The 55,589-nt window shown below is 69.4% G+C and carries 55 protein-coding genes and 1 pseudogene; 13 read left to right on the forward strand and 43 right to left on the reverse strand.

Annotated elements, in window-relative coordinates; genetic code table 11:
• Positions 1-100: 100 nt before the first annotated feature.
• Entirely contained in the window at positions 101-469 is a 369-nt protein-coding gene (locus ACZ6DL_RS36355; RefSeq protein WP_466058074.1) for a hypothetical protein, read from the forward strand.
• A gap of 90 nt (positions 470-559) precedes the next feature.
• Here ACZ6DL_RS36355 and ACZ6DL_RS36360 read toward each other — a convergent pair whose 3' ends face one another.
• From ACZ6DL_RS36360 to aztB, 7 genes are all read right to left on the reverse strand, one after another.
• Positions 560-1,042: a hypothetical protein gene (locus ACZ6DL_RS36360; RefSeq protein WP_466058076.1), complete on the reverse strand. Its 483-nt coding sequence runs from the start codon at positions 1,040-1,042 to the stop codon at positions 560-562.
• 11 nt (positions 1,043-1,053) lie between these two features.
• Positions 1,054-1,290, reverse strand: coding sequence for a hypothetical protein (locus ACZ6DL_RS36365; RefSeq protein WP_466058078.1), 237 nt, complete (start codon positions 1,288-1,290; stop codon positions 1,054-1,056).
• 146 nt (positions 1,291-1,436) lie between these two features.
• Positions 1,437-3,275 (reverse strand): hypothetical protein, encoded by a 1,839-nt coding sequence (locus ACZ6DL_RS36370; RefSeq protein WP_466058080.1) that lies wholly within the window; start codon positions 3,273-3,275, stop codon positions 1,437-1,439.
• A gap of 133 nt (positions 3,276-3,408) precedes the next feature.
• Positions 3,409-4,314: a class A beta-lactamase gene (bla, locus tag ACZ6DL_RS36375; RefSeq protein ID WP_466058081.1), complete on the reverse strand. Its 906-nt coding sequence runs from the start codon at positions 4,312-4,314 to the stop codon at positions 3,409-3,411.
• A gap of 87 nt (positions 4,315-4,401) precedes the next feature.
• Entirely contained in the window at positions 4,402-5,571 is a 1,170-nt protein-coding gene (gene aztD / locus ACZ6DL_RS36380) for a zinc metallochaperone AztD (RefSeq protein ID WP_466058083.1), read from the reverse strand.
• 32 nt (positions 5,572-5,603) lie between these two features.
• Positions 5,604-6,521 (reverse strand): zinc ABC transporter substrate-binding protein AztC, encoded by a 918-nt coding sequence (gene aztC, locus ACZ6DL_RS36385; RefSeq protein WP_466058085.1) that lies wholly within the window; start codon positions 6,519-6,521, stop codon positions 5,604-5,606.
• Entirely contained in the window at positions 6,518-8,521 is a 2,004-nt protein-coding gene (gene aztB / locus ACZ6DL_RS36390) for a zinc ABC transporter permease AztB (protein WP_466058087.1), read from the reverse strand. The genes aztC and aztB overlap by 4 nt, the downstream gene beginning before the upstream one ends.
• A 59-nt stretch (positions 8,522-8,580) precedes the next feature.
• Between aztB and aztA the strand changes: the two genes are divergently transcribed.
• The gene (gene aztA / locus ACZ6DL_RS36395) at positions 8,581-9,267 is read left to right on the forward strand and encodes a zinc ABC transporter ATP-binding protein AztA (RefSeq protein WP_466058089.1); all 687 of its coding nucleotides are present in this window, start codon (positions 8,581-8,583) and stop codon (positions 9,265-9,267) included.
• Here aztA and ACZ6DL_RS36400 read toward each other — a convergent pair.
• Together ACZ6DL_RS36400 and ACZ6DL_RS36405 are read right to left on the reverse strand one after the other, a co-directional pair.
• Entirely contained in the window at positions 9,264-10,442 is a 1,179-nt protein-coding gene (locus tag ACZ6DL_RS36400; RefSeq protein ID WP_466058155.1) for an MCE family protein, read from the reverse strand. The two genes, aztA and ACZ6DL_RS36400, sit on opposite strands and share 4 nt — an antisense overlap.
• Before the next feature lie 36 nt (positions 10,443-10,478).
• Complete coding sequence (locus tag ACZ6DL_RS36405; protein ID WP_466058090.1) at positions 10,479-10,601, reverse strand: hypothetical protein; 123 nt, start codon at positions 10,599-10,601, stop codon at positions 10,479-10,481.
• 45 nt (positions 10,602-10,646) lie between these two features.
• Here ACZ6DL_RS36405 and ACZ6DL_RS36410 point away from each other — a divergent pair, with 45 nt between their 5' ends.
• On the forward strand, positions 10,647-12,011 hold the full coding sequence (locus ACZ6DL_RS36410; RefSeq protein WP_466058092.1) for a cytochrome P450: 1,365 nt from the start codon (positions 10,647-10,649) through the stop codon (positions 12,009-12,011).
• A 61-nt stretch (positions 12,012-12,072) separates the two neighbouring features.
• Here ACZ6DL_RS36410 and ACZ6DL_RS36415 read toward each other — a convergent pair whose 3' ends face one another.
• The 7 genes from ACZ6DL_RS36415 to ACZ6DL_RS36445 form a co-directional block, all read right to left on the reverse strand.
• Positions 12,073-13,299: a cytochrome P450 gene (locus tag ACZ6DL_RS36415; protein WP_466058094.1), complete on the reverse strand. Its 1,227-nt coding sequence runs from the start codon at positions 13,297-13,299 to the stop codon at positions 12,073-12,075.
• A 31-nt stretch (positions 13,300-13,330) separates the two neighbouring features.
• A complete protein-coding gene (locus ACZ6DL_RS36420; RefSeq protein ID WP_466058096.1) occupies positions 13,331-14,446 on the reverse strand; it encodes an NAD(P)H-dependent amine dehydrogenase family protein in 1,116 nt (371 codons plus the stop codon).
• Between the two features lies 1 nt (position 14,447).
• Positions 14,448-16,046, reverse strand: coding sequence for an acyl-CoA synthetase (locus ACZ6DL_RS36425; RefSeq protein WP_466058098.1), 1,599 nt, complete (start codon positions 16,044-16,046; stop codon positions 14,448-14,450).
• 25 nt (positions 16,047-16,071) lie between these two features.
• Positions 16,072-17,322 (reverse strand): hypothetical protein, encoded by a 1,251-nt coding sequence (locus ACZ6DL_RS36430; RefSeq protein ID WP_466058100.1) that lies wholly within the window; start codon positions 17,320-17,322, stop codon positions 16,072-16,074.
• Positions 17,323-17,327: 5 nt separating this feature from the next.
• Positions 17,328-17,879 carry a Cif family virulence factor gene (locus ACZ6DL_RS36435; RefSeq protein ID WP_357045527.1) on the reverse strand — a complete coding sequence of 184 codons (552 nt, stop codon included), beginning with the start codon at positions 17,877-17,879 and terminating at the stop codon, positions 17,328-17,330.
• Entirely contained in the window at positions 17,879-18,106 is a 228-nt protein-coding gene (locus tag ACZ6DL_RS36440) for a ferredoxin (protein ID WP_062978071.1), read from the reverse strand. Before ACZ6DL_RS36440 ends, ACZ6DL_RS36435 begins: the two co-directional genes overlap by 1 nt.
• A 61-nt stretch (positions 18,107-18,167) precedes the next feature.
• Positions 18,168-19,370 (reverse strand): cytochrome P450, encoded by a 1,203-nt coding sequence (locus ACZ6DL_RS36445; protein ID WP_466058102.1) that lies wholly within the window; start codon positions 19,368-19,370, stop codon positions 18,168-18,170.
• Between the two features lie 370 nt (positions 19,371-19,740).
• Between ACZ6DL_RS36445 and ACZ6DL_RS36450 the strand changes: the two genes are divergently transcribed.
• Complete coding sequence (locus ACZ6DL_RS36450) at positions 19,741-20,607, forward strand: LLM class F420-dependent oxidoreductase (protein WP_466058104.1); 867 nt, start codon at positions 19,741-19,743, stop codon at positions 20,605-20,607.
• Between the two features lie 112 nt (positions 20,608-20,719).
• Positions 20,720-21,298: a TetR/AcrR family transcriptional regulator gene (locus ACZ6DL_RS36455; protein ID WP_466058106.1), complete on the forward strand. Its 579-nt coding sequence runs from the start codon at positions 20,720-20,722 to the stop codon at positions 21,296-21,298.
• A gap of 16 nt (positions 21,299-21,314) precedes the next feature.
• On the opposite strand, the gene ACZ6DL_RS36460 is transcribed toward ACZ6DL_RS36455, so the two are convergent.
• Positions 21,315-22,181, reverse strand: a complete 867-nt coding sequence (locus tag ACZ6DL_RS36460) for a mycofactocin-coupled SDR family oxidoreductase (protein WP_393242145.1) — start codon at positions 22,179-22,181, stop codon at positions 21,315-21,317.
• Positions 22,182-22,363: 182 nt separating this feature from the next.
• Between ACZ6DL_RS36460 and ACZ6DL_RS36465 the strand changes: the two genes are divergently transcribed.
• The 3 genes from ACZ6DL_RS36465 to ACZ6DL_RS36475 all read left to right on the forward strand — a co-directional run bounded on the left by ACZ6DL_RS36465 (position 22,364) and on the right by ACZ6DL_RS36475 (position 24,353).
• Complete coding sequence (locus ACZ6DL_RS36465) at positions 22,364-22,852, forward strand: nitroreductase family deazaflavin-dependent oxidoreductase (protein WP_466058108.1); 489 nt, start codon at positions 22,364-22,366, stop codon at positions 22,850-22,852.
• A gap of 181 nt (positions 22,853-23,033) precedes the next feature.
• Positions 23,034-23,396: a helix-turn-helix domain-containing protein gene (locus ACZ6DL_RS36470; protein WP_466058110.1), complete on the forward strand. Its 363-nt coding sequence runs from the start codon at positions 23,034-23,036 to the stop codon at positions 23,394-23,396.
• Positions 23,397-23,588: 192 nt separating this feature from the next.
• A complete protein-coding gene (locus ACZ6DL_RS36475; RefSeq protein ID WP_466058112.1) occupies positions 23,589-24,353 on the forward strand; it encodes a DUF8020 domain-containing protein in 765 nt (254 codons plus the stop codon).
• Between the two features lie 54 nt (positions 24,354-24,407).
• On the opposite strand, the gene ACZ6DL_RS36480 is transcribed toward ACZ6DL_RS36475, so the two are convergent.
• The gene (locus ACZ6DL_RS36480) at positions 24,408-24,920 is read right to left on the reverse strand and encodes a hypothetical protein (protein ID WP_466058114.1); all 513 of its coding nucleotides are present in this window, start codon (positions 24,918-24,920) and stop codon (positions 24,408-24,410) included.
• A gap of 180 nt (positions 24,921-25,100) precedes the next feature.
• Here ACZ6DL_RS36480 and ACZ6DL_RS36485 point away from each other — a divergent pair, with 180 nt between their 5' ends.
• Together ACZ6DL_RS36485 and ACZ6DL_RS36490 are read left to right on the forward strand one after the other, a co-directional pair.
• Positions 25,101-25,751, forward strand: a complete 651-nt coding sequence (locus tag ACZ6DL_RS36485; RefSeq protein WP_466058116.1) for a DUF6968 family protein — start codon at positions 25,101-25,103, stop codon at positions 25,749-25,751.
• 193 nt (positions 25,752-25,944) lie between these two features.
• Positions 25,945-27,309, forward strand: coding sequence for a WS/DGAT/MGAT family O-acyltransferase (locus tag ACZ6DL_RS36490; RefSeq protein WP_466058118.1), 1,365 nt, complete (start codon positions 25,945-25,947; stop codon positions 27,307-27,309).
• 58 nt (positions 27,310-27,367) lie between these two features.
• On the opposite strand, the gene ACZ6DL_RS36495 is transcribed toward ACZ6DL_RS36490, so the two are convergent.
• On the reverse strand, positions 27,368-29,479 hold the full coding sequence (locus ACZ6DL_RS36495; protein WP_466058157.1) for an AMP-binding protein: 2,112 nt from the start codon (positions 29,477-29,479) through the stop codon (positions 27,368-27,370).
• Positions 29,480-29,772: 293 nt separating this feature from the next.
• On the opposite strand from ACZ6DL_RS36495, the gene ACZ6DL_RS36500 reads away from it, so the two are divergent.
• Positions 29,773-30,006 carry a hypothetical protein gene (locus ACZ6DL_RS36500; RefSeq protein WP_466058120.1) on the forward strand — a complete coding sequence of 78 codons (234 nt, stop codon included), beginning with the start codon at positions 29,773-29,775 and terminating at the stop codon, positions 30,004-30,006.
• Between the two features lie 5 nt (positions 30,007-30,011).
• Here the strand turns inward: ACZ6DL_RS36500 and ACZ6DL_RS36505 are convergent, their stop codons facing one another.
• From ACZ6DL_RS36505 to ACZ6DL_RS36515, 3 genes are read right to left on the reverse strand one after another with little or no spacing between them, the layout of a single operon-like run.
• Positions 30,012-30,851 carry an RNA polymerase sigma factor SigF gene (locus ACZ6DL_RS36505; RefSeq protein WP_466058122.1) on the reverse strand — a complete coding sequence of 280 codons (840 nt, stop codon included), beginning with the start codon at positions 30,849-30,851 and terminating at the stop codon, positions 30,012-30,014.
• Positions 30,841-31,284: an anti-sigma factor gene (locus ACZ6DL_RS36510; protein WP_466058124.1), complete on the reverse strand. Its 444-nt coding sequence runs from the start codon at positions 31,282-31,284 to the stop codon at positions 30,841-30,843. Before ACZ6DL_RS36510 ends, ACZ6DL_RS36505 begins: the two co-directional genes overlap by 11 nt.
• A complete protein-coding gene (locus tag ACZ6DL_RS36515) occupies positions 31,284-31,763 on the reverse strand; it encodes a Dps family protein (protein WP_466058126.1) in 480 nt (159 codons plus the stop codon). The genes ACZ6DL_RS36510 and ACZ6DL_RS36515 overlap by 1 nt, the downstream gene beginning before the upstream one ends.
• 264 nt (positions 31,764-32,027) lie before the next feature.
• Here ACZ6DL_RS36515 and ACZ6DL_RS36520 point away from each other — a divergent pair, with 264 nt between their 5' ends.
• Entirely contained in the window at positions 32,028-33,515 is a 1,488-nt protein-coding gene (locus ACZ6DL_RS36520; protein WP_466058128.1) for a mannitol dehydrogenase family protein, read from the forward strand.
• Here the strand turns inward: ACZ6DL_RS36520 and ACZ6DL_RS36525 are convergent.
• From ACZ6DL_RS36525 to ACZ6DL_RS36595, 15 genes are all read right to left on the reverse strand, one after another.
• Positions 33,512-34,270 carry an acyl-[acyl-carrier-protein] thioesterase gene (locus ACZ6DL_RS36525; protein ID WP_466058130.1) on the reverse strand — a complete coding sequence of 253 codons (759 nt, stop codon included), beginning with the start codon at positions 34,268-34,270 and terminating at the stop codon, positions 33,512-33,514. The two genes, ACZ6DL_RS36520 and ACZ6DL_RS36525, sit on opposite strands and share 4 nt — an antisense overlap.
• A gap of 143 nt (positions 34,271-34,413) precedes the next feature.
• Complete coding sequence (gene der, locus ACZ6DL_RS36530) at positions 34,414-35,829, reverse strand: ribosome biogenesis GTPase Der (RefSeq protein WP_063053696.1); 1,416 nt, start codon at positions 35,827-35,829, stop codon at positions 34,414-34,416.
• Positions 35,826-36,503, reverse strand: a complete 678-nt coding sequence (gene cmk / locus ACZ6DL_RS36535; protein ID WP_357963343.1) for a (d)CMP kinase — start codon at positions 36,501-36,503, stop codon at positions 35,826-35,828. The genes der and cmk overlap by 4 nt, the downstream gene beginning before the upstream one ends.
• Before the next feature lie 65 nt (positions 36,504-36,568).
• Positions 36,569-37,648, reverse strand: coding sequence for a pseudouridine synthase (locus ACZ6DL_RS36540; protein WP_084499349.1), 1,080 nt, complete (start codon positions 37,646-37,648; stop codon positions 36,569-36,571).
• A gap of 9 nt (positions 37,649-37,657) precedes the next feature.
• Complete coding sequence (scpB, locus tag ACZ6DL_RS36545) at positions 37,658-38,314, reverse strand: SMC-Scp complex subunit ScpB (protein WP_357130119.1); 657 nt, start codon at positions 38,312-38,314, stop codon at positions 37,658-37,660.
• 46 nt (positions 38,315-38,360) lie between these two features.
• Positions 38,361-39,167, reverse strand: a complete 807-nt coding sequence (locus ACZ6DL_RS36550; protein WP_040866193.1) for a segregation and condensation protein A — start codon at positions 39,165-39,167, stop codon at positions 38,361-38,363.
• Positions 39,168-39,859: 692 nt separating this feature from the next.
• Positions 39,860-40,804, reverse strand: a complete 945-nt coding sequence (locus ACZ6DL_RS36555; RefSeq protein WP_040866172.1) for a ParA family protein — start codon at positions 40,802-40,804, stop codon at positions 39,860-39,862.
• Positions 40,805-40,891: 87 nt separating this feature from the next.
• Positions 40,892-41,221: a hypothetical protein gene (locus ACZ6DL_RS36560; RefSeq protein WP_466058133.1), complete on the reverse strand. Its 330-nt coding sequence runs from the start codon at positions 41,219-41,221 to the stop codon at positions 40,892-40,894.
• 24 nt (positions 41,222-41,245) lie between these two features.
• Complete coding sequence (gene xerD, locus ACZ6DL_RS36565; protein WP_466058134.1) at positions 41,246-42,190, reverse strand: site-specific tyrosine recombinase XerD; 945 nt, start codon at positions 42,188-42,190, stop codon at positions 41,246-41,248.
• A gap of 6 nt (positions 42,191-42,196) precedes the next feature.
• Entirely contained in the window at positions 42,197-42,856 is a 660-nt protein-coding gene (locus tag ACZ6DL_RS36570) for an NUDIX domain-containing protein (protein ID WP_466058136.1), read from the reverse strand.
• Between the two features lie 4 nt (positions 42,857-42,860).
• The gene (locus tag ACZ6DL_RS36575) at positions 42,861-44,582 is read right to left on the reverse strand and encodes a CTP synthase (protein WP_466058137.1); all 1,722 of its coding nucleotides are present in this window, start codon (positions 44,580-44,582) and stop codon (positions 42,861-42,863) included.
• Between the two features lie 156 nt (positions 44,583-44,738).
• Positions 44,739-45,683, reverse strand: coding sequence for a copper transporter (locus tag ACZ6DL_RS36580; protein ID WP_466058139.1), 945 nt, complete (start codon positions 45,681-45,683; stop codon positions 44,739-44,741).
• 8 nt (positions 45,684-45,691) lie between these two features.
• Positions 45,692-46,906 carry a putative cytokinetic ring protein SteA gene (gene steA / locus ACZ6DL_RS36585; RefSeq protein ID WP_466058141.1) on the reverse strand — a complete coding sequence of 405 codons (1,215 nt, stop codon included), beginning with the start codon at positions 46,904-46,906 and terminating at the stop codon, positions 45,692-45,694.
• A gap of 338 nt (positions 46,907-47,244) precedes the next feature.
• Positions 47,245-47,625: a hypothetical protein gene (locus ACZ6DL_RS36590; protein ID WP_466058142.1), complete on the reverse strand. Its 381-nt coding sequence runs from the start codon at positions 47,623-47,625 to the stop codon at positions 47,245-47,247.
• A gap of 40 nt (positions 47,626-47,665) precedes the next feature.
• Positions 47,666-48,103: a hypothetical protein gene (locus ACZ6DL_RS36595; protein ID WP_466058144.1), complete on the reverse strand. Its 438-nt coding sequence runs from the start codon at positions 48,101-48,103 to the stop codon at positions 47,666-47,668.
• Between the two features lie 446 nt (positions 48,104-48,549).
• On the opposite strand from ACZ6DL_RS36595, the gene ACZ6DL_RS36600 reads away from it, so the two are divergent.
• Positions 48,550-48,969 carry an SRPBCC family protein gene (locus ACZ6DL_RS36600; protein WP_040866165.1) on the forward strand — a complete coding sequence of 140 codons (420 nt, stop codon included), beginning with the start codon at positions 48,550-48,552 and terminating at the stop codon, positions 48,967-48,969.
• A gap of 9 nt (positions 48,970-48,978) precedes the next feature.
• Here ACZ6DL_RS36600 and recN read toward each other — a convergent pair whose 3' ends face one another.
• The 6 genes and pseudogenes from recN to ACZ6DL_RS36630 all read right to left on the reverse strand — a co-directional run.
• Positions 48,979-50,763: a DNA repair protein RecN gene (gene recN / locus ACZ6DL_RS36605; protein WP_466058146.1), complete on the reverse strand. Its 1,785-nt coding sequence runs from the start codon at positions 50,761-50,763 to the stop codon at positions 48,979-48,981.
• The gene (locus ACZ6DL_RS36610; protein WP_062977136.1) at positions 50,741-51,700 is read right to left on the reverse strand and encodes an NAD kinase; all 960 of its coding nucleotides are present in this window, start codon (positions 51,698-51,700) and stop codon (positions 50,741-50,743) included. Before ACZ6DL_RS36610 ends, recN begins: the two co-directional genes overlap by 23 nt.
• Positions 51,697-52,518, reverse strand: a complete 822-nt coding sequence (locus tag ACZ6DL_RS36615; RefSeq protein ID WP_466058149.1) for a TlyA family RNA methyltransferase — start codon at positions 52,516-52,518, stop codon at positions 51,697-51,699. Before ACZ6DL_RS36615 ends, ACZ6DL_RS36610 begins: the two co-directional genes overlap by 4 nt.
• Before the next feature lies 1 nt (position 52,519).
• Positions 52,520-52,732: a hypothetical protein gene (locus ACZ6DL_RS36620; RefSeq protein ID WP_466058151.1), complete on the reverse strand. Its 213-nt coding sequence runs from the start codon at positions 52,730-52,732 to the stop codon at positions 52,520-52,522.
• Between the two features lie 100 nt (positions 52,733-52,832).
• The gene (locus tag ACZ6DL_RS36625; RefSeq protein ID WP_466058153.1) at positions 52,833-53,723 is read right to left on the reverse strand and encodes an HAD-IIA family hydrolase; all 891 of its coding nucleotides are present in this window, start codon (positions 53,721-53,723) and stop codon (positions 52,833-52,835) included.
• A 511-nt stretch (positions 53,724-54,234) separates the two neighbouring features.
• Positions 54,235-55,299 (reverse strand): annotated as a pseudogene (locus ACZ6DL_RS36630) (tetratricopeptide repeat protein); the annotation flags it as partial.
• Positions 55,300-55,589 lie beyond the last annotated feature (290 nt).

The following is a 55,589-nucleotide window of genomic DNA, read 5'->3' on the forward strand; positions in this document are numbered from 1 at the left end:
CTTTCAAGCCTCAACCAAGGCAAACACAAATCAGCTACACCCCACCGCCCTGGGCATCCAGGGCACCAACCCCAGACACCTACAACCTTAGGGAATTCGAATGAGCTCTACGACAATCGCCGCCGCACGAGTCACGGCCGCCGCCGTGTCGGTTCTGGGCTTTGCCACGGTAATCGGTTCCGGCACAGCCCAAGCCGCGCCACAGGACTGTGTGGTCACGCGAGACCTGTTCACTGCGACGGCGACCTGCCACGACGAGGATGCGCCCCCCGGCAGGGAGTACAACCTGGTGGTCGAGTGCGTCGGCCTGCACGGCGTACCGAATGCGTTCCCGCTCATGGCCATCGGCCCTTACCGAGGTTCGTGGAGTGGCTCCTTCAGCCCCTCCGGCCAGGGCACCGCCTCATGCTTGGGCCCCACCAGCATCGGCACCACCACCAACGCCTACGTCGCGGTATACCGCGACTGATCCGATGGTGGCCGGACTGCTGCCCCACAGCTGACCGGCCACCCATCGAATGGTGCGCAGACGAGTAAGCGGACCGGCTGGGACCATCCTTCAGCCGCGTGCCGCACCCTCCGGCCACACCACATCCACCGGCACCCCGGCTTTGCGGGCCAACCGCACCGCAGAGCCGGTTCCGCTGCGCTCCCCGTCCGCACCGTCCCAGACCGCGACCAGCCGGTCTACCGAGTCCACCACCGCCGCGTTCGCGGCCTCGTACGCTTCGCGGCCCGCGTCATCGAAGTCCATCACGCGCACGATGGCCGCACGCTGCGTGAGGTCATCGAACAGCTCGGCGTGGTCGGGCTTCACCTTCGTCTCCCGGTAGTTCCGCGACGGCAACACGACCTCGAGCTGTCCGCCTGCGTCGAGAACGGCTCGGGCGAACACCGAATCGGCGCCACGGGCTATGCAGCTCACCCCGACCACCACATCGCCGGTCCCGTTGGTGGCGAGCAACTCACGGATCGCCGCGTAGACCAGCGGCTCGGCGGCCTCGGTGATATTCATGTGCCCGGTGACCCCGATGCGCACCATGCAGTCTGCTCCTATGCTGTCGCCGCGACGAGCGGCCGCATCCGATCGCGCAGTTCTGCCACTTCAGCCACGTTCACGTGCTGTCGGGTGCGGTTGTACACCCTGGCGAGCTTCTTGGCCACACGGTCAGAGGCGGTCTGCTCGACTATCTGTAGCGCGGCGTGACCGACCCGGCAGGCTTCTTCGACCTCTCCCTGAATAAATCGCGCTTCGACCATACCGAGCCGATCCAGCGCGGCGCTGCGCATGCGGTTCGGCCGCCGACGAGGCACCTACCGGCCGCGCGGCATGGTCGTGGTCGAGGCCATCCGCGTCTGCGCACCCGCGCGTCGGCGCACGCCGCCGGACCCCCGATGACGTCGGTCGTATCCGTGGGGCGGCGAGAGTGGTCGGTTCAATTGTCGTAGGACGCGACGCCGACGGGCCCGACGCCCACGCACAGGTTCAGACCCGGTGTGGCGGTGGTGATTCGCAGTGCCGAACCGCTGCCGATGAGGCGAACGAAGACGGTGTTGGGACCCTTTCGGACCGGCGCGGTCACCGTTTCGCCTTGTTCCAGGGCGACGGTGATGCGGCCGTCGCGGCTGGCGAGGTAGTTGACTTGCGCTGTCCATTTGTTCGCGAGCATCGGGCCGTCGAGAAGCAGGCGAGCCGGGGTGGTGCCCTCGATCCGGTAGCCGCAGCCCGGCTCGGGGCCGGGGAGGATGATCCGGTTCCACCAGACCGCCGCCTCGACGATCTCACCGTTGTCGGTGATCATCCGCAGGTGGGGTGTCGAGTCCGCGAACGTGCCGGGAGCGGCTATGGGAGCCAGGACGTTCCTGGTGAGATTCTGCGGATAGGCCAGGGGATTCAGCACATTCCACGGCACCTCCTGCTCGAGCAGGGGCGCGCCGTCCCATGCGCTCAGCCCCGATTTCACGTTGGTGATGTAGGTTTCGGTCGGGCCGGCCCGCCAGGATCGCACGAACGTCCAGGTGGACCAGAGACTGCTGACGACGAACACCACCGTTACGGCGATCGTCACGGACCGCCCCGGAAGCGCCGGGCCGCGGCACGGCCGGCGGCGGGCCCGCAGCATCAGCGCACCCGCGGCCGCCGACACCACCGCCGTGTCGGCGAAGTAGCGCAACGACTGCATCAACTCCCCCGCGGTGTTCGGTCCGCCGCGAGCGAGCGCCACCGCCAGCTGAGCGATCAAGATGTACGCCGCGGCCGTCAGCCAGACCGCCCCGATCCGCCGCCGGGCGCGCATCGTCAGCGCTACGACCGCGCCCAGCGCGAGCCAGGCCGACGCCACCGCCCACTCCGGCGGATCCGCCCACGGCGTCGACGGTAGCCACCGCTCCCACACCCAGGGGCCGCCGAACAGGGCGGGCACGACCCCCAGGGAGGCGGCTCCGGGCAGCAGGTCGCGCAACTCGTCCCACCTGTCGGGCAGACCGGGACCGTCGACCACCACGAGGTAGATGATCGACCAGCAGGCCAGCACCGCGCCCGATCCGACCCACAGCGCCGCGCCCCGCCGGGCCACCGTGCGCATCGGGGCCGCGCGCCCGTCGACGTAGCGGGCCAGCGCCGTGATGGCGAAGGCCACGAACGGCACCACCGCCGACTTCTCGAAGAACAGCAGAGCCACCGCCAGCACCGCGACCCCGGACAGCGCGTATCGGCGGCGACCGGTCCGGACGAGCAGCACCGCGTCCCCGATCACCCAGGCGAGGGCGAACTGTAGCGGCAGTGCGTTCAGAGCGGCGGCCCACCAGGCGAACGCCGGGACCGTCAGAGGGCAGAACAGGTAGAAGACCAGCGGAAGCAGGATCGGCCATCGGGGGCCCACCACCAGCAGCAGCATCCGCACCACGGCTACCGACGCGCCGAGCTGCATGATCAGCAGCACCGTCACCGGTCCGGCCCAGACCAGCGGCGCCGCCGCGTTCACCGCCCAGGCCGTGGCGAATGCCAGCGGCATGAAGTGCCCGTCGTGGTCGTACAGCAGCAGGTCCGTAGACCACAGCCCGAATCGGGCGGCCCGGCCGACCAGGATGAAATCGTCCCAGTAGAAGTAGCCGCTGCCCGCTACCCACCAGCGGACCGCCAGCTGCAGCACGACCAGGCAACCGGCCACGACGACCAGTGGCCGCGCGTTCCGGATCCGCCGCAACCGGCCGCCGGCCGCCGCGGACCGAGGGGCGCGCGCGGGCTCCGGCACGGCGAGCACAGCAGTATCCATGTCATCCCACCGTAGCGGCGGTCGGGCCGGGGACCCGTCGCTTCGCGGCGATGGGAATCGCCGGTCTCGCCGAGACGACAGGTCGCCCGAGGGCACTGCGCAGAGTACTCGCGCGCGAGAACAACGACGGCCGCTAGGTGAGTGTGTCCAGCACGTACGCGGCAGCTTCGGCGAGGAGAGCCTGATCGTAGGCGGCATCTCGGGTGGCTTTGCTCGACATGATCGCGACGATGAGTGGCGCGGAGTCCGGGGGCCACACGACCGCTATGTCGTTGAGTGTGCCGTAGTCGCCGGTCCCGGTCTTGTCGGCAACCTTCCATCCCTGCGGCGTGCCCGCCCGGATTCGCTGCGCGCCCGCTGCGGTGGCGTTGCGTTCCAGCAGGTCACGGAGGAAGTCCCGCTTGTCGGCCGGAAGGGCGTCGCCCAGCACGATCCGGTGAAAGACCTCGCCGAACGCCCTCGGCGAAGTCGTGTCACGCGGGTCTCCGGGGGTGGCTTCGGTGATCGCGGGCTCGATCCGGTCCATCCGGGTGGCCGGGTCGCCCAGACTCCGGGCGTAGGCCGTCAGCTCGGCCGGGCCACCCAGATCGCGGAGCAGGAGATTGCCCGCGGTGCCGTCGCTGTACCGCAGCGCGGCGTCACACAGCTGGCGGATCGTCATTCCCGTGTCCACGTACCGAGGGGTGACGGAGGCGTTCTTCAGCAGATCGTCGCGGGTGTAGGTGACGACGGTGTCCAAGTGCGACAGTGGATTACGCTGTAGCACCGCCGCCGCGGCCAAGGCCTTGAACGTCGAACAGAACGCGAATCGTTCATCGGCTCGGTGCGCGATGGTGACGCCCGTCCCGGTGGCGCGGGCGTAGACGCCCAGGCGTGCGTCGAACTTTCGTTCCAGCTCGATCAGCCGATCGTGGCGCTCGTCCGCCTGGGCGGTGGGCGCGGCGGAGGAAGAAGGTCCCTTCTCCGCAGCGCACCCGGCCAGCGGTAGGAGTGCCGCCGCGGCCAGAAGCGTCCGGCGGCCGATGGGCGACTGCGTCATGCTCGTCCTCTCCCGGGGTCGATGTCGCGGTGAACGGGCTCACCACCGCGACCATCGTCCGCTGTCCCCACCGACGAGAGCCGAGGGTCAGTGCCCCAGCACGCCGCTCACTTCGTTCGGCGTGCTCGGCAGCGCGACGCTCGCCGTCTTCGCTCCGGTGCCCAGATCGATGCGATGCACCTGCTTCGTCCCGGGGTCGGACACATAGGCGGTGCCGCCGCGGACGAACAGCGCGGGCCGAGGCTTCTGCCATTCCAGCGGCTCCTGCCAGGGATCCGTGACCGGGATCGTGCGCACGACGGCGCCCGCGACGGGATCGATCACGTGAATGCGGCCATCGGTGCCGAGGACCAGGGCTTCGCCGTGCGGGCCCCGCGCCAGCGACCGGAAGGTGTAGCTGGTGCCCAGATCGACCAGGCGCAACGCGCCGGTGACCGTGTCGATCAGTGCGACCTTCCGCGGGCGTTCGAGTTCGGCGTCCTTGTCCTGCTTGTAGTCGCCGAGGACGACCGGCGAGGTTTCGCTGCCCGCCTGGTTGCCGATCCGGCCGTACTCGGTGGGGCTGGTCACCTTGGTGATCGCGCCGTCGCGGTAGACGAGCACGCCGTTCTCGCAGCCGATCACCACGGCCTCGCCCGCGGCGGTCGCCTCACCGTGCACGCCGGGGCAGTTCTCGTTGCGCGCCCGCTCCGTGCGGTTCTTGTCGAGCACCACGATGCCGGTCCGCTTCTCCTCGGTACCGAGGGTGAGGACGAGTTCGCCGTTGGTCAGTTCGATCGCGACGCCGTGGTGCGGGGCGGCCGCACGGTAGGTGTCGGTCTTCGGCGCGCCCTTCGCGAGATCGGCGGAGTCGAACGCGACGACTTCGCCGGTGCCGTCACTGAAGAGCACGGTCCGTCCGGCATGCCGGACCACGTGCCCTGGATGGGGGCCGGGAAAGTCGGTACCGGTGAATTCGGCTGTGACGGCGTCGAAGACCCGGAAGCCCGCTTTGGTCGAGACGATCAGGTGCCGGTCGTCACCCGCGGGGTTGAGCCGGTTGAAGCCGTCGAGCTCGACCGTGCGCGCGAGTTCGAGGGTGGTTCCGTCCAGTACGTGGATTCCGCCGTCGTAGGTGATCGCGACCGGGTCGGTGATCGGTGTGCGCCGGGTGTCTTGTTCCGGGGAAGCATCGACGCCGCATCCGGCGACGGTGAGTACTGCGGTCAGCAAGCCGGTCAGGGCGGCCGATTTCGTGGTTGTCGATCGAACAGGCATGGGCGACTCCGTCTCTCGTTGCGTGGGTCGGGCTAGGGGGTGGCGAGGCCGCGCACGATCGACTCGGTGTTGGCCCGCATCATTTCCAGGTAGGTGCCCGCGCCACCGCCCGGCTCGGTGAGCGACTCGGAGTACAGGGAGATCACCTGTACACGCACCCCGGCCTGGTCGGCGAGCACCCGGGCCAGGCGATCGGGTTGCGAGGCGTCGGCGAAGATCGCGCCCACCCCGGCGGCCCGGATGGTCCCGGCGAGGGCGGACAGATCCGACGGGCTCGGTGACGCGAGGGTGGTGCCACCCGGAATCACCGCGCCGACCACCTCGAAGCCGAATCGCTGTGCCAGGTAACCGAAGACGTGATGGTTGGTGACCAGCTTCCGCCGTTCGACGGGGATCGTCGCGAACCGCTCGGTCATCCAGCGCTCCAGCCGGTCGAGTTCGGTCAGGTAGCGATCGGCTCCGGCGCGGACCGCCGCGGCGTCCACGCCGGGGACGTGGTCGACGATCCGGTCCCGGATGACCTCCACCGCCCTGCGCACCCGGCGCGGATCGGTCCAGAAGTGCGGATCCGGTCTGCCGTTCGCTTCCTGCGCCGCGTAACCGATCGGGTCGATCGCCGCGCCGACGGATACGCCCGCGACCCCGGACTTCTCGGCCGCCTCGACGTTGCGCAGCACGCTCTCCTCGAGACCGAGACCGTTGTAGACGATGAGGCTCGCGCGTTCGAACCGGGCGGCCTGCTGGGCGGAGATGGCGAAGAAGTGCGGGTCCGCGTTCGCCTGCATGAGCACGGTGACCTCGACCGCATCCCCCGCGACGGCGCGGGTGAGATCGCCGAGGATATTGGTGGTGACGAGGACTCCGTCTCGGTGGGCGCCGGAGTTCGAGCATGCGGTCAGTGCGAACAGCGCGGCGACGATCAGGGCGCACAGGCGGGCGGTGAGTCTCATCGGCCGGTCTCCACCATCGAGGTGGGCATGATGTCGAGGCGGAACGTGCGCGCGGTGCGCAGGTTGTCGGTGTAGTCGATCTCGTGGATCGCCCGCGCCACGGGATCGTTGAGGTAGGCGCGGTGTTCGTCGACGAGGATCAGCGGCGCGGGCGTGCCGTCGGCTACCGGCGCGGTCAGCGGGCGCGCCACCGCGGACTCGCGGCCGGACGCGGCGTCGTAGCTGTGCAGCAGGCCGTCCGAGGTCAGCACCAGCAGTGCGGCGCCCTCCCCCGCCGTGTTCGCCGCGACCACCGGACCGGTGTCGACCGAGGTCCAGGTCTTGCGCCTGACGTCGAGCACCCACACCCCGCGCCGACCGGCCGCGGCCACGAGCGTCGCGCTGCCGCGGCGGTGGCGGAACTCGACCGCGCGGTCGGCGTCCGCGGTGCCGGGCGGATAGGGAATCTTCTCGCCGGTGAACGCCGCGTCGCGTGCCGTCACCAGCAAAGCACCGTCGGCGCAACCGAAGACGACGCCCCGCCTGGTCACCGCCGAGCCGCGCGGACGCGGGCACGGCTGCGCGAGGTCCGAGGCGTGCGCGCCGTCTCGGGTGCGGACCTCGATGCGCGCGCGGGAGGGCACGGCCACGAGCAGGTGCTCGGCGTACGGCACGGCGGCGGCGTCCGCGATCACGCCGCGCTCGTGCACCGACCCCGCGCCGAGCGCGGACCGGTCCAGCAGCGTCGTGCTACCCGCGTCGGAAACGACTGCCGTGACCGCGCTGTCGGCGTGCGCGACCGACACCGGGCCACCGGTGCTGACGCCCAGATCGCGGGCGGGCGCGCGGTAGTAGTGCACGTGATCGCCGTGGTCGACCGTCCACGCACCCGCGTCCACGATCCGCATCCGGTCGCGGGCGGACAGGAACGCGAAGCGCCCGTCGGTGCTCATCCGGTCGACGCCTTCCATCCGGCCGAGATCGATCACGTCCTCGGTGACGAGATCGACCACCCGCACGTCACCGGTCGCGTTGTCGGCCACCACCAGACGCGGCTGCGCCTCGTCGGTCTCCTCGGCGCCCGCCACGTACCCGTGCGGCGTCGGCCCCGCAGGGGCGGATTGTTCTGTCGCGCAACCGATCAGGGGCGTGATCGCGGCGAGGACCAGCACGAGCGCCAGTGGTTTCGTGCTCGTGCGGGAGGCGCGGATCCGCTCGCGCAGCCAGGACGACAGCGCCGAGACGAAGAACAGCGCGACGGCCGTCGCCGCGATGGTCGCCCCCGCGGCGGTGCTCGCGTGCCACGAGATCAGCAGCCCGGCGAAGGTGGACAGCGCGCCGAGCGCCGCGGCGGTGAGCATGATCAGCGGAATGCGATGCACCCAGTAGACGGCCGCCGCGGGCGGCGCGATGAGCAGACCGAAGACCAGCAAGGTGCCGACGATGTGGAAGGACGCGACGATCGCCAGGGTCACCAGGCCGATCAGCGCGACGTTCGCCATCCCGGGCCGCAACCCGAGGGTGTGCGCCTTGCGCGGGTCGAAGGTGAGCGCGACGAAGGCCCGGTAGCCCAGCACCGAGATCACCGCCGCGAGCACCGCGGCCGCGACCAGATACCAGAGGTCACGCGCCCCGACGGCGAGTACGTCACCGAAGAGGAAGCCGGTCAGGTCCACCGCGAACGAGGGCGAACGCGACACGATGATCACGCCCGCCGACAGCATCCCGACGAACAGCAATCCGATGCCGGTGTCGGCGGCGAACCTGGTGCCCCGGCCCAGCACCGAGACGCCGACCGCCATCGCCGCGGCGCTGCATGCCGCGCCCAGCACCAGGTTTCCGCCGAGCAACGCGGCGATCGCGACGCCCGGCAGCATGCCGTGCGCCATCGCGTCGCTGAGAAAAGCCATGCCGCGCAGCACGACCCACGTGCCGGCCAGCGCGCACAAGCACGAGACGAGCAATCCGCCCCACAACGCCCGCTGCACGAACGAAACCTCGAACGGGGCCAACCACTCCATGAGGCAGCACTCTACAATGATAACGGTTTTCATTTCAATGAGGTGATCGGAGTCCGCTCATGCCGCCGTCCGCTGTCCATCTCGCCGAGGTGACGGCCGGTTACCGGGGAAACCCGGTACTGCGCGCGTTCACCGCCACGATCCCGGCCGGACAGGTGACCGCACTCGTCGGGCCCAACGGGTCCGGCAAATCCACCCTGCTCGGCGTGCTGGCCGGCGTCGTCACGCCCACCACGGGAACCGTTCGCCGGCACCATCTCCGGCGCCCGGCATTCGTCGTGCAGCACAGCGGTGTCCCCGCGACGCTGCCGATCACCGTGCGGGACACAGTCGCGATGGGACGGTGGGCGCATCGCGGCGCCTGGCGGCGTCTCACCCGGCAGGATCGCGCGGTGGTGCGCGCGTGCCTCGACCGGATGGCCATCGCCGACCTGAGCGAGCGCCGGCTCGACACCCTCTCCGGCGGACAGCGCCAACGGGCGCTCCTCGCGCAGGCTCTCGCACAGGAGTCGGACCTGCTGCTGCTCGACGAACCGGCCACCGGCCTGGACTCCGCCGCACAACAGGAGATCTCCGAGGCCATCCGCCGCGTCGGCGCGCGTCGCGTGACGGTCGTGCACGCCACGCACAGCCGCGAGGACGCCCTGCGCGCCGACCACTGCTTGCTGTTGCGCGACGGCCGGCTCACCGGCCAGGGCGATCCGCGCACCGTCCTGCGCGAGCAGAGCGCCGAGGCGGTCGACTAACGCGACACCCCGGGCATGCCCGCGAAAAGGATCTGGAAGACCTTGGGCGCGTTGGGCACGACCGCGCTGGACGGAGTGAACGGCGCGCCCGCGTTGGTATCGGTGACCACGTAATCGGCATGGCTGCCGGGAACCCGGTCGAGGATCCCGTCGCAGCGTGGCCCACCGGTCGCGTTCACCTTCGGCAGGTCGTCGGGATACCGATAGGGCCGCGCGCCGTACATGAAGCTCGCGTTGAAGATGGCTCCCGGCTCGTACCCCCCGATGATGGCCTCGGCCGCGGGAAGAGCTTTCGCGATGCCGACGACCACGCAGTACAGCACGGGTGAGTACGTATCGAGCAGCGAACTGGTGGGCCGCAGGAGCGCGGGCACGGCGGTGAGATCCCGCTCGTTGTCCGTGAGCACCGACCGGGTGGTGTCGGCCAGGCCGATGAGGTTGAGCAACACCGCGTCCAGGTCTTGCGCACCCTGGTCGACCGTCGCGCCGGTCGCGGTGGCGTTGCCCGCCGTGCGCAACAGATCGGGCGTGGTGTCGGCGTAGAGCCCGGTGACCTGCCCGGCAGACGACAGGTCCCGCCGCAGCACGGGCAGACTGGGGTTGATCTGCCGCAGGTAGTCGTCCGCGCGAGCCAGGAGATCGCCCAGCCGATCGCCGCGCCCTTGCAGTGCGGCGCCCAATGCGGCCAGGGTGGCGTTGAGCTTGCCCGGCTCCACCTCGGCCAGGATGTCGCTGAGACGCTGGAACAGCGTGTTGTATTCGACGGTGACCGATTCCGCGCGGATCGTCGCGCCGGGCCGCATCGGCGTCGGCGAGGGAACGCCCGGCACGACGAAATTCACGTATTTGGCGCCGAATACGGTGGTCGAGCGGATGTTCACCGTCGCGTTGGCCGGCACCAGCCGCAGCAGCGCGGGATCGAGCGCGAGACGCAGGCGCGCCCGGTCACCATGGAATTCCACGGCGCTGACCCGGCCGAGTTCCACCCCCCGCATCCGCACCTCGGCGTCGGGGTCCAGAACCAGTCCGGTGCGGGACGTCTCGACGGTGACGGTCTCCGTGGAGCGGAAGCGTCCGGCGTACATCGCGACGGCGACGGCGACCAGCGCGGCGACGAGCAGGATCAGCACCGCCCCCGCGACCTTCAACCGCACTATCCGCCACGTCACCGACATGGCCTGCCTGCCGACATTCATCTTCGAATCCACCGATCACTTCTCGGCGCGGGCTGCGCGGCGACGGCGGCACCCGCGGTCCTGGCGTCCGGCCTGCACGACGGCGGACGTGGCCCGTGTCTTGCCGGACGCTCGATAGCCGTAGTACTGTCCAGACACGTGTCCATCATAAAACTTGGACGCTTATCTGGGGAAGGATTTCCAATGACTCTGGTGAAACCACGGCGGGTATCCGGAGGCGACCACGAGCACGGTCATCTGGAGGAGTTCCGCGTCGACCCGATCGGCCTGATGCGCCGGGTCCGCCAGGAGTGCGGCGACGTCGGCTCGTTCGACCTGGCGGGGCGCCAGGTCATTCTGCTGTCGGGCGCGGAGGCCAACGAATTCTTCTTCCGCTCCGGCGACGAGGACCTCGACCAGGCCGCCGCCTATCCCTTCATGAAGCCCATCTTCGGCGACGGCGTCGTCTTCGACGCCAGCCCGGAACGCCGCAAGGAAATGCTGCACAACCAGGCTCTGCGCGCCGAGCACATGCGCGGGCACGCCGCGACCATCGCCCGCGAGGTCGAGCGGATGCTGGCACGCTGGGGCGACGAAGGCGAGATCGACCTGCTCGACTTCTTCGCCGAACTGACCATCTACACCTCCTCGGCCTGCCTGATCGGCGTGAAATTCCGCAACGACCTCGACGACCGCTTCGCGCACCTCTACCACGACCTGGAACGGGGCACCGACGCACTGGCCTACGTCGACCCGTACGCCCCGATCGAGAGCTTCCGCCGCCGTGACCAGGCGCGGGCCGAGCTGGTCGAGCTGGTCCAGGCGATCATGGATCGCCGGGCCGCCGCCCCGCCGACCGGCAAGGACGACCGGGACATGCTCGACGTGCTCATCTCGATCCCGGGCGACAACGGCGAACCGCGCTTCAGCGCCAGCGAGATCACCGGCATCTTCATCTCGATGATGTTCGCGGGCCATCACACCACCTCCGGCACGGCGGCCTGGACGATCATCGAATTGCTGCGCCATCCCGAGGTGCTCGGCCAGGTCGTCGCCGAACTCGACGAGCTCTACGCCGACGGCTCCGACATCAGCTTCGGCGCGCTGCGCCAGATCCCGCACCTGGAGTCCGTGCTCAAGGAGACGCTGCGCCTGCACCCGCCGCTGATCATCCTGATGCGGGTGGCCCGTGGCGAGTTCGAGGTCTGCGGGCACCGCATCGAACCCGGCGACCACGTCGCGGCCACACCCGCGATCTCGAACCGGATCCCGGAGGACTTCCCCGATCCGGACGCGTTCGATCCCGGCCGCTACATCGATCCCGACCAGGCCGATCTCGTCAACCGCTGGACGTGGATTCCGTTCGGCGCGGGCCGGCACCGCTGCGTCGGCGCGGCGTTCGCGTTGATGCAGTTGAAGGCGATCTTCTCGCTGCTGTTGCGGGACTGGGAGTTCGAGATGACCCAGCCGTCGGAGACCTACCGCAACGACCACTCCAAGATGGTCGTGCAACTGGCGCAACCGTGCACAGTTCGCTACCGCAGGCGCCGCAAGGAAGGCAACGGCTGAGGGCACGGCCGGGTCCGTGCGAGTTCCCCGCCACCGGGTTACGGGGAACTCGCACCCGGACCTATTCGTAGCGCACTCGCCAGCTCTTGATGCCGTTGATCCAGCCCGACCGCAGCCGCACCGGCTCGGCGACCTGCCGCAGGCCGGGCATCACCTCGGCGATGGCGTTGAACATCAGATCGATCTCCAGCCTGGCCAGGTTCGCGCCGACGCAGTAGTGCGCGCCGGTGCCACCGAAACCCACGTGCGGGTTCGGGTTGCGCAAGACGTCGAAGGTGAAGGGATTCTCGAAGCCCTCCTCGTCGAAATTGGCCGAGCTGTAGAACAAACCGAGCCGCTCGCCCTGCCGGATGGGCTGCCCGCCGAGTTCCAGGTCTTCGGTCGCGGTGCGCTGGAAGGCGGTCACCGGGGTGGCCCAGCGCACGATCTCGTCGGGCGCGGTGCGCGGACGCTGCTCCCGGTAGATCTCCCACTGTTCCGGGTTGTCGACGAACGCCTTCATCCCGTGGGTGATGGCATTGCGCGTTGTCTCGTTGCCCGCCACCGCGAGCAGGATGACGAAGAAGCCGAACTCGTCGGAGCCGAGCGCCTCGCCGTCGAGGTCGGCGTGCACGAGTTCGCTCACGATATCGCCCACCGGGCAGGCGCGGCGCTGCTCGGCCATGTTCCAGGCGTAGCCGAGGATCTCGGCCGAGGCCGTCGCGGGATCGCCGTACTCGGGGTCGTCGTAGTTGAGCATCTGATTGGACCAGTCGAACAGCTTGCGCCGATCCGCCTGCGGCACGCCGATCAGCTCGGCGATCGCCTGCAACGGCAGTTCACAGGCCACCTGTTCGACGAAATCGCCGCCGCCGGATTCCTTGGCGCCGTGCACGATGCGCGCGGCGCGCTCGGTGAGTGCGGCGCGCAGGTTCTCCACCGCCCGTGGCGTGAAGCCTTTGGAGATGATCCGCCGGATCTTCGAGTGCTTGGGCGGGTCCATGTTCACCAGCAGGGCTCCGGTGAGCGCCATCTGCTCCGGCGTGATGTCGCCGGGCAGACGGATGATCGCCCCTTTCCGCTCCGAGGAGAACAGTTCCGGATGCTTCGAGATCTCCTTGATGTCGGCGAGCTTGCTGACCACCCAATAGCCACCGTCGCGGAAACCCCCCGAGGTCTCGTCGGATTGCGCGTTCCACCACACCGGGGCGGTCCGTCGCAGCTGCGCGAACTCCTCCACCGGACTTCGGTTCTCCCACAGCGCCGGATCGGTGAAATCGAATCCGACAGGTAATGCCGATGCGGCCATTGCTACCTCCTAGATGAAACGGGCGAGCCGGTCAGCGCGGCGCAGTCCGCCGCGCGAGGTCGGGTTCGGCCGCGGCGGACGAAGCGCCGCCGGCCCCGCGCAACGAGGCGGCGGCGCGACCCGCGACGAGCGGCAGCTCGAGATAGGTCCGCACACCCGGTTCGGCGGCGACGACGTAGGGAATCGAGTTCACGCAGTGCATGGCCGTGGCGACGATGCCGGGGTTGCGCGCCAGACCGGCGGCGGCGCTGTGCGCGTGCATGCCGGTGAAGGTCACCGTCGCGCCGGGATCACCGACGATCTCGACCTCGTACCGCTCACCCGCCGGTCCGAATGTCCAGGGTGGATCGAGGTTCTCGGTGCCCATGAACCAATTCACCGCCGCCGTGATCACCGGTGCGCCGCGGACGGTCCCCTGCCAGCGGAAGCGTTGCGCTGCGACGCGTCCCGGCGCGATCGGCCCGATCGGCGAGTCGATCGGTGCGGTGGCCACCGCCGTCTCGTGCGTCACCCGCAGTCGCTCGTCGAGCGCGATGCCCAGCGCGTCCGCGATCATCCACACCGATTGGCTGTAGCCGCCCGCGAGGACGTCCGCCATGACGCTGGCCGCGGCCTGCTCCGGTGTGGCGCCGAACAGCATCCAGTCCCGGACCACCTCGGGCGCGCCATAGGTGCGGATATCGGAGAATTCCTCGGCGCGCACCTCGGTGATCGCCCCCGACAGCGCCGACACCACCAGCGGAATCTTCTCGGTGATGCCGCCGGGATGGATTCCGGCGCCGTGCAGAGTGACTCCGGCGGCCCGGCACAGCTCGTCGTACCGCTGCCGCTCCGCGCGGCGCGGATAGAACCAGCCCAGCGGCGTGACGATGTTCTTGCCGGACCGCAGGATCGCGCGCACCGTCTCGGTGTCGGCCATGAACGGGCTGTACAGCACGCACTCGGCCGGTGTGGCGAGCAGACGCTCGGCATCGGTGCTCGCGCGCACTCCGATCGGCGCACGGCCGACCAGTTCGCCCAGGTCCACACCATCCTTGTCCGCGCTGTGCACCCACGCCCCGGCCAGTTCCAGATCGGGATGGTCGAGAATGCCCTCGATGGCGGCCCGCCCGACTCCTCCGGTCGCCCATTGGATCACCCGAATCATGTCAGTCCGCCTTGTGGTCGGGGCCTCGGCCGGCCACGTACTGCTTGGCCCACCGATAGTCGGGCTTGCCGCTGGGCGCGCGCACGATGGTGTCGGCTACCCAGATCTGTTTGGGCACTTTGTAGCCGGCCAGGAATTTGCGCACGTGCGCCTGCAGGTCGGTGAACTCCACCGGCCCGGCTCCGGACAGCGACACCACGGCGGCGACCTGATGGCCCCAGCGTTCGTGGGGCACGCCGAGCACCACCGCGTCGTAGATCGCGTCGTGGGTCTTCACCACGCTTTCGACCTCTTCGACGAATACCTTCTCGCCACCGGTGTTGATCACCATGTTGCCGCGGCCGATCAGCGTGATCGATCCGTCGGTCTCCGCGCGGGCGCGGTCGTCGGTGACGACCATGCGTGTGCCGTCGACGGTCTTGAACAGTTTGTCGGTCTTGCCGGGGTCTTTGTAGTAGCCGATCGGCACGTTGCCGGTCTTGGCCAGCCAGCCTTCCGAACCCGGCGCGACGGGGTGGCCCTCGTCGTCCACGACGACCGCGCCGCGACCGGTCTGCACGCGGGGCCCGCGGGCTGGATCGTCGTGCTTCTGGGCGAAACCGATACCGCCGAAACCGGTTTCCGACGATCCGATGGAGTCCGAGACGACCGCCCACGGGAACAGCTCCAGCAGCGCGTTCTTCACCGGCTGTGACAGCAGGGCGGCGCCGGAGGCGATCGCCAGCAAGGACGAGGCGTCCACCGGCTCGCGCCCGAACGCCTCGAGCAGCGGTCTGGCCATGGCGTCGCCGGTGATCACCATGACCTGGGGGCGCTGCTCGGCGACGGTCCGCCAGACGCTACCGGCGTCGAAGCGGGATTCGAAGATCACGGTGTTGCCCGACCACAGCGCGGTGAAGGTGGGCATCATGGCGGCGGCGTGGATCAGCGGCGGCAGCACCAGCCAGGCGCTCGGATCGACCTGGGCGCCGGTGCGGGACTGCTGGAACTCGTCGGCGACCGGTTCGCCGGTGTAGAAGTCGATGCCGCCGCCGAGGACCCGCCACATGTCCTCCTGCCGCCACATGACGCCCTTCGGCATGCCGGTCGTCCCGCCGGTGTACATCATGAACAGGTCGTCGGGACCGCGGCGGACCACCGGGCGGTCCGTCGACTCCCTGGCGAGAGCGGCCTCGTAGCCCGTAGCCTGGGCATCCGCGTCGCTGAACTCGTCGGCTACGCAGACGGTGTGCCGCAACGCGGTCGTCCGGGCTTCCTGGACGGCTCCGGCGTAACAGGAGTGGTGCACGAGCACCTCGAGATCCGCGTTGGCGTAGACGTAGGCCAGTTCCGCCACGCCGTACCGGTAGTTGATGTTGATCGGCACGGCGGCGAGCTTGAAGCACGCGATCAGCGTCTCCATCGTCTCGATGCTGTTGTGCATCTGGAAACCCACGTGCGTTCCCGCGCCGACGCCGAGGCTCGCCAGATGGTGTGCGAGCTGGTTGGCGCGGGCGTCGAGCGCACGGTAGGTCACGCGGCGGCCGGACTGGATCAGCGCCACCCGCTCGGGCATGGCGTCCACGGAGTGCTCGAAGAGGTCGGCGAAGTTGTTGGCCATCTCGTTCCATCTCTGGGTGGGGCTGTCACACGACGGTGAGCGGAAGGGGTATCCCCCGGTCGGTGAAGGTGAAGGCGGCGCCGGTGCTGAACCGGGTCAGCGCGACCTCCGTCGCCTCCCGGAACGCCTTGTCGCCGAGCGTGACCGCGGCGCGCCACCCGTCCGCGCCCACCGCGACTACCTCGGCGGAGAAGCGCGGGTTCACGCCGCGGACCAGGGCGTTCAGCGGCTGAAGGTGCTCGGGGTCGAGCATCGACGGCCACGCTGCGTCGGTGTGCGCACCGCTCGCGGCCGGGAACGTCACCGTGACCGTGTCGCCGCTGTCCGCGATCTCGATACCGGTGTAGGGCAGTGGATTCAGAGCGGGATGTAGCCGCAGTACCGTCGCGAGCGCGGCGGCGTCGTCACCGAGGCCGAGGCAGTTGCGCAGGCGCTCACTGGTGAGCCCGGCGATCCCCGCGAACTGTTTGCGTCCGATCTCCAGCGCCGCGGCGGCGTCGGCGCGGGCCCGCACCGCGATCATGAAACCGAGGGTGAGCAGATGATGTTGCAGGCAGACCTCGTCGGCGAGACGCACCAGCGCGGAGCGGGAGAAGTCCGCGAATCGCACATCGCTGAGCAAGGGGCCCGCGTAGTCCGGCCGTCCCTCGTCGTCGCGATCGATCGCGGCCAGCTCCAGTCGCGCCGCCACCGACCCGGCGACCAACTCGGCGTTGGGCGGCACCGGCGGCGGCACGTGACCGGGATCGATGACGACCGTCCACGCGCACACCGGCTTCCGGTCGGCCGGATGGCGGGGCGGGCGGTGGATGGGCCGGACCTGCGCGTGCGGGTTGGTGGCCAGCGCGGTCGCGTCGAAGGTCGGATCTTCGATGTCGTGGCACATGGACACGACGAAGTCCTCGCCCATCGGTTCCACGTCGGCCAGCGCACCGCAGTGGTCGAGCCAGAACTCGCCGTGGTGGTGGTCCTCCACCCGGAAACGGAAGTCCATGAACTGCGGTGGAGCGCCGATGTCCAGTTGCAGGCCCTTGAAGATGGTCTCCACGCCGTCGCCTGCGAAGCCGAGCGCCCGCTGCATGCGCCGGGTGTAGACGGGGCTGGCCACCTGCCACTCCTCGATGGCGATCTCGGTCATGCCCTCCCGGCCGAACGCGGCGATCGAATGCGCCATGCCGGAGCGGTCGATGAGGTGCCCGCACAGGAGCAGTTCGGGAATCAGCGCCGCCAGGGTGTCCCGGTCCAGGTCGGCGAATCGGCTGTGTGGTGCGGCCATGTCGGTCACCACAGCGGGACGGGGGATTCGCCGATGCGGTACCAGCCGGGCAGCGGTTTGCCGGAGACGGAGCGCTCGATGCGCTTCTGCATGCCCGGTGTCAGCGCCTTGTTCGTGATCATCTCCAGGAACATCGCCGAGACGTTGCCGAAGTCGAAGAAGTCCCGTTGCCAGGACCATTGGAAGTCACCGCCGTAGCGGAACCAGCTGCCGCCGATCCCTTCGGGCGAGTAGTTGCGCCCGTCGGGCCGCTCGGCCTCGCTGATCTGCTTCCAGAGTCCGATGACGTTGCCGGTGCGGTCGTCGACCACGAACTCCTGGTAGGGGTAGGTCCAGCCCTCCAGTCCGGCCATCTCCTGGCCGAGGGCCAGATCGCGGATCTCGTCGCGTCCGACGGCCATGAACTCCTGGGTGGGGCCGTAGTTCCAGCCGTAGGTGGCGTCCTCGGTGTACATCTGCGCGAGCGGCTTCCAGTCGCCCTTCTCCTCGCAGCGCTGGTTCTCCACGATCCAGCGCTGGATCATCTCGTCGAGCTCGGCGCGGTCGAAAGCTGGCATCAGTCGGTACCTTTCGGGGAGTGGTCGGTCGCGTCTTCGTCGGCGATCGACAGGGCTCGAGTGGGGCAGTAACGGATCGCGTCCGCCACGGCGGGCCGCAGCCCGGCGTCCGGCACGTCGTCGAGGATCTCGACCCGGCCGCGTTTGGGCACGGTGAACACCTCCGGCGCCTCGGCCTGACAGACCGCGTGCCCCTGGCACAGATCGAGGTCGGCCCGGATTCTCATGACCGGCTCCGCACGGCCCGGCTCCGCGACCCGGGTATCCGGATTCGTTCGCATCGACGGCTCATCGGGTCTCCACGGTGATGGGAAGGTGGGCGAACCCACGCACATTGGACGAATGCACGCGTTGGATGCCGTCCGGCACGATGTCGAAAGCGGTGACGCGAGAGGCGAATTCCTGCAACGCGACGGTCGCTTCCAGCCGCGCCAGATGCGCGCCCAGGCAGAAGTGCACTCCCGCACCGAAACTCGCCAGCCCCGATTTGTCGGCACGATCGATACGGAAACTGTCACCATCGTCGAACACCGCGGGATCACGATTGGCCGAACCGATCAGCAGCAGCACCTTCGCTCCCGCCGGGATCACGCCGTCGTGGTAGCCGAGGTCTTCCGTCGCGGTACGCGCGATCATCTGACTGGAGGTGTCATAGCGCAGCGTCTCCTCCACCCAGTCGGCCACCAGGCCTGGGTCCGCGACGACCTTCGCGTACTCCCCCGGGTAACGCGCACCCCAATACAAAGCATTACCCAGCAATTTCGTGGTGGTCTCGTTCCCGGCCACCACCATCAGGAACAAGAAACCGATGATCTCCTCATCGGACAACCGATCCCCTTCGATCTCGGCATCCAGCAACGCCGAGGTCAGATCATCCCGCCGGGCACGCCGACGCTCGGCCACCATCTCCGCGTAATAGCCCAGCAACTTCATCGACGCTTCCGCCGCCGCCACCGGCACATCCAGCACACCGTCCTCCCGGTGCACCACCAAATCCGCCAACCGGCGAATCTCCACCCGGTCGCCGGCCGGAACCCCCATCAACTCGGAGATCACATCCATCGGCAACTTGCCCGCGACCTCATCGATCCAATCGAAACTCCCCCCGGCCAGCGCCGGTTCCAAATACGACAGCGTCAGCTCCCGAATCCGGACATCCATCTGCGCGACCCGCTTCGGGGTGAACCCCTTGAACACCAACCGCCGCATCCGCATATGCCGCGGATCGTCCATCGCCAGAAACGACATCACCCGATGCGCGTGCGGCCCCCACGCCGCCGGATCCAGCGACACCCCATTCGCACTCGACAAACGCACACTGTCCCGAAACGCCGCGACCACATCCGCGTGCCGCGACAACGCCCAGAAACCCAAAGCCGCATTGCGATACAGCGGCGCCTCCTCCCGCAGCCGTCGATACGTCGGATACGGATCCTCGTGAAACCCGTAGTCATACGGATCGAACACCACCGGCTCCACCGCGGCAGTCATCGCCCACACTCCGAAACCGATAACACGTTCTCAACGGGAAGCGGCCCCGCTTCCACCATGAGAGACACATAGCTGGACATGTGTCTGGACGCTACCACTGACAGATTTTCAGGACAATCCCGAATGAACGATCTCTTCGAAACCGCGGCCGAGCGTCCCGGCGCACGCCGCGCCGGACTGGAAAACGAGAACGCGTTCTTGCAGGCCGTATACGATCGGACTACAGTCCGAACAGCTGTCCATACCGCTCGGCCGCCGAGCCGCACCGGTGCGTCCGACCCGGAACGCGCGGCATCAGGAGCGCCACCGAGGCGCTTACCGGCGAAAGACCGAGCACCACACCGAACGACCCGACAAGACAGGGGTTCCCATGCGATTCGGCATCGTCCTGTTCACCAGCGACCGTGGCATCGCCCCCGCCCCGGCCGCCCGCGCAGCGGAGCAGGCGGGATTCGCCTCCTTCTACGTCCCCGAGCACACCCACATCCCGGTGGCGCGCAGCGCGGCGCATCCGCAGACCGGCGACGCCTCGCTACCCGACGACCGATACCTGCGCACGCTCGACCCCTGGGTGGCGCTGGCCATGGCGGCCGCCGTCACCGAACGCATCGAGCTGGCCACCGCCGTCGCACTCCCGGTCGAGCACGACCCGATCACCCTGGCCAAGACGATCGCCTCACTCGACCACCTCAGCGGCGGACGGGTCCTGCTGGGCGCCGGATTCGGCTGGAACACCGACGAACTCGCCGATCACGGCGTGCCCGCGAACAAGCGGCGCACGGTGCTGCGCGAGTATCTGGCGGCGATGCGGGCACTGTGGAGCCAGGACGAGGCCAGCCACGACGGCGAGTACGTGAGCTTCGGGCCGAGCTGGGCATGGCCGAAACCGGTGCGGCGCTCGGTGCCGGTGCTGATCGGCGCGGCGGGCACCGAACGCACGTTCCGGTGGATAGCCGAGTCCGCCGACGGCTGGATCACCACGCCCGGGGAAACGGAGATCTCGGATCGACTCGCCCTGCTGCACGACATCTGGCAGCAGGCGGGGCGGACCGGACGTCCGCGCGTGGTCGCTCTCGACCACAAACCCGACGCCGCGCGCCTGGCCGAGTGGGAGCGCGGGGGCGTCACCGATGTGGTGTACGGCCTGCCGGACAAGGACGAGCCCGCGATCCTCGGCTACCTCGAGCGGTTGTCCGGCAAACTCGCGGACATCGGCCGACCACTCGGGGTGGGATAACCAGTCGCGGGTGCCTCGCATCCGTCTGACAATTTCACCGTGGCCGGAAACACAGCGAGTTCCGCCGCGTGCACGTTGCTCGAACAGAATAACGACACTACCATCTAGACACATGTCCGAAAGCGATTCCAGAACCGTTGAGGCGACCCGGCGGCGCTTGTCCGGAAAACAGGCCGACACCGTCGAGAAGCTCACCAGGTCGGCGCTGGAAGTGCTTTCCCGGGAGGGGTTCGCGGGCCTGACCATCCGAATGGTCGCCGCCAACGCGAAGGTCGGCACCGCCACCGCGTACACCTACTTCTCCTCCAAGGAACACCTGGTCGCGGAGATCTTCTGGCGCAGGCTGCGCGCGACGCCCTCGCCGGTGAGCGAGGACGCGGACGTCACCGTGCGCGTGATCGCCGAACTCCGCAGCATCGCGTTGCTCGTCGCCGATGAACCGGAATTGTCCGGCGCGGTCACCAGCGCGCTGCTCGGCCGCGATCCGGATGTCGAACATTTGCGCGCGCGTATCGGTTTGGAAATTCGCACCCGCCTGGCGCATGCGCTGTCCGGAAGTCCCGACGAGGATATTCTGAAATCGCTCGAATTACTCTACGCGGGCGCGCTGGTGCACGCGGGTATGGGCTACGAATCGTATTCCGACATCGCGGACCGCATCGAGCGGTCCGCGATGCTCATCCTGAAGTGACGCAGCGCGTTTCGCGTCACTGCCCCGCCAGCCCCAGTTTCAGCGACGCCCCGCCGTCGACGAACATCTGCAAGCCGGTCACATAGCGCGACTCGTCGGAGGCCAGGAACGTGACCGCGTGGGAGATGTCCGAGGACTCGACGAAGGGAATCGGCATGGCCTGCATGAACGGAAAGGTGACCTCGGCGTCCTCCCGCGTCGGGTGCTGCACGTCCGGACGGAAGATCTGATACATGCCGGGGTTGTGCAGCATGTCGGTGTCGACGTTGGTCGGGTGCACCGCGTTGATCCGGATCGAGCTCGGCCCCAGCGTCAAGGCCAAAGTCTGTGTGTAGGAACGGATCATCTTCTTCGACAGACCGTAGCCGTCGCCGCCCGGGCCTTGCAGCGCCTGCTGGCCGTTGAATCCGGTCTGCGGCACCAAACCCGCCACCGAGCCGGTCACGATGATCGAGGCGCCCGCCCCCAGATGCGGCAGCGCGGCGTGCACGGTGTTCACCACGCCGACGAAGTTGACGTCGAAGACGTCGACGAATCCCTGCAGCGGCACGTGGTGGCCGAGCGGGCAGATCCCGGCGTTGGCCACCACCACATCCAAGCGCCCGAGTTCGGCGACGGCGGCCCCGATCGCCTCGTGCAGCGCGGGACGATCCCGCACGTCGACCTTCCGGGCCACCACCCTGCGGCCGGTCTTCGCGACCAGGTCCTCGGTCTCGGCGAGGTCCGCCTCTGTCGCCAGCGCGTAGTCGTTGCTGGCGATGTCGGCGCAGATGTCGAAGGCGATGATGTCGGCGCCCTCTTCGGCCAGGGCGAGCGCGTGACTGCGGCCCTGCCCCCGCCCCGCGCCGGTCACCAGGACGACTTTGCCGCTGACCCGATTCATGTTTCCTCCACCGTGCTCGTCACCGGTTTCCGATACCCCTGCGACACGCGTCGCGCGTCTATGGAATAGTAACCGGACATCTGTCTGGACGATACTACGGACAAGGGTATGGATCAATCACTCTTCACCGCAGCCGATTCGAGCGCCGCACCCCGCTCCCGCGCGACCGAGCGGGGCGTCCGATGACGCCGAACCGCCCGCGCAATCTCGATTCGCCGCTCGTCGGGGCGCTCATCAAGTACATGTCGAAGGCACAGGTCTGGGTCTTCCGCCGGACCGGAGGACGCATCGGCGGGCGATGGCGGATCGGCGCGGGCTTCCGGAAGCCGGTGCCGACCTTGCTGCTCGAGCATCGCGGCCGCAAATCCGGCAAGGCGTTCACCGTCCCGCTGCTGTATCTGGTGGACGGCGCCGACCTGGTGGTCGTCGCCTCGCAAGGCGGGCTGCCGAACCATCCGCAGTGGTACTTCAACCTCTCGGCGCATCCCACCACCCGGGTGCAGGTAGGCCCCGAGCACCGCCGCGTCCGCGCCCGCGTGGCGACCCCGCAGGAGAGGAAGCGCCTGTGGCCCTTGCTCGTCGCCCTCTACGCGGACTTCGACGCCTACCAATCCTGGACGGAACGCGAGATACCGGTGCTGATTCTCCAGCCGGAGGACCAGGCGCACTGATCTCGCGCCCGGCGCGTCGAGTGGGGTCCGCACCCACACTCCCCCATGATGTTCAGCGTTCCCGGCGCGGCGGGGCTCGCCCGCCGCGGCAGTGCGACGCAATCGATCGACTCGACAGAGGATGGGAGAGCGTGTGGCGAAAATGGGTAGGCGGAAACGGTCCAGGCTGATCACCAGCGGAATGCTGCGGGAGAAGCGCCGGGCCGAAGAGCACGAAGCGCCTGCGGCGGCTGAGATCGTCGCGGACGAGGTGGTCGCGGACGAGGTGGTCGCGGACGAGGTCGAGGCGGTTTTCGCGCTCGATCTCGACGCGCTCGCCGCGCGCGTGCGCGCGCGGCGGCGGGAGATGAAGTGGACCCAGGCGGATGTGGCGGGCAACGGCGGCCCGCCGGCCAAGGTGATCAGCGAGATCGAGCGGTCCCGCAATCCGCGGCCCAGCGCCGAGGTGCTCGACCGGCTCGACGCGGCGCTCGATTGGCCCCCCGGCACCAGCGCGACGATCCTGGGCGATGAGCAGGCGCGCGAACTCGCCGCAGCGCGCTGATCGCGCGAGGCGAAACCCGGCCGGTCGGAGAATTTTTCGATATCTCCGACCGGCCGAGCCGGAACGCTCATCGGTAGCTGCATGCGCTGCTAGGCTGCTCAGCGACCTAGACGACTGCTCTTGCGCCGCCGGAGTGCGCGGGTCCGGCCGTGCTGGACGCAGGTGTGAACCCGATGAAGGAATGGACGAATCATGCAACTCCGCGGCATCACTGCGGCAGCGATACTCGCCATCGGCTCGCTGACCATCGGCTCCGGCGTCGCTCACGCCGAGCCGGCGCCCGACATCACCTACTCGGCCAGGATCGTCGAACAGACGGTGGTCGCCGCGCTCCGGGGCGGAACCTTCGAATTGGCCAAGGCGCTGCGCGATCAGCCCGCCGGCGAGGAGAACGCTCGACTAACCGAACGCGACGGCGTGCTCGTCGACCACACCGGGGCCCCCGCCGACATCGCTCGAGTGATCGACGTGGTCGACATCCGCGACGAGGACGGCCACGTCGCCATGACGTTGCCGCTGGACTTCCGGATCGCGGGCACCGCCATTCCCGTGCATCCCGAAGTGAAGAAGGACAGCACGGTGCTGGAGCTGAAGCCGACCAGGCCGGATGGCATAGGCCCCACCGAAACACTGGTCGCCAAACCGGTCGCGTCCATGACCGAGAACCAGCGTGCCCGTGACGAATTCGCCAGCCAGTTCGGACTCGCCACCGCCATCGGCGGTTTCATCGGCACCGCCATCGGCGCCACGATCGGCTGCCTGGTCACCATCCCCGTCGGGTGCGTGGCCGGTCTGCTGACCGGCGCGAGCCTCGGCGGCATCCTCGGCACCATCGCGGTCGGCGGACCGACCCTGGTCGTGGCGGGTGTCGACCTGCTCACCACGCTGCAGGCAGCCGAGGGCACCACCCGCTTCGCCGACAAGCCCGTCCAGGTCGCACCCGCACCGCCCAAGTGACCTCGTCGCGGCGGCGACCACGCCGCCGGGACGAGACCTCCGACGACCGCGCCGCTACAGCGGCGCGGTCGTCGTGTTCGAGCGGCCCACGCGCTCATCGTTGATCAGGTGATAGGCGCGCCCCAGATCGTCGAGCGCTCGCTCCCATCTGGTATCCGCGTCGTGGCCGCGCGGGTTGCGGCTGAGCAGCAGCAGTGTCTCGGCCGCGTCCGTCGACCGCGCGGCGGCGTCCAACAGGACCGGCACCGGCTCCACGGTGGTGCCCGCCGCCAGCGCGCCGATCCGGTCGTGCAGCCAGTGCGCGTCGAAACGCACCTGCTCCGTGGGGTTCTCGCCGTTCACCGGGAAGGTGCTCACCGCGGCGGCCCTGGCGGCCTCCTCCTCGTCCATCGTCGTGGTGACGACCTGACGCAGTTCACTGCTCGCGATCCGGTGTAGCAAACCGATCAGTAGAACCCGTTCGGCGTCCGGACCGCGCAGACCCGTGCCACCCAACCACCCGCCGACCTCGTCCGGGTCGACGCGCAGAATCGACAGAACCGCCCGTAACTGCGCAATCGTTACCACTTCGTCCGCCCCTCCTCATCGTCGCGGCCCCACCATCACACCTCGGCGACAGCCTGCCAAACCCGAGGCGCGTTAACCGTCCGGTAGCCCTTTTGCCGATCCGGCGTGTCTCCGCTCTGCGGCCCAGGTCACCTCGAACCGCAGGATAAACCGGGGGCCTACTTGGGTACTCCAGAATTCATGAGAGCGATACCGGCGCGGGTCACTGGTGACACGACCACGTCCGCAGTGCGCGAGTCCGAACACGGCGGTGCGATCGCGAGCACGAAATGGCGACGCATCAGGGAGGTGATCGCCACCCGAACCGTCGCCGATGCCACGCGAGAAGTGTCGATCGAGGTGGGGAAACCGCAGATGGCACCGGGCGCAACCGGCGTGGTGTGCGGTTTCCGCATCCAGGGCATCGGCGAACGATGGGCGCACGGCCCCGACTCCATCGCCGCGCTGTACCGCGCTTTCCAGGAGATCGCTCAGGAGCTGCGGCAAGCCAACAGCCACGGCGCGCACTTCGCGGTGACCGAACCGTGCGACCCGGGCTTCCCCGCCGCCCCCACCCGCCCTTCGTGCGCCGCCACGACGGCCGAGCACGAGTCGCAAGCGCTGATCGCGGCCCGTACGCTGCGCGATGCCGACAGCTCGTTGTCGATCATCATCGGCAGGCCGTACCTCGCGGCCGACCGGCGCGAGCATCTGTGCCGGTTCCACATCAGCGAGCAGGGTGCGTCGCTGGCCAGCGGCGTCGACGAGATCCAGGCGCTGCACTCCGCGATCGGCATGATCAGCGAACGCCTCGAGCTGCCGCGGGATTGGCCGGTCAGCCGCCTGTCCTGAGCCCCGCACGCACAATCCGCGGCGAACCGCCCAGCCGGTCCGGATTCGGCATCGAATCACCGGTTGGTGGATCGTCGTTCGACCGGCGTGCGTAGCCCGCGCCATGAGCAGTCCGGCACGTCCGTCGCCGACGTTCCCCACGTCCTGATCCAGACCGTGGCGGAGTCGCGGCGTCGCCAGGAGGGAACTGCCCATGGAATTCATCTCGCCGGTCGACGCCCTGTTCCTCATCGCGGAATCACGCGAGCACCCGATGCATGTGGGTTCGCTGTCGATCTTCGATCCCGCGGACGGCACCGGAGCCGAGTTCGCCCGCCGCGCGCACGCGACCCTGGCGACCGACCAGGACTTTGACCCCATGTTCCGCAAGCGCCCTGCTCGCCTCCTCGGCACCCCCCAGCTGGCCTGGACCGTCGACAGCGCCGTCGAACTGGATTACCACGTCCAACGATGGGCGCTGCCGGAATCGGGAGGCCTGGACGCCCTGACCGAGATGGCCGCCGGCCTGCACAGCACCCTGCTCGACCGGCACCGGCCGCTGTGGGAGGCGCACCTGATCGAAGGGCTCGCCGGCGACCGGGTCGGGTTGTACGCGAAGATGCACCACGCGCTCATCGACGGCGTCGGCGCGCAGCGCCTGTTACAGCGCACGCTCAGCACCGATCCCGCGTCCGGTGCCGCGCTGGTGCCCTGGCATCTGCCGCCGTCGACGGGGCACCGGGAGCACGCACCGCGCAGGCACACCCTCGGCACCCGCGCGCGTGCGCTGCTCGCCGCGGCGGGCTCGGCCTCTTCCGCGCTGCGCCTGGCCCGCACCGCGCTGGTCGAGCAACAGCTGACGCTGCCCTTCGCCGCACCGCGCACCATGTTCAACGTCCCGATCGGCGGAGCCCGCCGCTGCGCCGCCCGCTCGTGGCCGCTGGACCGGATCCGCCAGGTCAAGAAGATGACCGGCACCACGCTCAACGATGTGGTGCTGGCCATGTCGGCGGGCGCGCTGCGCACCTATCTGCTCGAACACGTCGCCCTGCCGGACAAGCCGCTGATCGCCATGGTTCCGGTCTCGCTGCGCCCCGAATCCGACGACGGGGGCAGCGGGGGCAACGCGGTGGCGGCGCTGCTGTGCAATCTCGCCACCGACCTGCCCGACCCGGCCGCGCGGCTGGCGGCGATCAGCTCGTCGATGCACCGCAGCAAGGAGATCTATCGCACGCTCTCCCCCGTGCAGGCGGTCTCGCTCTCGGCGCTGACCCTGAGTCCGCTCGCCCTGTCGCTGCTGCTCCCTGCCACGGTCGCGCTGACGAGCCCGCCGTTCAACATCGTCATCTCCAACATCCCAGGGCCGCGCGAGCCCCAGTACTGGAACGGCGCGCGCGTCGCCGCCAGCTATCCGCTGTCGATTCCCCTGGACGGGCAGGCGGTGAACATCACCCTCACCAGCAATGCCGACAGCCTGGACATCGGCATCGTCGCCTGCCGCCGCAGCGTGCCGGACGTGGCCAGGCTGCTCGACCACCTGGAATCCGCGTTGACCGATCTGGAGGACACCGTCTACTGACCGGACCCCCAGTAGCGAGCCGACACGGCGGCCGGGCGGCCGGATCGCCGCTCGGAGGTCAGGACGAACTCGCCGTCCCGAGCCCGTTGATCGACGGCGGCAGCTCCGGCTTCGCCGCACCGGGGCCGGCCAGCAGGCGCTTGAGGATCTTGCCGGTGTCGCCGCGCGGCAGCGCCGAGAGGAAGGTGACGTCACGCGGGACCGAGAACCGGCTCAAGCGGTTGCGGATGTAGGTGCGGACCATGTCCGAATCGAGCCCCGACCCTTCGCGTTTGACCACGAAGGCCACCAGCCGCTGCCCGAATTCGTGGTCCGGTACACCGACCACCGCGACGTCGCTGACCTGCGGCAAGTGCGCGAGCGCCTCTTCGACGGGGCGCGGGAAGACGTTCTCGCCGCCGGAGATGATCATCTCGTCGTCCCGGCCCGCGATGAACAACCGGCCCGAGGCGTCCAGATAGCCGAGGTCGCCGGTGTCGAGCATGCCGTGCGCCTCGTCCGGCGGCGCCGAGTTGACGTAACCGTCGAACAGCATGTGATTGCCGACGAAGATGTGCCCGGTGGCGCCGATCGGCAACCTGCGGTGGTCCGGCCCGAGCACGGCGACCTTGGTGCCCAGCGGGGGGCGCCCGGCCGTGGTCGGCGAGGTGTGCAGGTCGTCGGGAGTCGCGATGGTCGCCCACGACACCTCGGTGGAACCGTAGACGTTGTAGAGGACGTCGCCGTAGGCCTCCATGAATCGCTCGACGGTCGCGCCCGCCAGCGGCGCGCCGCAGCTGATCATGTGCCGCAGGCTGGAGGTGTCGTAGCGGGCGCGCACGTGCGCGGGCAGATCGAGGATGCGCTGCACCATGGTCGGCACGACGATCACCGTGTTGACCCGGTGCTCGGCGATGCCGCGCAGGCAGTCCTCCGCGTCGAACCGTCCCGTCAGCACCACGGTCGCGCGCAGCGCGGTGCTCAGCTGTAGCCCGGCCAGCCCCCAGGTGTGGAACAGCGGCGCCGGGATCAGCATGGTCTCGTTCATCTGCATCGGGATACGCGACAACAGGGCCGCGATGGACCCGAAGCCCTTCGGGTGCGGCCTGCGCGCGCCCTTCGGCGTCCCGCTGGTCCCCGAGGTGAGCACGATGAGCCGCCCCGGCTGGGCGGGCGTGCGGAAGGTGGTGTGCCCCTCGGACACGAGTTGATCCACGGTTGTCCGCTCGGGCACCGGGGGCCGTTCGTCGGTGTTGTAGCGCGGGATGTCGGCGTGCAGGTAGCGCACCAACTCCTCGAGGTCACCGTCGACGAACAGCGCCGAAAGCCGGTCGCGCTGCACGATCTCCTCGATGGTGCGGCCCGCCAGCCCGGCGTTCAGCAGGGCGACGTCCACGCCGAGTTTTCCCGCGGCGACCATGCATTCGACCATCGCCGCGTGGTTGCGCGCCAGCAGTCCGATCGCGTCACCGGGGCCGAGACCGTGCGCGGCCATCGCGCCTGCCAGCGCATTGGTCCGCTCGTGCATGTCGGCGAAGGAGCGGGTGCCGTGGTCGTCGATGATCGCGACCCGGTCCGGGGCGTACGCCGCGCCCGCCGCGTATCCGCCCGCCAGGTTGAAACCCCACTTCGCCAGTGAACGCAGCTGTTTGAAGCTGCGATCGAAACGAACCGGCAGCACGACGCCGCTGGCCACCATCTGCCGCGCGACGCCAGCGTTGCGCCGGATCGGCGAATCCTCCCCGTTGACCACCAGGGAGGTCCGCGCGCCCTTGGCGACGTCGGCCACCCGCTTCAGTCCGCTTTTGGTCCATTCCGCGATCGCCACATTGGACAGCTCCGCCACGCGGGGGTGCACGCGGCTGGGCGCGAAATAGGTGACCGTGACCTTGGTGCGCTCCTCGTCGCCGTGTAGTCGCACCGACGCGAAGCTGCCCAGCGCGGCGTACTGCATCTCGAAGCTCTCGTACCAGCGGCCCACGCTGATTCGGATCTGGTGGGTGCGGATACCGGACTCGTAGGTGCCGACGCGCATCTGCCAGACCACGTTCCCGTCGGCCGACTGGATCTGCTCACACGCGCCGATACCGGTGAACATGCGCGGATACGTCTGCGGTTCGAGCAGCAGGTCCCAGATGGTCTTGCGGGCGATAGCGAATTCGGCGACTACATCGATGACGTCGGTAACCAACTTGTGCACTTCTCGTCGGCCGGTTCGAAGAACTTCGGGTCGGCGGGTAGCTCCTTTGTAACGTCAGTCACAGGTAAGGTCAAGTAGCTCGGGCCTCGCCGCCACTACCAGCGACACGCAGGAAATACCCTGCGATTGCCCAGCATTCACCTGGGGCTGGGAACCGGCCCAAATCCCTCGCGCGAAGCCTGTGAATGAACCCAACGATCGCCGAAACTCCCGCCCGGCGGCGACGGCCGATCCTAACGTCGCAGACGCCTGCTCGGCAGGACCGCCCGCTGGCTGGAGAGGTTATGGACCACAACCCCGCACGACGCATCGCGCACTCCCGCGCCGAGGAGATCCTCGACTTCTTCGGCAAATGCCGAGCGTGCGGCTATCCCGCTTACGCGGAGAGCACCACGCTGCACTACGACAACGGCGATATGGAGACCAAGGTCATCGCCAGCTGCGCCTTGCCGTGCGGCTGGACGGGCGAGGTGTCGGCCACCCCGATGACCGGCTCGGCCGCCCGCCCCCGCACGTAGGGAAGTCAGGCCGCGCGCGAGGCGAGTTCGTCGGGACCGAGCGCGCGCTTGCGCAGCTCGCCCAGGATCCGGGCGAGGATGCGCGATACCTGCATCTGGGACACGCCCAGCTCTTGCGCGATCTGCGTCTGGGTCCGGCACTCGTAGAAGCGCATGATCAGCACCTGCCGATCGCGCCGCGGCAGCTCGGCGATCAGGGGACGCACCGCCATCGCCTGCTCCAGCAGGTCGTAGCACGGCTCCTCGGCGCCGAGCGTGTCGGCGAGCGCCTGCGGCGCGCCGTCGCCGTCCTCGCGGCCACCGGCATCCAGCGAGTTGGTCTGGTAGGCGTTGCTCGCGATGAGCGCCTGGGTGACCTCGCCGAGTTCGACGTCCAATTCCTCGGCGATCTCCCGCGCCGTCGGCATCCGCCCGAGGCGGTGCGACAACGTCTCGGTGGCCGGGCCGATGCGCAGCTGGATCTCCTTGAGCCTGCGCGGAACTCGCAAGGACCACGTGTTGTCCCGGAAGTGCCTGCGCACCTCGCCCATGATGGTGGGGACCGCGAAGCCGAGGAAGGAACTGCCGCGGGAGACGTCGAAGCGGTCCACCGCGAGCACCAGCCCGACCCGGGCGATCTGCAGCAGGTCCTCGTAGGACTCACCGCGGCCGGAGAACTTGCGGGCGATGTGTTCGGCGAGCGGAAGACACCGTCGCGTCACCTCCTCGCGCAGCGCGGCGCGATGCGGATCGCCCTCCTCCATCGAGGCCATCTTCTCGAACCACGGCTCGATGTTGTCGTAGCTGTCCCCTGCGCGCTTACGGCCCGTCGTGCCATTCCCGTCGGTCGTGAACTCACGTGTCATCAAATGGTCCTCGTTCCCAACTGAATTCGATAACGGTCGGATACCCGCCGATCTCGGAATCAAAAGGGTCACGAGAAATCGACAGGGAACTGGTGAGCATGCGCACGAGTTCCCAGCTCAACGGATCGCCTTCGGCCACCTCGTCACCGAACGCGGCGACGGAATCGACGCGCACACTCATCCGGTCCGCGCCGTAGGTGAACGCGCAGCCGAGCACCGAGCCGGGCGCGGCGCCCACCAGCAGCATGGTGGCCGCCTCGTTGATCGCCAGGCGGATGTCCGCGGCCGCGTCGAACGGAACGTCGGCGACCAGGCAGACGGTGTCGGTCATCGCACGGATCAGGGCCAGGTGTCGCGCGTCGGCGGGGATCCGCACCGCGACCGTGGTGGTCTCGGTGGCGGGCGCGCCGAACGCGCATGTGATCACCCGCATCAGACCGTGGCGAGCTGCGCTTGCCACATCCAGTGCAACTGCTCCAGTCGCGCCGCGATCGCCAGGAACAGATCCTGGGTTACCGGATCGGCCTTCTCGGTGGCGGCGATCCGCTCACGCAGCCGCTTGATCACGGCGGCGAGGTTGCCGACGATCGCGTCGATGATGTCGGTGTCCTGCTGCCAGCCCTCACCGATACCGATCGCGCCGGAATCCTTGGCCACGGTTCCCGCGCGACCGTCCGGGCTGATCCCGACGGCGGTGGCGCGTTCCGCGGCCGCGTCCGTGAAGTCCCGTGCCACGGTCACCAATTCGTCCAGCGCGAGGTGCACCGACCGGAAGTTCGAGCCGACCACGTTCCAGTGCGCCTGCTTGGCGATCAGCGACAGGTCGATCAGGTCGACCACCGTGTCCTGCAGGGTCTCGCCCGCGATGCGCTGCTGCTCCGGGTCCAAGGTACTGGTGATGGGTTGGGACATCGTTTCGAACCTTTCTGCCGTTCATCCGGGTCATCGACGGTCTACCCAGTCATGCCGCGATAAACCTCCCGGTAGGTCCAGCGGACGGGGTGGACGCCCCGCCGCCCCGCACGGGTCTCCGGCGGCCCGTGCGGGGTGCACGGGTAACCCGGGCGCGACCGCACCGCACCGCGGCGGCGGTGACGATCCGACCCCGCCGCGCCGGGCCGGTCCGCGACCGCCGCTGCACTATGGTGTGATCCACACAACACGGGGAGGTGCGTGATGGCGGAGCGGACCGCGACGCCCTTACGGGCGGCGACCTTGACGGAGTTCGCCGGTCGCGTCTCGACACCGACCTATGACCGATCCCGGATCTCGACCGGCATAGCGCATTTCGGGGTCGGCGGGTTCCATCGAGCGCACCAGGCGATGTACGTCGACCGCCTGCTCGAGCGCGGACTCGGGCAGGACTGGGGCATCTGCGGTGTCGGCGTACTGCCCGGCGATCGCCGGATGCGCGATGTGCTGAGGGCGCAGGACGGCTTGTACACGTTGTCGACGGTCGCGCCGGACGGCGCCTGGACCACGCGCGCGATCGGCTCCCTCGTCGAGTACCGGTACGCGCCCGATGATCCCGAGGCCGTCGTGGCGAAGCTCACCGATCCGGCCACCCGGATCGTCTCGCTCACCATCACCGAGGGCGGCTACCACATCGCGGCCGCCACCGGCGAATTCGACGCCGACGACCCCGGAATCCGCGCCGATCTCGCCGGGAGCGCCCCGCCCGCCACCGTTTTCGGGCTCGTCACCGAAGCGCTGGCGCGGCGCCGATCAGCGGGTCTCGCGCCGTTCACCGTGCTGTCCTGCGACAACATCGAGGGCAACGGCGACGTCGCGCGCCGGATGTTCGGCGCGTTCGCCGCACTGCGCGATCCAGGGCTCGGATCCTGGGTGGCGGAGCAGGTGCGCTTCCCGAATTCGATGGTGGACCGGATCACCCCGGTGACTCCCGCCGGGGCGACCGGCGAGGTCGAGCGGCGGTACGGGCTCATCGACCGCTGGCCGGTGGTGACCGAGCCGTTCGCGCAGTGGGTGCTGGAGGATTCGTTCGGGCTCGGCCGCCCGGCCTTCGAGGAAGTCGGGGTGCAGGTCGTCGACGACGTCACCCCGTACGAACTGATGAAACTGCGATTGCTGAACGCGAGCCACCAAGCGCTGTGCTACTTCGGATACCTGAGCGGCTACCGGCTCGTCCACGAAGCCGCACAGGATCCGGTCTTCCGGCGCTTCTTGCTGCGCTACATGGACGCCGAGGCGACGCCGACGCTGCGACCGGTGCCCGGGGTCGACTTGGACGCCTACAAGCGCACGCTAATGGACAGGTTCGCCAACCCCGCGATCGGCGACACCATCGCCCGGCTGTGCGCGGAGTCCTCCGACCGGATCCCGAAGTGGCTGCTGCCGGTGGTCCGGGCGCAGCTCGCCACCGGCGGCGAGATCGACTGCGCGGCGGCAGTCGTCGCGAGCTGGGCGCGCTACGCCGAGGGTGTCGACGAGGACGGGGCGAAGATCGAGATCGTGGACCGGCTGCGTGACCGGCTGACCCCCCTCGCGCGGCGCCAACGCCAACAGCCCACCGCCTTCCTCGGCGAGCGCTCGCTGTTCGGCGACCTGATCGACCATCCCCGGTTCGTGACCGCGTATCGGGCCGCGCTGGACAGCCTGCGCACCAGAGGCGCGCACGCCACCGTCGAGGAACTGGCCCGCTAGCGTGGGGTGACGCGGGCGACCGCCCGGCAGTCGGCGCCGACCGCGAACCAGACATCCAGGCTGGAGTCGGTGCACCGGGCCACGAGCTCGACGTCCTCGCCCGACCGCACCGGCTTGCCGTACTCGACCACCACGCGGTGCGGGCCGGACTTGAGTTCGGTGTGATCGGCGAGCACTTCCTCGAGCGCGGTGAGGTAGACCGCGTTGTTCATGTGGTCGAGCAGATCGATGTCGGTCGCTCGCAGTGGAAAACGCCTGCACTCGACGCCGGGATCCCCTGCGGGGGGCATGGGGTCGGTGAGTTCGGCTTTCCAGCGCAGCCGATGCTCGGTCGTGCAGGCCAGCATGGGTGCGAGGAACCGGTCGCTCATCCGGGCGGGGACCCCCGATTCGGTGCCGAAATGGATCAGGAAGCTCTCGGTCTCCACCAGCCCGCCCGCGCTGCCGCAGATCTGGACCCGCATCGTGCACCACCGGGTGGATGTCGCCGAGGGCCAGCGCCGCAGGGTCGCCGCCTCACCGAACGCGAGCGGTTTCAGCGCGTCGACCACCGTCCTGCGGATCACCCACAGCCGATGGATGTCGCCGTCCTCGAGGACATCGAGATGGTCGTAGCCGACGTCCTGCAGGTAGCGCGCGACGCCGTCGAGCCGCAGCCGCTGGTCGCGATCGGTGTCGGCGAGACGCACCGGCCATCCCGTCTCGAACGGAGTCAGGACGGCCGGTGGTTCCGGCAGCACGCTGGGAATGGCCATAAGCGGATGATGCCAGCCATTTGCCACTATCGCACCGCTACGCGCAGATCGTCATCGACCCGAGAAGATAAGGTCTCCCATTAGGTAACTTTACCCGAGGCGTGCTTCCGAAATTGATCGCTAATAGTTAGCCCGACTGTTCTCTACTTCTTGCGATCCCGCTTCTCCCGCACCCGCACCGAGATGCGCACCGGCGAGCCGTCGAAGCCGAACTCCTCGCGCAACCTGCGTTCCAGGAAGCGCCGGTAACCCGCCTCCAGGAAGCCGGTGGTGAACAGCACGAAGGTGGGCGGCCGGGTGGTCGCCTGGGTGGCGAACAGCACGCGGGGCAGCCTGCCGCCGCGCATCGGCGGCGGGGTCGCGGCGATCACTTCCTTCAGCCAGGTGTTGAGCCTGCCCGTCGAGATGCGCTTGTCCCAGGACTCGAGCGCGGTCTCCATGGCGGGCACCAGCTTCTGCACCGCGCGGCCGGTGTGCGCGGAGATGTTCACCCGCTGCGCCCACGGCACCCGGACCAGATCGCGGTCGACCTCGCGGTCCAGTTGCAGACGGCGATCCTCGTCGACCAGGTCCCACTTGTTGAACGCCAGCACCAGCGCCCGCCCGGAATCGGCGACCATGCTGATCACCCGCAGATCCTGCTCGGTGATCGGCTGCGAGGCGTCGATCAGCATGATCGCCACCTCCGACGCCTCCAGTGCCGACTTGGTGCGCAGCGAGGCGTAGAACTCGGTGCCGCTGGCATTGCTCACCTTGCGGCGCAACCCGGCGGTATCGATGAACTTCCAGATCTTGCCGCCCAACTCGACGAGGGAGTCGACCGGGTCGACCGTGGTGCCCGCGACATCGTGCACCACCGAACGCTCGTCGCCGGCCAGCTTGTTCAGCAGGCTCGACTTGCCGACGTTCGGCTTGCCGACCAGCGCAACACGACGCGGGCCGACACCGCCGGTCCCTTCGCGCGGCGTCTCGGGGAGCACCGCGAGCACGTCGTCGAGCAGGTCGCCGGTGCCGCGGCCGTGCGCGGCGCTGACCATGCGCGGCTCGCCGAGCCCGAGCGACCACAGCGCCGCCGCTTCCGCTTCTACCCGCTGGTCGTCGACCTTGTTGGCGACCAGGATGACCGGGACGGCGGAGCGGCGCAGTTTCCGCACCGCGGCCTCGTCGGTCGCGGTGGCGCCCACGACGGCGTCGACCACGAGAAGGATCGCGTCGGCGGTCTGCATGGCCAGTTCGGCCTGGCGGGCCACCGATTGCTGCAGCCCCTTCGCGTCGGGCTCCCAGCCGCCGGTGTCCTGCACGAGAAAACGGCGACCCGCCCAATTCGCCTCGTAGGACACGCGGTCGCGGGTCACGCCGGGAATGTCTTCCACGACCGCCTCGCGGCGGCCGAGAATCCGGTTCACCAGCGTCGATTTGCCCACGTTCGGGCGGCCGACCACCGCGAGCGTCGGCATCGCGACGTGCGCTCGGTCCTCGAATTCGCCCTCGAGTTCGGCCAGCTCCCAGTCGGCCTCGTCGCTCCAGACGCCGTCGCCGGCGAGCACATCCTCGTTCATCGGTCACCTCCGGTCCGGTACGCCGAGACCTGCTGCGCGACAACGCGATACAGCTCGTCGATGACCTCGTCCATGGACAGTTCACTGGTGTCGACGCCCACCGCGTCCTCGGCCGGGCGCAGCGGGGACACCTTGCGGGTCGAGTCGAGGGTGTCACGGCGCTGCACGTCGGCGAGCACCGCCGCGTAATCGTCGCCCCGGCCCTCGGCGATGTTCTGCTGATTGCGCCGGTGCGCCCGCGCCTCGGCGGACGCGGTCAGGTAGATCTTGGCGTCCGCGGCGGGCAGCACGACGGTGCCGATGTCGCGGCCCTCCACCACGATCCGCCCCGCGGCCGCCGTGATGTCGCGCTGCATGGCGACGAGCAGGTCACGCACCTCGGGCACGGCGGACACCGCGGACACGGCCTTGGTGACGGCGTCGCCGCGAATCTCCGAGCGCACGTCCTCCCCGTCGAGCTCGATCACCTCGCGGCTGGGATCGGTGCCGATGGACAGCGGCAGTTCCTTGACCGCGGCGGCGATGGCGGCGGTGTCGGTCAGCTCGATGCCCGCGCGCAGCACGCGCAGCGTCGCCACCCGGTACATCGCGCCGGTATCGAGGTAGCGGGCGCCGAGGCGGGTGGCCAGGCGCCGCGAGACGCTCGACTTCCCGGTGCCCGACGGCCCGTCCATGGCGACCACCAGCGGGCTCGTACCGGCCAGCCGCGCCGGCGCCTGCACCGGGATCTCCACACCGTTCACAACGACACCGCCTCGTAGAGTTTGCCGATCTCATCGCGGCCGAGCACCCGCAACGTGCCGGGCCGTTGGTCGCCGAGCGCGACCGGGCCGATATTCGTGCGGACCAGCCGGACGACCGGATGGCCCACCGCGTCGAGCAGGCGGCGCACGATGTGCTTGCGCCCCTCGTGCAACACGATCTTCACCAGGGAACGTCCCTCCCCCAGCTCGAGCACCTGGAAGCGGTCGACCTTCGCGGGACCGTCCTCCAGTTCGACGCCTTCCTTCAACCGCTTGCCGACCGCGCGGTTGTTCACCTCACCCTGCACCGTGGCCAGGTAGGTCTTCGATACCTCGAAGGACGGGTGCATGAGCCGGTGCGCCAGATCGCCGTCATTGGTGAGCAGCAGCAGGCCCTCGGTGTCGGCATCCAGCCTTCCGACATGGAAGAGGCGCTGACCAGCGGCGATCCGCTCCGCCACGATGTCACCGACGCAGGGGCGCCCCATATCGTCGGACATGGTGGACTGCCAGCCCTTGGGCTTGTTCAGCGCGACGTGCACCAGTTCCTCGCGCACCACCACACGGGTGCCGTCGACGCGCACCACGGCGTGCTGCGGGTCGATGCGCAGGCCCTGCTCGCGCACGATCATGCCGTCGACCTCGACGCGGCCCTGCGCGATCATCTCCTCGGCGGCCCGCCGCGACGCGACGCCCGCCTTGGCGAGGACCTTCTGCAACCGCTCCCCCTCGCCCCAGGGGAGTTTGGCGTGACCGCCGGACGCGTCGGGCTCCACGTTCTGGTGGCGCGCGGGTTTGGCGTTGCTCAGCAGCGGCGGCGCTGTGACCTGACGCTGCGGCTTGGGCTTCTTCTTGCCGGCTGGGGCCGGGTGTCGCTGCGGGCTCGGGGCCTGCGCCGATCCGCGCTGGGCGGATCCGCGGCCCGCGCCCGCCTGCTGGGCGCCACGGGCGCTCGTGCCCCGTTGGGCCGAACGGGCGTCGCGCGAACCCGAGTTGCGGCTCGCGCCGCCCCGTTCGGGCTGTGCGCCGCGTTTCCTACGATCCGGTGTGCCATCTCGGCGAGCGGGCGTATTCATGATGTCCTGTCACTCTGCGGTACCGAGGTCCAAATCGGCCTCGGCGGGTTTCCTCAACCTGGTGTAACGGGGGTCCGTCTCCAGGCTCTCGTTGATCTCATCGATCAGGTCGACGCCCGGAAGCAGGGGCGCCAGTGGCGGCAGGTCGCTCAGCGAAGCGAGCCCGATCCGTTCCAGGAACAGCTCGGTGGTGCGATACAGCGTTCCGTTGGTCTCCGGGTCGACGCCTGCCTCGGCGATCAAGCCCCTGGCCAGCAGAGTGCGCATCACCCCGTCGACGTTCACGCCACGCACCGCGCTGACCCTGGTCCTGGTCACCGGCTGACGGTATGCCACCACCGCCAGTGTTTCCAACGCCGCCCGGGTCAGTTTCGATCGGGAGCCGTCGAGCAGCATCCGTTCCACATACGGCGCGTACTCGCTGCGAGTATAGAAGCGCCAGCCGTCACCGACGAAACGCAGATCTATCCCGCTGGACCGCGCCGACAGCTCGGCGGACATCGCACGCAGGGTGTGCTCGACCCGCTGCGGGCTGTCGCCGAGGGCGGCCGCGAGCTGGTCCACCGGCGCGGGAGCGTCGACGACCAGCAGCATGGCCTCCAGCGCCGAACGCAGATCGGCGTCCTCCAGCGGCTCGGGGGTGAGTTCCACCACTGCCTCACTCACGACTGCCCCTCGCCGCAGTCCGGGCGCGGTCGCGCGCTGTGCTCGCTCACCCGTAGTCCTCCTCGATTGTCACGGTGTCCGTCTGTTGCGCGGCCTCGTCGCCGATCCAGCTGACCGCCAGGGGACCGAGCGGATCGGGCTGGTCGAACTCGATCGTCTTGCCGCGATACAGCTCGAGCAGCGCCAGGAAGCGGGCGACGATCTGCACCGGGAGCTCGCAGTCCGCGACCAGCTCGCCGAAGGAGGTCCACGCACCCGCACCACGCTGTTTGAGCCGCTCCAGCACCAGTGCCGCCTGCTCGGCCACCGAAATCGCGTGCGTGTGCAAGTGGTCGAGCCCGACCTTGGGTACCGGACGGGGCCGGAAGGCCGCCGCGGCGATCTCGGCGAACTCGGCCGCCCCGACACCCAGCCTAACCTCGGGCAGCAGACCGGCGTAGCGCTCCTCCAGGCCGACCGCGCGTGGATAACGGCGCAGCGCGGCCGCCTCCAGCTCCCCGAGCAGTTCGGCGACCTGCTTGAACGCACGGTATTGCAGCAGCCGGGCGAACAGCAGGTCGCGCGCCTCGAGCAGCTCGAGGTCCTCGGCGTCGGTCATCTCCCCGGACGGCAGCAGCCGCGCCGCCTTCAGATCGAGCAACGTGGCGGCGACGACCAGGAATTCGGTGGTCTGATCCAGGATCTTGTCCGCGCGCAACGTGTTCTGCCGCGCCATGCTCGCGGTCAGCGCCTTGGTGTAGGCGATGAACTCGTCGGTGACCTTGTGCAACGCCACCTCGGTGACATCCAGCTTGCGCGAGCTGATCAGGGTCAGCAGCAGGTCGAACGGCCCCTCGAAGTTGCTCAGCCGCAGATGAAACCCGGACGCCTGCGGCTCGTCCGCCTGCGCCTCCTTCCCCGGCCGCGTGTCCGGCTCGGAGCCGGGTGTGGCCGAAGCGGCACCGGGCGCGTCGGGCACGGAGCCGGACACCTCTGGGCCGGAGTGGGATACCTCAGGCACGGGACCGCGTGTCCCCCGGTCGGAGCCGGGCGCCTCCAGGCCGGAGCGGGATACCTCTGGCACAGGACCGCGTGTCCCCCGGTCGGAGCCGGATACCTCCGACACAGGACGGAGTGCGCCCGCCTCTGGACCGACCACCTCCGCTCCTGGTCCGACCAGCTCCGGCGCGGAGTCCGGCGTGTCGGCGTCGGCGGGCCGGGCGGCATTCGCCTCGGCGACCTCCCGCGCGACCGCCTCGGTGTGCTGCATGCCCGGTTCGTCGGCACTGTCCCGGGAAGGTGGGCCGTCATGGTCCGGTTCGGGAGCGGTCGGTCCGGCGACGCCCCCGACGACGGCCGGGTTCGGGCGCGCGGGCGCCGCGTCCCGGCCCGCCGCGATGAACGCGGCAGCCACGTTACCGAGCGCGGGTGCGTTCCCCGGAGCGGTCGGGTCCGACCCGGCGGCATCGGGCTCGCGGTCGTCCGGTGTGGGGGTCGGTCCGGCCGAGGAAGACCCCTGGCCGGACGGGTTGTGGTGGGACGCAGACGAGGGGTCGGAGCGGCCGCTCACCGGCCGGATCGGTGGATGACTTCCCGGGCCATCGACCGATACGCTTCGGCGCCACTCGATTTCGGCGCCCATGTGGTGATGGGCTCGCCCGCGACACTGGCGTCCGGGAAACGGACGGTGCGCGCGATGGCGGTGTCGTAGACCAGCTCACCGAACACCTCGACGACGCGCGCCATGACCTGGCGGGAATGCAGCAGTCGAGAGTCGAACATGGTGACCACTATTCCGTACAGGCTCAACCGCGGGTTCAGCCGGTCCCGCACCTTCTCGACGGTGTCGTTGAGCAGTGCGAGCCCACGTAGCGAGAAGTACTCGCACTCCATCGGGATGATCACGCCGTCCGAGCAGGCCAGGGCGTTGACCGTGAGCAGGCCCAGCGAAGGCTGGCAGTCGATGAGGATGTAGTCGTAGCGGTTGCGCACCGGCTCCAGCGCGCGGCCGAGCGATTGCTCCCGGCCCACCTCGTTGACGAGCTGGATCTCCGCGGCGGAGAGGTCGATGTTGCTCGGCAGCAGGTCCATGTTCGGGACCCGCGTCTGCATCAGCACGTCATCGATGGACACCTTGGAACCGATGAGCAGGTCGTGCACGGTCGAGTCGAGATCGTGGTGGGCGACGCCGAGACCGGCCGACAGCGCGCCCTGCGGGTCCAGGTCGACGAGCAGCACCCGGCGGCCGTATTCGGCCAGCGCGGCACCGAGATTGATGGTGGAGGTGGTCTTGCCGACCCCGCCCTTCTGGTTGCACATGGCCACGATCAACGCGTCACCGTGCTCGCCGACCGGCGGTGGGTCCGGCACCAGCCGCAACGGTCGTCCGGTCGGGCCGAGCGTCGCGTCCTCGGGGACCGGCTCGACTCCGTGGCCCCACAGCGTTTCCGCCGCGGCGTCCGAGTACGGACCCGGTCGCGAGCCCGTAAGCGGCTCCGCCCCAGCACCCATCGGCGGCTCTGCCGCTCCGGCTGTCGTCACGATCCGCTGCTCCTTATACGTTCCTGCCCGTTGCCTCGCCGAGCGTAGCGAGGCCGATCAGGGCCGACCTCGCTTTCGTGCGGTCCAGCTCTGGATAGACGCTACCGCTTGACGGCACTCGAGTGCCGCGCCTGCGCGCGGCGTGTTCGTCCGGCGCTGGTCAACGCCATCACGCAATTCGATCATGCTGTCCCAGTCCGTCTCCCCGCGCGCGATCCGGCCGCGTCGCCGGAAGTATTCGAAGCGGACGATACCGGGTGTGAGCACAGCCAGGAACTTCGCGGGCCCGTCGGCGGCGGCGCCGAAGGCGTGCACGACGCCCGGCGCAAGCACCACCAGGCCGGCTTTGCCCCGAAAGACTCTGCCGGTCAACTCGTCTCGCGTCATGGTGGGGCGCGAAACGCGAAGACCTCACCGGGCGCGGGGGTGTGCGGTGGCCCAGACTTCGCGCAAGGTGTTGACCGTGACCAGGGTGTAGATCTGGGTCGTGGTCACCGAGGCGTGGCCGAGCAGTTCCTGCACCACCCTGACGTCGGCGCCACCGTCGAGCAGATGGGTGGCGAAGGAGTGGCGCAGCGTGTGCGGCGATACCGCCGCCGCGATGCCCGCGCGTTCGGCGGCGGTGTGCAGGACCTGCCAGGCACTCTGCCGGGACAGCCGGGCGCCGCGGGCATTCAGGAAGAGGGCCCCGGCGTTGCCCTTTCCCCGCGCGGCCAGCACGGGCCGTCCCCGGACCCGGTAGGCGTCCACGGCGGCGAGGGCGGGCCGTCCGATCGGCACCAGGCGCTGTTTCCCGCCCTTGCCGCGCAGCACGACCGACCGTTCCCCGAGGTCGAGATCGTCGACGTCCAATCCGACCGTTTCCGAGATGCGGGCGCCGGTGGAATACAGCATTTCCAGCAGCGCGCGGTCGCGCAGGCCGCGCGGGCCGCCGTCGACACCCGCCGCGGGATCTCCCGAGCCACCGCCCGCCGCCTCCAGCAAACGCAGCACCTGGTCGTAGGGCAGCGCCTTGGGCAGCCTGCGCCCCGGCGCGGGCGGCTTCACCGCGTGCGCCACGTCGGTGTCGGTCAGCCCCTCCGCGGCGGCGAAGCGATGCCAGCCGCGCACCGCGATCAGCGCGCGGGCCACCGAACTCGCCGCCAGCGGCGGGTGCCCTCGATCGCCCGAGCGCAGCGCCATGGTGAACTCGGCGACATCGGACTCGGCGACCCGGTCGAGCGAGCGGATGCCGCGCCCGGACAGGAAATCCAGATAGCGACCGAGGTCACGCCGGTAGGCGCCCAAGGTGTTGGGCGCGACGCCGCGCTCGACCGCGAGGTGGTCGAGATAGGCGTCGAGCTCGCGACCGAGCACGTCCGGTCAGTCTCCGGACTTCGCGGCCGCCTTGCGGCGGAGGAAGGTCGTGGGCTGACCGTCCCAGGGTGCGTCCGGCGGCCGCAACTCGATGCCGCCCGCCCGCGCGGCCGCCAGCGCGAGCACGCCCGCGACCGCCGTTGCGTTGACGATCTCGCCGCTCAACGCCGCGCGGACCGCCGCGTCGACCGGCATGCGGACCACTTCCAGATCCGCCTCCTCGAATTCCGGCTCCGGACGGTCGGTTTCGTACAGACCGCGCGCCAGGTACACCCGCAGCGCTTCGTCGGTGAACCCGGGCGAGAGCGCCACGTCCACCAGCACCGCCCATTCCCTGGCGGCCAACCCGGTTTCCTCGGCCAGCTCACGGCGGGCCGCGAGCAGTGGATCCTCGCCGGGCACGTCGAGCAGACCGGCGGGCAGTTCGAGCAGCCGCCTGCTGATCGGGTGACGATATTGATTGATCAGCACCACATTGCCGTCGTCATCGATCGCGGCCACGGCGACGGCGCCGTGGTGCTCGATCACCTCCCGCTCGACGACCCGGCCGCCCGGCATGCGCACCTGGTCGAGCCGCAACGCGAGGATCGCGCCGCTGTACACGGTCTCGGCCGAAACTGTCTCGAAGTCGTGGCTGCCCGGCTCGGCAGCGCCCCCGTCGGTCATGCCGCTACGCCTTTTCCGCCGCACCCGCCAGTTCTTCACCCGGGATGTCCACCGGGAGCCGTTCGGCCGCCTTGTATCGCAGCGCCGCCGAGATGAGCGCCGCGAACAGCGGATGCGGGCGCGTGGGGCGGCTCTTCAACTCCGGGTGCGCCTGTGTGGCGACGAAGAACGGATGCACGTCGGCGGGCAGCTCTACGAACTCGACCAGGTGCCCGTCCGGCGAGATGCCGCTGAACTTCAACCCGCTCTGCGCGATCTTGTCGCGGTAGGCGTTGTTCACCTCGTAGCGGTGGCGATGACGCTCGGAGACCTGTTCGCTGCCGTAGGCCTGGGCGACGACCGAGCCCTTCTCCAGGATCGCCGGGTAGGCGCCCAGCCGCATGGTGCCGCCGAGATCGGCCTCGCCGGCCACGGCCTGCTCCTGGTCGGCCATGGTGGAGATGACCGGATGCGGCGTGTCCGGCTCGAACTCGGCCGAGTTGGCCTCCGCCAGCCCCACCCTGCGCGCCGCCTCGATCACGACGCACTGCAACCCCAGGCACAAGCCGAGCAGCGGGATGCCGCGGGTGCGCGCGTAGTGGATCGCGCCGACCTTGCCCTCGATGCCGCGGATGCCGAAGCCGCCGGGAATCAGGACGGCGTCCACGTCACGCAGCGCGTGCTGGGCGCCGGAGGGGGTCTCGCACTCGTCGGAGGGCACCCAGCGGATATTCACCTTGGCGCGCGAGGCGAACCCGCCCGCGCGCAGCGCCTCGGTGACCGAGAGATAGGCGTCGGGCAGGTCGACGTACTTGCCGACCAGCGCGACCTCGACCGTCTCGCGCGGCGAGTGCACGCGGTCGAGCAGGTCGCCCCACACGGTCCAGTCCACGTCGCGGAACGGCAGGCCCAGCCTGCGCACCACGTAGGCGTCCAGGCCCTCCCGGTGCAGCACGCGCGGGATGTCGTAGATCGACGGCGCGTCCGGCGTGGAGATGCACGCATCCACCTCGACGTCGCACATCAGCGCGATCTTGCTCTTCAGCGCCTGCGGGACCTCGCGGTCACAACGCAGGATCAGCGCGTCGGGCTGGATACCGATATTGCGCAGCGCCGCCACCGAGTGCTGGGTCGGCTTGGTCTTCAGCTCACCGGAGGGCGCGAGGTAGGGCACCAGCGACACGTGCAGGAAGAAGACGTTGTCGCGTCCGACGTCGTGGCGGATCTGGCGGGCGGCCTCCAGGAACGGTTGCGACTCGATGTCGCCGACGGTGCCGCCGATCTCGGTGATCACCACGTCCGGGGTCTGGCCCTGCAGATCCGGGCCGCGCATGGCGAGGATCCGGTTCTTGATCTCGTCGGTGATATGCGGGATCACCTGCACCGTGTCGCCGAGGTACTCGCCGCGGCGCTCCTTGGCGATGACCGACGAATAGATTTGCCCGGTGGTCACATTCGCGTCCCGGGACAGGTCCCGATCGAGGAAACGCTCGTAGTGGCCGACGTCCAGGTCGGTCTCCGCCCCGTCCTCGGTCACGAACACCTCGCCGTGCTGGAAGGGGTTCATCGTGCCGGGATCGACGTTCAAGTACGGGTCGAGTTTCTGCATCGTGACGCGCAGCCCACGCGCCGTCAGCAGCTGACCGAGGCTGGAGGCGGTAAGACCTTTACCCAATGAGGAGGCGACACCACCGCTGACGAAGATGTGCTTCGTGGCCGTTCGCGCCTGAATCCGTGTTTGACCCACGGGTCTTCACGGTAACACGAATCCGCCCGTCCGTTCGAATGCCACGCACGTTTGCCCGCCGATCGCCGGAACGGCGATCAGAGCACTCGGAGCCGAAGTGTGAGCCGGGTCGCGTCCCGGCATTTTCCGGACGTCTGCCAGCGGCCTCGCGCCAGGTCAGCCGGGAACCGCGGCCAGAGTGAGCGCGGTGGCCTTGGCGCCGGTGCCGTAACGTCCTGCGCCACCATTGAGCTGCTCACCGAGCGCGAGCACGGTCGTGACCCGGCCGAGTTCCCGCTCGAGATTGTCGACGGTGCTCACCTGGGCCGCGAGCGCGGCGTCGGCGCGGACCACGGCGATCGGCCCCTGCTGGTCGGCGGCGCCAGCGCGGCCCGCGAGGACCACGCCCGCACCGCGGCCACGCAGGGCGCCCGCGAAACGCGCGCTGTTGGCGCCCACGCCGTTCTCGGCGGCAGCGAGGCCGTTGCCGGTGATCACGACCGCGAGCTGCGCGGGCCGCACCGGCGTTTCGCCGTAGGCGAGGAAGCCGCCGCCGCGCAGAGTCTCCAGGACCAGCCCGAGCTCCTCCGGAGTGCTCCGGGTTTGCCCGGTGGCCGGGTCGAGCAGGAGCACCAGGCCGAGCAGGTCACCGGCCATACTGCCCTGATCCACCGCGCCGGTCCGCAGCTGCGCCCCGCCCGGGATGACGTTCGTGACGGCCGAGCGCATCCGGTCGCCCTCGGTGGCGTCGACGAACGCCTCGGTGAGCGCGATCCGGCCGGTGACGCCCGCGCCGGCGACCTCGAGCGCCTTGGTCACCGCGTCGACGTCTCCGGGATCGGCGTCCGGGGTCGTGAACACGACGACGCTGCGGTCGGTGAGCGCGCCGCCGAGAATGCGGCCCGACGACCCGGCGATGAACCGATCGGCGGCCACGGCCTGCTCGCCGAGCCGCCGGTTCTGCTCGGTCAGGACGTCGACCTGCTGGCGCAGGTCGGACTTGTCCGCCCGCAAGGCCGACAGCAGGTCGGACGCGAGCGTCTGGGATCCGAGCACCACACCGATCGCGAGCGCGAGGAAGATCGCGACGATCGAGACGGCGTGCTGGCGCAGCGAAATCATCGTTCTCCTCAGAATTCCAACGATCCGGCTTGCCCCTGCGCCCATCGTGCGAGGCGGTTCCAGGCGTCCACGCCCCAATCCATGACATCCCCGCCGCTGTTGGACGCCAGCAACACGACGATCACCGCGACCAGCGCGGCGAGCACCACCAGCGCGACGGCGACTCCGGACACGCGATTGCGGTACAGGGTGGCCACCGCCTGCGCGTCCATCAGCTTCGTACCGACCTTGAGCCGGGTGAGGAAGGTGGCCGGATTGCTGTCGCGACGGCCGCGGTCGAAGAAGTCGTCGAGCGAGGCGGGCGCTCCCGCGGTGACGATGAGCGCGGCGCCGTGATGGTCGGCCAGCAGCAGCGCCAGATCGGCGGCCGAACCCGAGGAGGGGAAGGTCGTCGCGCCGATGCCCAGATCCTGGATGCGTTCGAGTCCCTTGGCGTGTCCGTCGGTGTCGGCGGGCAGGATCACCTCGGCGCCGCATTTCATGGTGGCGCTGGTGATCTCCTCGGGGTCGCCCACGATGACGTCGGGCCGGTATCCCCGCCTGCGCAGGGTGTCGGCGCCACGGCCGACGCCGATCAGGATCGGGGTGTACTCCTTGATGAACGGCTTGAGCCGCTGCAGATCCTCGGCGTGCTCCGGGCCGTCGGCGACGACCACCACGTGCCGGTGCTTCATCACCAGATCCAGCTCCGGAACGCCGAACCCGTCGATGAGCAGCGCGCTCTCGGTACGGATGAACTCGATGGTGTTGCCCGCGAACGCCTCGAGGTGATCGGCCAGGCCGTTGCGCGCCTCGAGCATGCGCTCCGCGATGGCGGTCTCGGTGAGTTCGATGCCCTCGACGAGGACCTCCGGCTCCTTCTTGATCAACTTGTCGGCGTAGACCACACCGTCGACCACGCGGACCTTCACACCGTCCTTGATCTTCTTGAACGCATCCGAGCTCACCGTGTCCAGCAGCAGGATCCCGTGGGCCACGAGCGCCTCGGGGCCGAGGTTCGGGTAGCGACCGGAGATGGACGGCGAGGTGTTGATCACCGCGCCGACGCGGGCCTCGACCAACCGGTCGGCGGTCATCCGGTCGAGGTCCATCTCGTCGAGGACGACGATGTCGCCCGGTCCGACCCGGCCGAGCAGGCGCCGGGTGTTGCGGTCGACCCGGGCCGTCCCGATCAGACCAGGCAACGTTTCGGTGTTTCGCGACAACAGCGCCGGCATCCTCATGGGGCGATGATGAGCGCAAACTCTCAACCATTGGTGGAGGCGCGCCGTCGCACCGAGCGCATGACGCCTCTGCGTTACCTGTTGGCAATCAGACCGTGCCGTCGCCCACGGTCACACGGAAGACGTCCCACATTCATCAGGGCAGATCACTCACTTGGAAACCTCGGGCGCCACCCGCGAACGTGCCAACTTATGCGATATGAGACCTAGCCTCCGGAAAACCATCAGTGTTAGCAATCAGTGGGCGAATGTTTTGCCGATCCACTGTGACGCGCACAAACACTCCCCTCCAGCAGACAGCGAATTCAGTGCTACCCATGCGCGACAAGCGGATCGGATCAGGTCAGGTTGCCGTCGTCGCAGAGACTTGCCGATCGCCACGACCTCGCCGGACCGGTCGCGCCCGGGTCGAAGCGCCGTTCCCGGCTGCCGGGCTCCCGCGCTGAACCGGCCGGCCGGACGCTGCGCCGCGCCCGGATGGGCACCATGCTCGGCTCGCTCAGGGCCGCACCGCGGAACCAGTACGGCGCGCCCCGTTCGTCCGTGCCACACCGGAAGCTCCAACCACCGGCCGCGATCGAGTTCCCCTGCACATGGGCTGCGCCCGCCCACAGGCAGTCCGCACTCACGTTGCCCCCGGTCGCCGCAGCCGTAGCGGATCCGAACACCGTTCCGGCCGAAACCACGGCGCCGATCACCAGCAGCCGAACGAGTTCCATACCCGGGTTTCGGTGCAGCCGCCGACAGCTCGCGTCTCGATCAGCACCACTTCGCCTGCGGCCGGCACACGGTCCAGCCATTGCCGTCCGGCCGCTGTGTGCGCGTCCACGCCGATTCCCTGGCGCCGTTTCCGGCACCGCTCTCGTCCGGACGGGGCTTGTTCCTGCGGTGATACTCGCGCAGGGCATGCTGATGTTCGTTCTGCCGCAGTGGATTCGGATCGGAGTGCTGATATCCGAACGGGTCGATCGCGTGCCACCCCGTAGAGTCGCCGTGCGAACCCGAACGACCGGAGTGGTCGGAGCCGGACAACGACTCCGCGGCCGCCCCGCCCGCCGCGGCCACCGTCCCCGCGGCGAGACCGGCGACGATCAGCGCGAACGCCCTCTTCTTCGATGATTTCCGGCCGCGCCCGGACACCAGCCCGGAGCGCCGCGCTTCGCCCGTCCTGATCCTTGCTGGGAGAACGCTGCACATGATGGCCCCTTCGCCTCGGTGCTTCCCGCTATCCGACGGAATTCATCCGCCGTTCATCTACTGAGTTACATAGTAGATAAAAAATCGGACATTGCGGACATCGATCGGGTATGGCACAGGGGGTGGATTCGAAATGCGTTGATCGAGAATCTGTTTACCGAACCGAACCACCCGCGGGCGCGTACACTCTCAACCGCAGCCGACAGCGAGCACCGCACTATCAGCCGTCGTTTCACGAATGTCATCCGTAGTTCGACATACCGTTTCCGTGACGACCGCCGCTACTTCACACCGACCTCGGCTCCGGTCGCCTTCACCGCACCGGCTCGGTAGAGCCCACCACGCGGGTGGCTCGCCGCCGATTGTGATGCGGACGACACGATCACCGAGCCGCGGCCGCTGTAGCTATATGCTGCCGGTCACACGTAACTGGAAGAGGAGATTTCATGGCCAGCACCACCGTCGACGCCGTCATCGCCGCCCCGCGCGAGGTCGTGTACCGGCTCTTCGCCGACCGCGAGAGCATCAGCCCCTACATCCCGGTCCAGGTCAAGCTGGTCAAGCCCGGCCTGACCGAGCGAGAAGGCGTCGGCGCGCAGCACCTGATCGGCCTCGGCCCGGTCGGCGTCACCGAGGAGATCACGAACCTCGTGCCCGGTGAGCGGATGGAGTACAAGATCGTCAAGGGCGCGCCGGTGAAGCGGCACGTCGGCATCGTCACCTTCGCCGACGCCGACAACGGCACCCTGGTCTCCTACACCATGGAATCGGACCCGTCGCTGCCGGTGCCAGCCAAGGTGCTGGAATTCGGCCTCAAGAACCTGATCGGCACGTTCATCAAGGGTGCGCAGAAGGCGGTGCGCTGACCGGCGCGCTCAGCGCGCGGCCACCTCGGCGCCCGCCTTCTCGGCGCGTGCCGTCGCCAGCAGTTCCTCCGCGTGCGCGCGGCCGGTCTCGGTGTCGTCGAGACCGGCCAGCATGCGCGCCAGCTCGACCACCCGCTCGTCATTCGTGAGAGCCCGTACGCCGCTGTTGACGGCACCCTTGCCGTCGTCGGATTTGTCGACCACGAGGTGGGTGTCGGCGAACGCCGCGACCTGCGGCAGATGCGTCACCACGATGACCTGGTGGGTGCGCGCCAGCCGGGCCAGCCTGCGGCCGATCTCCACCGCGGCTCGCCCGCCGACGCCCGCGTCGACCTCGTCGAACACCATGGTCGCTCCGTGATCGGAACCGGCGAGCACCACTTCCAGCGCCAGCATCACGCGCGACAGTTCACCACCCGACGCGCTCTTGCTCAACGGCAACGACTGCGCGCCCGAATGCGCCGCCAGCCGGAACTCGGCCTCATCGGTGCCCGTGGCGCCGGCATGCAATTCCCGGCCGTCGACGGTGAGCGGCGCCGAGTCCTGAGCTCCCGCGAGCAACGGCCGCACCTCGACCTCCAGACGCGCCTTGCCCATCGCCAGGCCGCCCAGCTCGGCGCTCACCGCGGCCGCCAGCTTCCCCGCCGCTTTGCTCCGCGCCGCGCTCAGCTTCTTCGCCGCCTCCCGCACCCGTTCGGCGGCGGTGTCCACTTCGGCGGCCAGTTTGCCCAGCGCCTCCTCGGAGACGTCGAGCGAACCGAGCCGGGTGCGCGCCTCCTCTGCCCAGGCCAGCACACCGTCGATGTCCGGTGCGTACTTGCGGGTCAGCGTCTTCAATTCGGCCTGCCTGGTGAGCAGTGAATCCAGCGCTCCCGGATCGGACGGCAGGTCCGAAAGGTATCCGCTCAGGTCGGTGGTCACGTCCACCACCACGGCGATGGCCTCGGCCAGGCGCGGCGCGAGCGCGACCAGCGCCGGGTCGTCGGCGGCTTCGATGCGGGCGCGCGCGGCGCCGAGCGCTTCCAGGGCGCCGGAACCGTCTTCGGGTGCTTCGGCAGGCCCGGCCAGCGCGTCGTGCGCGGTGGCCGCCGCCTCCCGCAGCGAATCCAGATCGCTCAGCCTGCGCACCTCGTCGACGATGCGCACGTCTTCGCCGGGTTCGGGCGCGATGGTGTCGATTTCCTTCAACGAGTGCTCGAGCCGCTCGGCCTCGAGGGCCAATTCCCTGCTGCGCGCGGTTCGTTCGAGCAGCTCGGTGCGGGCGTCGAGCCATGAGCGGCGCAACACCTGGTATTTGCGCAGCAGAGCGCCCACGGTGTCGCCCGCGAACTGGTCCAGGGCCGACAACTGCTGGTCGGGGCGCTGCAAACGCAACTGATCGTTCTGGCCGTGCACGGTCAGCACAGGCGCGGTGAAATCGGCGAGCACCGAGGCGGGGACGCCGCGGCCACCGAGATGCGCGCGGGAGCGCCCATCGCTGCCGACCGTGCGGATCGCGATGACGCTGCCGTCGTCGTCCTGCTCGGCCGCGGCCGCTTCCAGCACCCGCGCGACCTCGGCGCGCGCGGCGTCGTTGACGTCGTCGATGGTGAACCGGCCCTCCACCACCGCGCGGGAGGCGCCGAGCCGGACCCGGCCCGCGTCCGCGCGGGCACCGCTGAGCAGATGAAGGCTGGTCACCACCATGGTCTTGCCCGCGCCGGTCTCGCCGGTCAGACAGGTCAGTCCCGCATGGAACTGCGCGGTCGCGGTGGAAATGACGCCAAGCCCGTCAATCCTGATCTCTGTCAGCACTTGTGCTCTCCGTTCGCCGTCGGCCACGCCAGCCTGTCACGGGCAATTGGAACTTGCGCACCATCCGGTCGGCGAACGGTGCGGAGTCCAGCCGCACCCAGCGCACCGGTCGAGCGCCGCGAACCGCCTCGACCCGGCCACCGCTGGGGAGTGCGAGCGTGCGCCTGCCGTCCAGGAAAACTATCGCATCGTGTCCGGTCGCCACAGACTCGACCGCGATACGCGAATCCGGGCTGGTCACCAGCGGCCGCGCGAACAGGGCGTGGGCGTTGCTCGGAATCACCAGCAAGGCCTCGAGTTCCGGCCACACCACCGGACCGCCCGCGGAGAAGGCGTAGGCGGTCGACCCGGTCGGCGTCGAGACGAGGATGCCGTCACAGCCGAACGACGAGACCGGGCGGCCGTCGACTTCCAGCACCACTTCCAGTACGCCCATGCGCGAGGCGTTTTCGATGCTCGCCTCGTTCAGTGCCCAACCGCTCTCGACCACTTCGTCCTCGACCCGGACGGTGACGTCGATGGTCATCCGATGCTCGATGGTGTAATCGTGACGCACCACCTGGGCCAGCGCCTCGTCCAAGTTCTCGGCCTCGGCTTCGGTGAGAAACCCGATGCGGCCGAGGTTGATTCCCAGCACCGGCACCCCCGCCGGGCGCGCGAGTTCGGCGGCGCGCAGGAACGTTCCGTCGCCGCCGAGCACGAGCACCATCTCGCAGCCGACCGCCGCGTCCGGGCTGTGCTCGACCACGCGCACAGGGTAGCCGCCCGGCTCGGCGGCGAAGCGCGTGCTGTCCGCCTCGTCGGCGAGCACGCGCAGGCAGATGCCCGCGTCCGCGAAGATCTTCGCCACCCGGTGGGCGGTCTCGATGATCTCCGCGCGGCCGGGGTGGGAGACCAGCAAGATCTCCCTGCCGCAGGGTTGGGCCGGCGCGTTCACTGTGGACCCTCCTCAACCGCACGCTCGACCAGCGCGGCGACCTGTTCGGCGTCGTATTCGAACGGCCCGTCGTTGCGCAGCCACAAGAAGTATTCGACATTGCCGGACGGGCCCGGCAACGGGCTCGCCACGACGCCGGCGGTGCGCATGCCCAGCTCCGCGGCCGCCGCCGCCACCGTGCGCACCGCGTCGGCGCGCAGCGCGGGATCACGCACGACGCCGCCGGAGCCGACCCGTTCCTTGCCGACCTCGAACTGCGGTTTCACCATGGGCAGCAGATCGGCGCCGGGCGCCGCGCAGGCGGCCAGCGCGGGCAGCACCAGGCTCAGCGAAATGAAGGACAGGTCGCTCACCACCACTTCGACCGTGCCGCCGATGGTTTCGGACGTCAGGTTGCGCACGTTGGTCCGGTCGAACACCCGGACCCGCTCGTCGGTGCGCAGGCGCCACACCAGCTGGCCGTAGCCGACGTCGACCGCGACGACCTCCCGTGCTCGCCCTGCCAGCAGGACGTCGGTGAAACCGCCGGTGGAGGCGCCCGCGTCCAGGCAGCGCTTGCCCGCCACCGACAACCCGTCCGGCTCGAACCGCTCCAGCGCGCCGAGCAGTTTGTGCGCGCCGCGCGAGGCCCAGGACACCTCGTCGGGCTCCTCGCGGACCACCAGCGGCGTGCCCGCCTCCACCGCGGTCGCCGCTTTCACCGCGACCGTTCCAGCTATCAGGACGCGGCCCGCGCCGATCAGCTCGACCGCGTGTTCTCGCGATCGCGCCAATCCGCGGCGAACCAGTTCCGCGTCCACCCGTGCGCGCCTGGCCACCTCAGATCTTGTCCACCGTGGCCAGGGCCTGTACCAGCACGTCATGTGCCTGCTCCAGGATGCGAGCGCGGCGGGTGATGTCGACGCCTGCCTCGGCGCTGTCGGTCGCGGGCGCGGCCCGGCCGGGGCGGTCGAGTTCGGCGAGCAGGCTGTCGACCTCGCCGCGGATTCGATCCGGGTCGGCAGGCTCCGGGCGGCCTTGCGTACCCGGCATGTGCTGACCGGGCAGCGGGACCCCTGGGCGGGGACCTTGCGCACCGGCGGAGCCGGGACCGTTCGGACGAGGTATAGGACTAGTCATCGTGGCGTCAACGCTATCGGATTTCCGAATCGGACGCGCGGACCGTCACAGCTCGTCCCGGGTTCCGCCGCAGCATCTCGCCGAGGTCGGCTTCCGGCTCGGCGGCTACGGCCGCGTGGTTGAGGGCGTCGAGCGAGTCGGCGACATAGGTCGGGATCTGCCCGTCCGGGGCCTTGCGCAGTTCATCGATTGTGCTGACACCGGTGAGCACCAGCAACGAGTCGAGGCCGACCCGGTTGGCGCCCTCGATATCGGTGTCCAGCCGGTCGCCCACCACCAGGGCGGAACGGGAACCGGCCCGGACGAGCGCGTCCTCCATCAGGGGCGCGTACGGCTTGCCCGCGACGATCGGCTCCCGATCGGAGGCAGCACGCAGCGCGGCGACCATCGCACCGTTGCCCGGCGCGAGGCCTCGTTCGTTCGGCAACGTCCGGTCGGTGTTCGCCGCGACCCACAGTGCGTCCGTGCGCAGGGCGTAGGCGGCTTCGGCGAGGTCCGGCCACGCGGTGTGCGGTGAATGTCCTTGCACCACAGCGGCGGGCGCGTCGCCGTCGGAGCGCCGGATCGGTCGCAACCCGACAGCCTCGACCTCGGCGGCCAAGTCGTCGGTGCCGACGACCAGGACCGGCGCGCCACGGTCGAGCCGCTCGGCCAGCAACCGCGCCGCCGCCTGTGCGCTGGTCACCACGTCGTCGGCGGTCGCGGCGAAGCCGAGTTCGGACAGATGCGCGGCCACGACCTGCGGACCGCGGCTGGCATTGTTCGTGACGTACACCAATCGCCGGCCCGCCTGCCCATCCGCGGCGAGTGCCTCCGGCGCTCCCTCGATCACCTCGTGCCCGCGATACAGCGTGCCGTCCAGGTCGAGCAGCAGGGCTCGGTAGCGATCTCGTAGTCGCTTCACACCACTCTCACTCCGTGTCACCGATCGGCCGCGCCGACCCATCACCGCCGGGCCCTCCGGCAGCCCGTCCGCTCGGCAGATCCGAGACACTCGACACTACGCCGACGCGCGGGCCGTACGGACGTGGCGTCAGCCACTCCGGCCGCACCGGATCCCAAGCGCGCCAGCATAGATCCGCAGATCACGAGTTCATGATCTCGGCCACGGCGATGATCCGATCGGCCCTGTTCGCCACATGCCCGCGACCGCAGCGAAATTCGCGCAGGCGCAGGCTCCCGGCCACATCCCGAACCATCTGTCCACATGCCTGGCACTGCGCCTGGCCCCGTCCTCGGGAGACGGCCACCGACGGGGGCGCGGCCACCGCGATCGGCGACAGGCTCAGATGTCGCTGTCGCCCGTGAGTTCGGCATCCCGAACCGTCTGTCTACATGCCTGGCACTGGGCGCAGGCAACCGTCCTCGGGAGTCGGCCATCCCACGGGGCGCGGCAACCTCGATCGGCGACAGGCTCAGATGTCGCTGTCGCCCGTCAGTTCGGCGGCGCGTTCTTCGGCGTCGGTGTCTCCGTCGAGGTCGGCCGAGGCGGCGTTGAGGAACCAGGTGAGGCCCTCATCGGTACGACCCGCGGCGACGAGGGCGTCGGCGTAGGCGTAGAAGAGGCGGGCCGCGGCGGAGCCGGTCCTGGACGGGTCGAGATCCGACGTCTGCAAGGTCACGACGGCTTGGTCGTACTGGCCGAGGTCCATTCGTGCGCCCGCGACGACCATACGCAGCTCGGTGGCATCGTCACCGCGCAGGGCACGCGCCTCCTCGCTGCGACCGAGCTCGATAGCGCGTTCGGGACGGCCCAAGCCACGCTCGCAGTCGGCCATGACGGCCAGCAGCCCGGAACCACCGGACATCCGGCGCGCCGTGCGCAGCTCCGACAGGGCCTCCGCCCATTCGCCGGCGTGGTAGGCCACCACTCCCGCGGTCTCGCGGACGACCGCGATCCGCCCTGCCCGCTGCCGCGCGGCCCTGGCATGGGCGAGAGCGAGGCCGGGATCGTCGTCGACCAGGCGCACCGCCATCACCAAGTGCCGGGCAACCGTCTCGGCGTTCCCTTTGTCCAAACTGAGCAGGTCCCGCCGCACGGCAGGATCGAGATCGGCTGCCTGCACCTCGTCCGGCAGATCGGGTTCCTCCGGCCGCGGCGGACGACGGTCGAGGGAACGGCCCCCACCGGCATGGACGCCTTCGCCGCCACGGCGGCGATCCGGTGAAGAGTCGTCGCGCGGTGTCCGATCCCCGCGATCCGCGCCGCCGCGCTGCCCCGCACGATCCGGTCCCTGGCCACGGCGATCGTTATCGCGGCGCTGGAATCCGGGCGCGCCGCCCCGCCCCGCGTCACCACGCTCGCCGGACTCGCCACGACGCTTGAACCCGCCACGCTCGCCCGGTTCATCGCGGCGGGCATCGCCTCGATCACCGAAATCGTCCCGGCGACGGGGGAATCCACCACGGGCATCGCCTCGAGCGGATCCGCCGCGCGTGCCGGACTCGCCGCCGGGGCGGAATCCACCCCGCGAGTCGTCGCGCCGCTCTCCGGAATCACTCCGGCGTTTGAAGCCGCCGCGTTCACCGGAGCCCTCGGAGCGTTTGAATCCGCCCCGATCGCCCGATCCGCCGCGGCCTGCGGAACCGCCACGATCCGCGGACTCGTCCCGCCGCTGGAAACCACCGCGCTTGGGTGCGTCGCCGCCGCGGCGGAAGCCACCGGTGTCCCCACTCCGGTCGCCGGAGTCCTGACGCCTGAACCCGCCGCGCTCGCCCGAACCGCCGCGCTGGTCGGAACCGCCACTGTCGCCCCCGCGGTTGAACCCGC

The organism is Nocardia sp. NPDC041819, assembly GCF_055590505.1.

What these genes read in the sequence shown, in the direction of transcription:
- ACZ6DL_RS36355 (WP_466058074.1), top strand. Translation starts at nt 101, where the DNA reads ATGAGCTCTACGACAATCGCCGCCGCACGAGTCACGGCCGCCGCCGTG.
- ACZ6DL_RS36360 (WP_466058076.1), bottom strand. Translation starts at nt 1,042, where the DNA reads ATGGTGCGCATCGGGGTCACCGGGCACATGAATATCACCGAGGCCGCC.
- ACZ6DL_RS36365 (WP_466058078.1), bottom strand. Translation starts at nt 1,290, where the DNA reads ATGCGCAGCGCCGCGCTGGATCGGCTCGGTATGGTCGAAGCGCGATTT.
- ACZ6DL_RS36370 (WP_466058080.1), bottom strand. Translation starts at nt 3,275, where the DNA reads ATGGATACTGCTGTGCTCGCCGTGCCGGAGCCCGCGCGCGCCCCTCGG.
- bla (WP_466058081.1), bottom strand. Translation starts at nt 4,314, where the DNA reads ATGACGCAGTCGCCCATCGGCCGCCGGACGCTTCTGGCCGCGGCGGCA.
- aztD (WP_466058083.1), bottom strand. Translation starts at nt 5,571, where the DNA reads ATGCCTGTTCGATCGACAACCACGAAATCGGCCGCCCTGACCGGCTTG.
- aztC (WP_466058085.1), bottom strand. Translation starts at nt 6,521, where the DNA reads ATGAGACTCACCGCCCGCCTGTGCGCCCTGATCGTCGCCGCGCTGTTC.
- aztB (WP_466058087.1), bottom strand. Translation starts at nt 8,521, where the DNA reads ATGGAGTGGTTGGCCCCGTTCGAGGTTTCGTTCGTGCAGCGGGCGTTG.
- aztA (WP_466058089.1), top strand. Translation starts at nt 8,581, where the DNA reads ATGCCGCCGTCCGCTGTCCATCTCGCCGAGGTGACGGCCGGTTACCGG.
- ACZ6DL_RS36400 (WP_466058155.1), bottom strand. Translation starts at nt 10,442, where the DNA reads ATGTCGGTGACGTGGCGGATAGTGCGGTTGAAGGTCGCGGGGGCGGTG.
- ACZ6DL_RS36410 (WP_466058092.1), top strand. Translation starts at nt 10,647, where the DNA reads ATGACTCTGGTGAAACCACGGCGGGTATCCGGAGGCGACCACGAGCAC.
- ACZ6DL_RS36415 (WP_466058094.1), bottom strand. Translation starts at nt 13,299, where the DNA reads ATGGCCGCATCGGCATTACCTGTCGGATTCGATTTCACCGATCCGGCG.
- ACZ6DL_RS36420 (WP_466058096.1), bottom strand. Translation starts at nt 14,446, where the DNA reads ATGATTCGGGTGATCCAATGGGCGACCGGAGGAGTCGGGCGGGCCGCC.
- ACZ6DL_RS36425 (WP_466058098.1), bottom strand. Translation starts at nt 16,046, where the DNA reads ATGGCCAACAACTTCGCCGACCTCTTCGAGCACTCCGTGGACGCCATG.
- ACZ6DL_RS36430 (WP_466058100.1), bottom strand. Translation starts at nt 17,322, where the DNA reads ATGGCCGCACCACACAGCCGATTCGCCGACCTGGACCGGGACACCCTG.
- ACZ6DL_RS36435 (WP_357045527.1), bottom strand. Translation starts at nt 17,879, where the DNA reads ATGCCAGCTTTCGACCGCGCCGAGCTCGACGAGATGATCCAGCGCTGG.
- ACZ6DL_RS36440 (WP_062978071.1), bottom strand. Translation starts at nt 18,106, where the DNA reads ATGAGAATCCGGGCCGACCTCGATCTGTGCCAGGGGCACGCGGTCTGT.
- ACZ6DL_RS36445 (WP_466058102.1), bottom strand. Translation starts at nt 19,370, where the DNA reads ATGACTGCCGCGGTGGAGCCGGTGGTGTTCGATCCGTATGACTACGGG.
- ACZ6DL_RS36450 (WP_466058104.1), top strand. Translation starts at nt 19,741, where the DNA reads ATGCGATTCGGCATCGTCCTGTTCACCAGCGACCGTGGCATCGCCCCC.
- ACZ6DL_RS36455 (WP_466058106.1), top strand. Translation starts at nt 20,720, where the DNA reads ATGTCCGAAAGCGATTCCAGAACCGTTGAGGCGACCCGGCGGCGCTTG.
- ACZ6DL_RS36460 (WP_393242145.1), bottom strand. Translation starts at nt 22,181, where the DNA reads ATGAATCGGGTCAGCGGCAAAGTCGTCCTGGTGACCGGCGCGGGGCGG.
- ACZ6DL_RS36465 (WP_466058108.1), top strand. Translation starts at nt 22,364, where the DNA reads ATGACGCCGAACCGCCCGCGCAATCTCGATTCGCCGCTCGTCGGGGCG.
- ACZ6DL_RS36470 (WP_466058110.1), top strand. Translation starts at nt 23,034, where the DNA reads ATGCTGCGGGAGAAGCGCCGGGCCGAAGAGCACGAAGCGCCTGCGGCG.
- ACZ6DL_RS36475 (WP_466058112.1), top strand. Translation starts at nt 23,589, where the DNA reads ATGCAACTCCGCGGCATCACTGCGGCAGCGATACTCGCCATCGGCTCG.
- ACZ6DL_RS36485 (WP_466058116.1), top strand. Translation starts at nt 25,101, where the DNA reads ATGAGAGCGATACCGGCGCGGGTCACTGGTGACACGACCACGTCCGCA.
- ACZ6DL_RS36490 (WP_466058118.1), top strand. Translation starts at nt 25,945, where the DNA reads ATGGAATTCATCTCGCCGGTCGACGCCCTGTTCCTCATCGCGGAATCA.
- ACZ6DL_RS36500 (WP_466058120.1), top strand. Translation starts at nt 29,773, where the DNA reads ATGGACCACAACCCCGCACGACGCATCGCGCACTCCCGCGCCGAGGAG.
- ACZ6DL_RS36505 (WP_466058122.1), bottom strand. Translation starts at nt 30,851, where the DNA reads ATGACACGTGAGTTCACGACCGACGGGAATGGCACGACGGGCCGTAAG.
- ACZ6DL_RS36510 (WP_466058124.1), bottom strand. Translation starts at nt 31,284, where the DNA reads ATGCGGGTGATCACATGCGCGTTCGGCGCGCCCGCCACCGAGACCACC.
- ACZ6DL_RS36515 (WP_466058126.1), bottom strand. Translation starts at nt 31,763, where the DNA reads ATGTCCCAACCCATCACCAGTACCTTGGACCCGGAGCAGCAGCGCATC.
- ACZ6DL_RS36520 (WP_466058128.1), top strand. Translation starts at nt 32,028, where the DNA reads ATGGCGGAGCGGACCGCGACGCCCTTACGGGCGGCGACCTTGACGGAG.
- ACZ6DL_RS36525 (WP_466058130.1), bottom strand. Translation starts at nt 34,270, where the DNA reads ATGGCCATTCCCAGCGTGCTGCCGGAACCACCGGCCGTCCTGACTCCG.
- der (WP_063053696.1), bottom strand. Translation starts at nt 35,829, where the DNA reads ATGAACGAGGATGTGCTCGCCGGCGACGGCGTCTGGAGCGACGAGGCC.
- cmk (WP_357963343.1), bottom strand. Translation starts at nt 36,503, where the DNA reads ATGGACGGGCCGTCGGGCACCGGGAAGTCGAGCGTCTCGCGGCGCCTG.
- ACZ6DL_RS36540 (WP_084499349.1), bottom strand. Translation starts at nt 37,648, where the DNA reads ATGAATACGCCCGCTCGCCGAGATGGCACACCGGATCGTAGGAAACGC.
- ACZ6DL_RS36555 (WP_040866172.1), bottom strand. Translation starts at nt 40,804, where the DNA reads ATGGGTGCTGGGGCGGAGCCGCTTACGGGCTCGCGACCGGGTCCGTAC.
- ACZ6DL_RS36560 (WP_466058133.1), bottom strand. Translation starts at nt 41,221, where the DNA reads ATGACGCGAGACGAGTTGACCGGCAGAGTCTTTCGGGGCAAAGCCGGC.
- ACZ6DL_RS36570 (WP_466058136.1), bottom strand. Translation starts at nt 42,856, where the DNA reads ATGACCGACGGGGGCGCTGCCGAGCCGGGCAGCCACGACTTCGAGACA.
- ACZ6DL_RS36580 (WP_466058139.1), bottom strand. Translation starts at nt 45,683, where the DNA reads ATGATTTCGCTGCGCCAGCACGCCGTCTCGATCGTCGCGATCTTCCTC.
- steA (WP_466058141.1), bottom strand. Translation starts at nt 46,906, where the DNA reads ATGAGGATGCCGGCGCTGTTGTCGCGAAACACCGAAACGTTGCCTGGT.
- ACZ6DL_RS36590 (WP_466058142.1), bottom strand. Translation starts at nt 47,625, where the DNA reads ATGGAACTCGTTCGGCTGCTGGTGATCGGCGCCGTGGTTTCGGCCGGA.
- ACZ6DL_RS36595 (WP_466058144.1), bottom strand. Translation starts at nt 48,103, where the DNA reads ATGTGCAGCGTTCTCCCAGCAAGGATCAGGACGGGCGAAGCGCGGCGC.
- ACZ6DL_RS36600 (WP_040866165.1), top strand. Translation starts at nt 48,550, where the DNA reads ATGGCCAGCACCACCGTCGACGCCGTCATCGCCGCCCCGCGCGAGGTC.
- ACZ6DL_RS36620 (WP_466058151.1), bottom strand. Translation starts at nt 52,732, where the DNA reads ATGCCGGGTACGCAAGGCCGCCCGGAGCCTGCCGACCCGGATCGAATC.